This window comes from Amycolatopsis sp. NPDC049159, from assembly GCF_040648295.1.
Taxonomy (GTDB): domain Bacteria; phylum Actinomycetota; class Actinomycetes; order Mycobacteriales; family Pseudonocardiaceae; genus Amycolatopsis; species Amycolatopsis pretoriensis_A.
In genome coordinates this window covers 55451-111631 of sequence record NZ_JBEZDL010000029.1, presented here as the reverse complement: position 1 = coordinate 111631, position 56181 = coordinate 55451, and the positions used below count along the sequence as shown (strand labels likewise).

Genomic DNA, 56181 nt, shown 5'->3' with positions numbered 1-56181 from the left:
CCCGGAGACGGAGGACACCGTGGAGCAGAACGAGATCACCGAGGTGCTGAACCGGCCCTACAGCAAGGAACTGCTGGCCCGCGACATCACCCGCCTGGCCTACGTCGCCCAGGACGGCACCCCGCGGTCGGTCCCGATGGCGTTCACCTGGAACGGCGCGGAGATCGTCATGTGCACCGCGAAGAACATGCCGAAGCTGCGCTCCCTGCGGGCGAACCCGGCCGTCGCCATGACGATCGACACCGAGTCCCACCCGCCGAAGATCCTGCTGCTGCGCGGCCGCGCCGAGCTCGACGTCGTCGACGGCATCCCGCAGGAGTACCTGACGATGAACGGCAGCTACGAAATGACGCCCGAGCAGCGCGTCGAGTGGGAGCGCGAGGTGCGCTCGCTCTACGACGGCATGGTCCGCATCGTCGTCACCCCCACCTGGGCGAAGCTCATCGACTTCGAGGAGACCCTCCCCAGCGCCGTCGAAGAGCTCGCCCGGCAGCGGGCCGAACGCGGCTAGCGCACGGCGGCGCGCTCGATGATCGCTCCGGTGTCGACGCCGGCCGGGAGCGTGCCGAAGGCGATGCCCCAGTCACCGCCGAAGCGGGAGGCGCAGAACGCGTCCGCGACCGCCGGGTGGCCGTGGCGCACCAGCAGCGAGCCCTGCAGGACCAGCGCCATCGACTCCACCACGCGGCGCGCGCGGTACTCGATCGCGTCCAGGTCGGTCAGCTCCTTGCGGAGCCGGTCGACGGCGTCGTCCAGCCGCGCGTCGCCGCCGGCGGCCTGCTCGACCTCGGTGAAGAACGCGGCCACCGATTCGGGCTGCTTGCCCATGGCGCGCAACGCGTCCAGCGCCGCCACGTTGCCCGAACCCTCCCAAATGGACGACAGCGGCGCCTCGCGGTAGAGCCGCGGCATGCCCGACTCCTCGACGTAACCGTTGCCGCCGAAGCATTCGAGGGCTTCGGCGGCGTGCGCCGGCGCCCGCTTGCACACCCAGTACTTCGACACCGCCAGCCCGAGCCGCCGAAACGCCTGCTCCTGCGGGTCGCCGGTCCGGTCGCCCGCCGCGGCCAGCCGCATCGCCACCGTCGTCGCGGCTTCGGACTCGACCACGAGGTCGGCCAGCACGTTGGCCATCAGCGGCTGGTCGACGAGCGCCTTGCCGAAGGCGTGCCGGTGGGTCGCGTGGTGGACCGCGCGCACGGCGCCCAGCCGCATCCCGGACGCGCTGCCCAGCGTGCAGTCGAGCCGGGTGTTGTTGACCATCTCGATGATCGTGCGGACCCCGCGGCCCTCTTCGCCGACCAGCCAGCCGACGGCGTCGTCGTACTCGATCTCCGAGGACGCGTTCGACCGGTTGCCCAGCTTGTCCTTCAGCCGCTGCAGCCGGATCGGGTTGCGCGAACCGTCGGGCAGGACGCGGGGGAGCAGGAAGCACGACAGCCCGCCCGGCGCCTGCGCCAGCGTCAGGAACATGTCCGACATCGGCGCGGAGGTGAACCACTTGTGCCCGACGAGGGTGTAGCTGCCGTCGGCGCTCGGGGTCGCGGTGGTCGTGTTGGCGCGGACGTCGGAGCCGCCCTGCTTCTCGGTCATCGACATGCCCGCGATCAGGCCGCGCTTGGTGCCCGGCTCGCGCAGCCCGAAGTCGTACTCGGTCGCGGCCAGCAGCGGCTCGTACCGCGCGGCGAGCTCGGGGTTGGCCCGCAGCGCCGGGATCGCGGCGTAGGTCATCGAAATCGGGCAGCTGTGCCCGGCCTCGGCCTGGCCCCAGACGTAGAACTTCGCCGCGCGGGCCGCGTGCACGCCTTCGCGCGGGTCCTGCCACGGCGTGCCGTGCAGGCCGTGGCCCACCGCGACGGTCATCAGGTCGTGCCAGCGCGGGTGGAATTCGACTTCGTCGATGCGGTTGCCGTAGCGGTCGTGGGTGCGCAGCACCGGCTCGTTCTCGTTGACCAGCCGGCTCCACTCCTGGACCTGCTCGCTCCCGGCCAGCCGGCCCAGCTCGTGCACCTCGGCGGCGGCCCAGCCCGCGCCCGCCCGCTCCAGCCCTTCGAGCAGCGCGGGGTCGTCCCCGGCGTCGTGGCCGGCCAGGGGTGGGACCTGGTTGGTGACCTCATGCGTGGCGGGCATCGGAACCTCCTAGAGCGCGGACGACGAACGTGCGGAGCTCGGCGACGTCACCGGCGTTACCGCTGGTCAACGGACCGATGAGAACTTCGGCGGCGGCCCCGACCAGCGCGGCGGCGGTCAGCCGGCCGTCCTGCGGCGGCAGCGCGCCCTGCTTCACCCCGGCGGCGACGTGCTCGGCGACGACCTCGGTGAACGCCCGCCGGAACTCGAGCCGCTCGGCGTCGATCAGCGCGTCGACCGGCTCGGCGAGCAGCGCGTAGGCCTGCCGGGGCGCCTTGAGCGCGCGCTGGGCGAAGGTCTCGAACACGGCCAGCACCCGCTCGGCGGGCTCACCCGGCCGCGCGGACGCGGCCCGCACGGCCTCGACCTCGCGGGTCACGACCTGCCGGAACACGTGCACGACGAGGTCGGCCTTGGTGGGGAAGTGCTTGTAGACGCTGCCGACGGCGACCCCGGCGCGCTCGGCGACGGCGGCAACGGAGCACCCGCCGTAGCCGTGCTCGGCGAGCTGCTCGGTCGCCGCGGCGACGATCGTCTCGCGCTGGGCATCCAGGCGTTCCTGCACCTTGGGGGTGCGGCGGTAGGGCACGTCAAGAAGTGAAGCACTGATTCACTTCTTCAGTCAACGCTCCGGCAGCTAGAAAAGCTGCCACCGCGCGGGGCGAGCGCAGCGCCACGACGTCCACATCGGACGCCGGCAGCGTCCGCCGCAGTTCCGGGGGTGCCGCCACCGGTAGGTCAGCAGCCACCGCAGCCGCACCTCCAGGACGTCGTACGGTCCGTCGCGGCGCCGCGATCAACTCCCGTTGCCGCGTCACCCACTCCGCCCGCGCCAGCCCGACCGGCACCGGCTGCCAGAACACCTTGTCCAGCTCCAGCCCGCCCGACCGGCCGCCCGGTCACCACACCGAGCCGCCGCGCGAACAGCGGCTTGCCGGCCCCGCCGCACCCCAGCACCAGCACCCGCTCCACGCCGTCACCCTCCCGCGCGCTTGCGCTGGAGCGCACTCCAGCTCCTACCGTCGAAACCATGACCACCCCGCAGCACAAGATCGGTTCCGGCTTCGGCGCCACCAGCACCGCGGCCGAAGTCCTCGACGGCATCGACCTCACCGGCAAGCTCGCCCTCGTCACCGGCGGCTACTCCGGCATCGGCCTCGAAACCACCCGCGCCCTCGCGAACGCCGGCGCCCACGTCGTCGTCCCCGCCCGCCGCCGCGCCACCGCCGAAGCCGCGCTCGACGGCCTCGCCGAGGTGGACGAACTGGACCTCGGCGACCTCGACAGCGTCCGCGCCTTCGCCGACCGCTTCCTCGCCACCGGCCGCCGCCTCGACGTCGTCATCGACAGCGCCGGCATCATGGCCTGCCCCGAAACCCGGGTCGGGCCCGGCTGGGAAGCCCAGTTCGCCACCAACCACCTCGGCCACTTCGCCCTGGTCAACCGCCTCTGGCCGGCCATCGCCGACGGCGCACGCGTCGTCTCCGTCTCCTCCCGCGGCCACCACTTCTCACCCGTCCGCTGGGCCGACCCCCACTTCGAGACCGGCTACGACAAGTGGCTCGCCTACGGCCAGGCCAAGACGGCCAACATCCTCTTCGCCGTCCACCTCGACCGGTTCGGCCGCGACCGCGGAGTACGCGCCTTCGCCCTGCACCCCGGCTCGATCCTGACCAACCTCGCCCGCCACATCCCGCAGGACGAGCGCGTCGCCCAGGGCTGGGTCGACGAAAACGGCGTCCCCAGCGGCTACTTCAAAACCCCCGAAGCCGGCGCGGCCACCCAGGTCTGGGCCGCGACCTCACCCCAGCTCGACGGCCACGGCGGCGTCTACCTCGAAGACTGCGACATCGCCGGACTCGCCCCCGAGGGCGACGGCGTGACCGACGTCGGCCTCCGGGTGGGTGTCCGCGACTACGCCATCGACCCGAGCGAAGCCGCCCGCCTGTGGGCGTTGTCGGCCGAACTCACCGGCGTCGACGCCACTTCCCGGTGATCACCCGCCGGATCGGCCGAGTCTGAACCTCCACATCGGACGTCGCGAACGAAGTCCCCACCGTGAAAGCGAAGTACGCGAAATCCAGCAGGTTCGGCCGCTCCGTCGCCGGGAACTGCAAGCCCGCCTCCGCACGGTAGTGCACGTGCGCGTACCCGAAGTGCGGCAGGATCCGCGCTGCCAGCACCGCAGCCACGCCGGCTCGCCGTCGGCGACCAGCCGGTACCGGCGGATCCGCAGGAACTCCGCGCACTGGTACCAGATCCTCCGCAGACGGCTCACCGCGCGAAGCTGGCGGCACCACGGATCACCTCTTCAGGTGGCGTGCTTGAGCAACGCCACCAGGTACCGGCAGGGGAGCGCACCCGGGTTCGCGAACACGCAGTCCGACGGCGCGCCCAGCTGCAGGCAGTCCCCGGCCGCCAGGTCGTGCACTTGCGCACCCTCGTGGAACCGCAGCTGCCCGGCCAGCACCCAGATCTGCTGGTGCAGGAACGCGTACGTCCCCGCCGCCATCGCCACCTCGGCGCCCGGGGGCAGTTCGACCTCCACCAGCTCCAGCGGCCGGCCGGCGGCGGGGGAGACGGCGCGGCGGCGGTAACCGGTTTCCGGGTCCACCCACACCGGCTGGTCCGCCGCCCGCACCAGCCGCCGCTCGTCGCCCTCGGCTCGGGCGATCAGCTCCGAGAGCGTCAGGCCCAGCGCGTCCGAAAGCTTCGCCAGCAACGCCGCCGTCGGCTGGACGTCGCCCCGCTCGATCTTGCCGATCATCGCGCGCGACACCCCCGAGCGGTCGGCGAGCGCCGCGGCCGAAAGACCGCGGGACGTCCGGGTGGCGTGCACGGTGGCCGCCAAGCGGGCGGACAGGGGATCGGTCATAACCGTGGATACTATACGATCCATTCTGGCTACCATATGAGCCATGATCCGCGACGCCACCACCGCCGACGCCTCCGCCTGCGCGGCCATCTACGCGCCCTACGTCACCGACACCGTCATCTCCTTCGAAACCGAAGCGCCCGACACCACCGAAATGGCCCGCCGCATCACCGCGGCCCACGCCTGGCTCGTTCTCGAAGACGACGACCACATCGCCGGCTACGCCTACGCCACCCCCTTCGCCGCCCGCGCCGCCTACCGGTGGTCCTGCGAAACGAGCATCTACCTCGAACGCGGCCGCCGCCGCACCGGCGCCGGGCGCGCCCTCTACGAGAAGCTGTTCGAACGGCTGCGCGAGCGCGGGTTCCACCGCGCCTTCGCCGGCATGACCCTGCCGAACGAAGCGAGCGCCGGACTGCACCGCGCCCTCGGCTTCGAGCCGGCGGGCGTCTACAGCCGCGTCGGCTGGAAGCACGGCGCCTGGCACGACGTCGCCTGGGTGCAGCACGACCTCAACGCAACTGAAGGTTGCACATCCGCGCCCCGCGAGCTAACGTGACACGCAACCAAACGTTGCACAAAGGAGCGGACATGGACCACGGCACCCTCGAACGCGAACTCCACATCGACGCCACCCCCGACGTCGTCTTCGACGTCGTCAGCAACCCCGAACACGTCCGCGAATGGTGGCCCGACGAAGCCGACTACCCAGTCGAACCCGGGGGAGAAGGCCACATCGCCTTCGACGGCCAGCAAGTCCGCTTCACCGTCGTCGACGCCATCCCGCCGAAGCTCTTCTCCTTCCGCTGGACCCACGCCGACGGGGAGACCGCCGCACCCGGCAACTCCTTCCTCGTCGTCTTCGAACTCGAACCCACCGCCACCGGCACCCGCCTGCGGATGACCGAAACCGGCTTCCGCGAACGCGGCTGGGACGAAGCCAAGATCGCCGCCGAATACGCCGACCACGAAAGCGGCTGGGACCACTTCCTGCCCCGCCTGCCCGCCCGCGCCGCCGAGGTGGGGGCCACCCGGTGAGCACCGCCGTGGACGACGACCTCTGGTCGGCCATCGGCGACCCCACCCGCCGCCGCATGCTCGACCTCCTGCTCACCGAAGGCCGGGGGACCGCGACCAGCCTCAGCGAGCACCTCCCGGTGACCCGCCAGGCCGTCGCCAAGCACCTCGCCATCCTCGACCGCGTCGGCCTCGTGCACGCACAGGCCGAAGGACGCGAAAAGCAGTTCCGCGTCGACGAAACCCAGCTCGCCCGCGCCGTCGCGCAGCTCACCGACGTCGGCAACGCCTGGGACGCCCGGCTCCGCCGCATCAAGCACATCGCCGAAACCATCGAACGGAAGAAGCAGTAGAAATGGACATCCTGCACCGCATCGGCGTCCAGAACGCCACGCCGGAGAAGGTCTACGAAGCGCTCACCACGATCGACGGCCTCGCCGGCTGGTGGACCGAGAAGACCGAAGGGGAGACCGGCGTCGGCGACGTCATCGCGTTCCGCTTCATCCCGGGCGGCTTCGACATGAAGGTCATCGAGCTCGACCCGGGCCGGCTCGTCCGCTGGGAGGTCGTCGACGGCCCGCCCGAGTGGATCGGCACGACGATCCGCTGGGACCTGGAGCAGCGAGACGACTACACGATCGTCCTCTTCAAGCACGAGGGCTGGCGCGAGGCCGTCGAGTTCATGCACCACTGCAGCACGAAGTGGGCGATCTACCTGATGAGCCTCAAGCAGCTCGTGGAGACCGGGGAGGGCGCCCCAGCACCGCGGGACGTCATGATCAGCGACTGGCACTGACGTTACTTGACATAATGTACATTATCGGCACTTGGGGACACGCTGCGACGGGAAGCCAGGAGGGGTGCCAAAGCCGGGATCCGGCGGTGGTGCGTTCGCTTCGCCAGGACAGCTTCTCCTGAGGTTTCCGCTCCGCCGTTCTCCCGCGTCGGGCGCCACGCAACCCTGAAGGCGCCTCTTGGGGGGGCCGCAGGAGCATCCCCTGGAGCCGCGGAGCCGATGTCCTGCCACTCGACCCCAAAACGTCACGGTGACGAAACTCTAGGGGTCAAGTAGGTCTCCGGAGATGTCAGGTCGACGACGCAAGACGTCGCCGTGGGTCGCCTCGGGTCATCCGGCCTCCTGAGGTGGCCCACGGCCGGCCGGGCACTCGAACATACGTGCGCATCCCCGTCGTGAGCATCGAGAGGCGATTCGGGGCCTGAAATCGACTTCGCGAAAGACCCGGATCCCCCAGGGGGTCACTCCGGGCTAAACCGACATTTCATGCATAATTGCCATTATGCATGAAATGTCGGGGGACCCGGGCACCGGAATTGTCGGTGCTGTGCGGTACAAGATCCACATGAGGCTTTCCGAGGCGCAGCAAGCCTTCTTCGCCGCCCGCCGGCCGCGCAAGGACTCGCCGCACACCACCGACGCCTACCGGCGGGACCTCGCCGGGATCACCACTCTCCTGGTTTCGGAGCTCGGCCGCCCCGCCGAGGACCTGGAGGTGGCCGAGCTGACCGGGCCGGCGCTGCGGTCGGCGTTCGGCGCGTTCGCGGACGGGCACGCGAAGAGCTCGGTGCTGCGGGCGTGGTCGACGTGGAACCAGTTCCTGACGTTCTGCGTGGCCGACGGCTTGCTGCCGGGCAACCCGATGGGTGCGGTGGCGCGGCCGCGGACGCCGGCGTTGACGCCGAAGCCGTTGCGGGGTGAGGAAACCCCGGAGCAGCTGCTGTCGGCGGCGGCCGCCGGGTCGCGGCGCGCGCGGGATCCGTGGCCGGAGCGGGACGTGCTGGTGATCGCGCTGGGGCTGGTGGCGGGGTTGCGGGCGGCGGAGATGCGGGCGCTGACGTCGCGGTCGCTGGTGGGGCGTGCGGGTGAGCTGCGGTTGCACGTGAAGGGCAAGGGCAGCCGGGATCGGTCGATCCCGGTGCAGCCGGTGCTGGCGGAGCTGATCGAGCGGTACCGGGAGTCGTGCCGGGTGCGGTTCCCGAACGTGCGGTCCTCCCCTGGTTCGCCGTTGCTGCTGGACCGGGCGGGTGAGCCGATCGGGCGGGGTGCGCTGGAGTACCTGGTGAAGTCGTGTTACCGGGGTGCGGGGTTGCACGACCGGGTGCCGGCGGGGGCGAACTTGCACGCGTTGCGGCACACGTTCGCGACGCGGTTGGCGGAGGACGGGGCGACAGCTTCGGAGATCATGGCGTTGCTGGGGCACGCGAGCTTGGCGACGAGCCAGAACTACATCGAGGCGACGGGTCGTGAGCAGCGTGCGGCGGCGGCGAGCAACCGGACGTACCGGGCCCTGGACGGGTTGGGCGCGGGGTCGTGAGGGGTCAGCGGAGTTGTTCGAGGTCCTTGGCGGCGCGGGCGATTTCGTCGGCGAGTCCGCGTAGCTCGCGGGCGTCCGCTCCGTCGTCGACGGCGGTGACGATGTCTTCGGCGGCGCAGCGGAGCTGGAAGAGGCGGTCCTGGAGGGCGGCGATCTCGGTGTCGGAGAGCACGACGGCGTCTTCGGGCAGTCCGCTTCGCTGGAGTGCGGTGCGGCGTTCGTAGGCGCGCTGGCGGCAGGATTGGCCGCAGTAGCGGCGCCGTCGGCCGACGTTGCCGGCTTCCGGGAGGCGGCGGCCGCACCAGCCGCAGTGCTTGGGGGCGCCGCGGCGGGCCGGGACGGGTTCGAGCTGGGTCAGTTCGGCGGCTTCCCTCACCCGGGAGACCCTAGCTGGCCATCGCCGGGTCATGCCGGGGTCATGGCGGAAGTGCACACTTGGGGGATGCAGCCGTCGTTCCCGTACCTGGCCGATCCGCTCCCCCGCGCCTTCGCGCACCGGGGGTGGCACCTCGATGAGCTGGACGGGTTGGAGAATTCGCTGCCGGCGTTCCAGCGGGCGTGCGCGGAGGGGTACCGGTACCTCGAGACGGACGTGCACGCGACGGCGGACGGTGTGGTGGTGGTGCACCACGACGCGAACCTGGACCGGACGACCGATGGTGCCGGGGCGATCGCGGCGCAGACGTGGGAGCAGCTGAAGGGCGTCAAGGTCGGTGGGAAGGTGCCGTTGTCGCGGCTGGAGGACGTACTGGAGGAGCTCCCCGACGCGCGGTTCAACATCGACGTGAAGGTGGATCGGGCGGTGGAGCCGTTCGTGCGGGTGCTGGAGCGGACGGGTGCGCACGACCGGGTGGCGGCGGCGGCGTTTTCGGACGCGCGTTTGGTGCGGTTGCGGAAGCTGGCGGGGCCGAAGCTGGTGACGGCGATGGGGCCGCGGTCGGCGTTCGCGTTGTGGGCGCGGGGGAAGCTGCCGCTGCTCCCCCTGGGCCGGCTGGTGCTGGGGGCGATGGCGCAGGTGCCGGTGCGGCAGGGTGCGTTGCGGGTGGTGGACAAGGCGTTCGTGTCGATCGCGGGTCGGTCCGGGATCGAGGTGCACACGTGGACGATCGACGATCCGGCGGAGATGCGGATGCTGCTGGACCTGGGGGTGCACGGGATCGTGACGGACCGGCCGGACCTGCTGCGCGAGGTGCTGATCGAGCGGGGCGCGTGGCAGCGGTCGCAGGGCTCGTGAGTGGTCAGGCCGGTTCTGACCGCCCTAGCCACTCACGAGGGGGTCAGCGAGGTGCTTTGCCCTGCCAGGCGGCGGTCCAGGTCTTGGGGCCGAGGAGGCCGCTGTCCTTGATGCCGTTGGCGCGTTGGAGGTCGAGGACGGCGGTGCGGGTCTTGTCGTAGTAGCAGCCGGTGCCGGTGAAGCCGTAGCCGTAGGCGTTCATGCGGAGCTGGAAGGCCTTGAGCGGGGCGGCGCAGTCGCCGTAGGAGTAGACGACGCCGGGCCAGGCGGGCATCGGGCCGCCGGGGGGTGGCGGGGCAGGTTGGGGTGCGGGGCCGCCACCGATGTAGGCGGAGTCGGCGTAGGTGGGGACGCGCTTGCTGCGGGCGTCGGCGTCGCCGGCGAGCTTGAGCATGCCGGCGCACTGCCAGGGTTGCCAGCCGCGCATGCGGTAGAGGTAGAGGGCGCGGTAGTCCTGTTCGGCGGGTGCGGCCTGGTCGGGGCGGCCGGTGCCGCCGACGCTGCGCCAGGTGGGCAGGTCGAACTGGTAGGCGCCGTAGTAGCCGTTGCCGGTGTTGGTGGCGTAGCGGCCGCTGGATTCGCACATGCGGAGCTTGGCCCAGGCGGTCGGCGCGGGGTCCGCGGAGGCGACAGCGGGGATGGTCAGCTGCAGACCCATGGCGGCGAAGGCGAGGAGCAGGACTCTCGCGACGGTGCGTCTCCGGATCTGGATCATGGGAGCACAGTAGGAGTGTGCCCCACTGACCACAAGGGACACACTGCGCGCCTCAGTCTCACATGAAACACCGTTCACATCTGTTCGCGACACGCGGTGACGGCGGGACCGTGATTGCCCCGGAAGTGGCGGATGCGCGCGATGCGACAAACCGGACACGGTTTCGGCGGTGCTGTGAGCGTCGTCGCTACCTCCCAGTAGTCTCCGCGCTGACCTGGAAGTTCTTGATTCGAAGGAGCCGTGGATGACGCTGGCCGGGACGCGCTCGACCAAGCGCGAGCGCTGGGGCTGGTATTTCTACGACTGGGCGAATTCGCCGTTCTATTCGTCGTCGACGACGGTGTTCGGCGCGTTGTCCATGAGCGAGATCGCGGCGGCGGACGCGAAGACGAACTTCACCCTTAACGGGGACCGCGCTTGCCTGAACGCGGCGGGCAAGGCGGACACGCTGCACAACTGCGACGTGACGTTGTTCGGGCTCCACTTCCCCGCCGGTTCGGTGTGGGGCTACCTGCTGTCGGTGGCGACGGTGGTGCAGGTACTGGTGCTGCCGATCGCGGGTGCGGTGGCCGACCGCAGCCACAACAAGCGGCGGATCCTGGGCGGGTTCGCGTTCCTGGGTGCGGCGGCCGCGGCGGCGATGTTCTTCCTCGCGGGGTCGGACTGGCAGCTGGGCGTGGTGCTGTTCATCATCGCGAACATCGGTTACGGCGGTTCGCTGGTCGTCTACTACTCGTTCCTGGTGGACATCGGGAGTCCGGACGAGCGGGACGACATCTCGGCGAAGGGCTGGGCGTTCGGGTACCTGGGTGGCGGGCTGGCGCTGGCGCTGCAGCTGGGGTTCTACCTCGGGCACGCCACGTTCGGGGTCAGCGAGGGCATGGCGGTGCAGATCTGCTTCCTGACCTCGGGGCTGTGGTGGGCGGCGTTCACGATCCCGGCGGTGCGCCGGCTCCCCCGCCGGCACACCCCGGTCGACGTCGTGCCGGGCCGGACGGTGCTGCGGGCGGGCTTCGCGGAGCTGCGGCAGACGCTGGTGTCGGCGAAGGCGTACCCGTTGACGCTGGCCTTCCTGGGCAGCTACCTGGTCTTCACCGACGGCATCAACACGGTGGTCACGGTGTCGGCGCAGTACGGCAAGGACGAGCTGGGCTTCGGCAACAGCGTGCTGATCATGACGATCCTGGTGATCCAGTTCGTGGCGTACCTGGGCGGGACGCTGCACGGGCTGGTGGCGCGGCGGATCGGGGCGAAGCGGACGATCCTGGGCAGCCTGGTGCTGTGGGTGGTGGTGCTGGCCGGGGCGTACTTCGTGCAGCCGAAGCAGATGCTGCAGTTCCTCGCGGTTGCGGTGGGGATCGGGCTGGTGCTGGGGGGAACGAACGCGCTGTCGCGGTCGTTGTTCAGCCAGATGATCCCGGCGGGCAAGGACGCCCAGTACTACTCGCTCTACGTCGTGGGCGAGCGCGGGACGTCGTGGCTGGGGCCGCTGGTGTTCGCCGGGGTCGGGCAGGCGACGGGGTCGTTCCGGCTGGCCATCGTGGCGCTGGTGATCTTCTTCGCGGCGGGTCTGGTGCTGGTGTGGCTGGTGCCGGTGCGGCGGGCGATCGTGGCGGCGGGCAACACCCCGCCGGAGGTGCTCTAGGCCCCGATAGGGTCGACGGTCGTGACCTTTGTGAACGACCGGGCCGCCGGCCCCGACCCCACGGACGCCCTGTCGTCGGTCCCCGCGGCCGGTTCGCGCCGCGGTACGCCGCCGGTGGGCAGGCTGAAGTTCTGCTACGGACCGATGGACTGCGGGAAGTCGACGCTCGCGCTGCAGATCGACCACAACCACGCCCGGCAGGGGCGGCGTGGCCTGATCCTGGTGCGCCACGACCGTTCGGGCGCGCCGCAGATCTCGAGCCGGATCGGGCTGACGCGGCAGGCGGTGGAGGTCGTCGAGGAGACCGACGTGCGGGACCTGGTCCGGCAGGAGTGGGCGCGCGGGCAGCACGTGGACTACGTGGTGGTGGACGAGGCGCAGTTCCTCTCCCCCGCCCAGGTCGACCAGCTGGCGGAGCTGGCCGACGAGGTCGAGATCGACGTGTACTGCTTCGGGATCGCGACGGACTTCCGGAGCCGGCTGTTCCCGGGAGCCGCTCGTCTGTTCGAACTGGCGGACGAGCTGCAGCCGGTCCAGGTGGAGGTGCTGTGCTGGTGCGGGCTGCCCGGGCGGTTCAACGCGAGGGTGGTCGACGGCGAGGTCGTGCGGGAAGGCGATACCGTCGTGGTGGCAGATACCGAACAATCCGTAGTTGAAACTTCAGCTTCAGCACGATTTGAGGCCGAATTCGCTACGGTGCGTTATCAGGTATTGTGTCGCCGCCACTTTCGATCGGGTGACTTGGGGCCGGTTACTGCTCATCACGGTCAGTTACGGTTGACCTGAGTCAGGCCCCAGTAGCCCATCCGGGGGATATCAGCACTAAGAAGGCCGTATTGACGTCACGCCGGAGCGCGAAACGCCTCCTACTAGAGGAAGCTGATGCCGGCGGGTGACGCAGCTCATCGTGAGCAACGACATGGTCTCCCGGGAATCCCCGGGGGCCCTGACTCGTTGCATAGGGTGAGCATCACCCTGGCTCCACCCCGGAGCTGACTGAAAGGACCCCACTATGGCCGACCGTGTTCTTCGTGGAAGCCGGCTGGGAGCGGTCAGCTACGAGACCGACCGCAACCACGACCTCGCTCCACGCCGCACTGTGCGTTACGCATGCCCGAAGAACCACGAGTTCGAGGTGCCGTTCTCCGACGACGCCGAGATCCCGACGGTCTGGGAGTGCCGCCTGCACGGCAGCGAATCGGAGATCGTCGACGGTGGGCAGCCCGAGCAGAAGAAGGTCAAGCCGCCGCGCACCCACTGGGACATGCTGCTGGAACGGCGCACGATCCCCGAGCTCGAGGACCTGCTCAACGAACGTCTCGCCGAGCTGAAGGGTCGCCGGACCTCCCGGTCCGCGTAGTCCCGCCCAGCCCGTAGCAACCGCGACCACCACAACGGAAAGGCCCCCGCGACCTCCCCCCGCGGGGGCCTTTCACCTACCTGGCGGCCGGCGACCCGGGCGAATCCGAGCTTTGGACGGCGAATCTCCTGTCCGGGTCAGTTCGCGTCGGGTCCGGGCTCTGTCCGCTCGAAGGTGTGCCAGGTGCCCGGCAAGTCCTCGGCGGTGATGTGCTCGTCAGCCGGACGCCATCCAGGCGGCCAGAGCACTGGGCGACGGCCTTGAAGCCGGTTCGTGCGCGCGGCCATCGAGGAGTACCGGGTCAGCACGTCCTGCTCGATCAGTGCGCCGTCGAAGCCGACGAGTCCATCGAACGTCGCTTCGGTGAACCACGTGCACTCCGCAAACCTTGCCTTCGCGAAATCGGTTCGCCCGGCGAACTTCGCAAGGAGGAAAGAGTGGTACCCGAGCACCGAGGTCAACTGGGGCTTGCCGAACGTCGTTCCGGTGAAGCTGACTTCATCGGTGAACGTGGCGCCGTCGAACCGGGCGGGTCCGGTGAACCTCACCTCGTTGAACCTGGTGAACCCGGCAAAGCTGACTTTGTCGAACCGGGCGCCGCCGCCGAAGGACACGTCGATGAAGCTGTTGCCGTAGGGCTTGGAATGATCCAGATCGTACGGCCGGACGGGGTCCCCGGCGAAGGTCGCCGCACTGAAGTCGGCGAGGGCGGTGAACGTTGCCTTGTCGAAGTGGGCGGGGCCGGCAAAGGCCGCCTTGTCGAACTGGACAGGCCCGGTGAACGCCGCCCCGGCGAACGAGGTGGTGCCGACGAACCTCGCGCCGGTGGCCAAGAAGGTGCGGGCGGCGCAACCGGCGAGGGCGAAGTCGATCAGGGTCGCTCCGGCGAGGTCGAGATCGACATCGGCCCAGAAGCCCGGCGATTCGTGGACGATCCAATCGGGGCCCCGGAACCGGGGGGTCAAATGACTGAAGAGCAGGCGTTGGGCGGTGAGCCGAACCTCTCGTTCCTGCAGGTTCGCCTGATGATCAGTGCGAGGCGGCGTCGAGCTGGTGGCGGACGCGGGTCGATCGCGTGACGTCCGCAGTGGAGCACGCGGTCGACCGAGCCGCCGCTGCGGCGGCTCGTCCGCCGGCACGGCGTACGGCATGCGCAGGTAGGCGCACAACACGTTCACCACGGTCTGCCGTTGCGGTGGGTTGTCCTGGGCCAGGCGTTCCAGGGCATACATCCCGCCCAGCCGGACCGCGGCGTGGTCCGACCCCAGTTGCCCGACTGACGTGCTGTACAGGTCGGTCACACGACGTGAGATGGCGTCCCATTCCGATGCGTCCGCAACGCGTTTGGAGTGCAGGCGGTTGGTCTCGGCGACCTGTTCAGCGTGGTCCTGGGTGCGATCGCGCTGGTCGAGCTCGGCCTGTCGATGCCGCAGTTCGGCGTGCCGGGCCTCCAATTCCAGCTCCTGTGTCCGCTGCCGCCGGGTAGCGAGGTACAGGGCGAACAAACCACCCCCGGCCACCGCCACCGACGCCGAAACCTTCACCACGTCCAGCTGCGCCGCGGCCTTCTTCTCGGGATCGGCCAACGCCAGACTGTCAATCCACTGCCACAAAACCCACCCCGCCACCCCCGCCGCGGCCAGCACGACCACGGCGACCACCGGCACTGTCCACCGCGGCAACAACGGACGCGGTACCAGCGGGTGCGAGGGTGGCAAGGACATCTCTCTGGTCACCGCCGCATCATCGCGTGACACCGGGAGCAACCCGACGCATTCCCGGGCACTCCCCACCATCGCTTGAACCTCGGCTATCGGATGGCCGAACGACGTCACTGTCCGCTTCCACCCGCGTGCCGGCGAACGCCCTGAACGGGCTCGGGCCTACTCTCGCGGTCTGAACGGGCCGGCCAGTGCCGCCCACTGCAGGAGCATGATCGTCTTCGCGTCGGCGATCTCCCCCGTGCCGATCATCTTCAGCGCGTCCTCGAACCGCAGCTCCACCACTTCGATGTCCTCCCCCTCCGCCGCGATCCCGCCACCCGCACCGCGGTCGGCCGGGTCGTACGGCGCCGCGTAGCAGTGCAGGCGCTCGGTGACCGAGCCCGGGCTCGTGTAGACGTCGAACACGTGCTCCAGCGCGCCGATGCGGACGCCCGTCTCCTCCTGGGCCTCGCGGCGGATCGCCGTCTCCGGGTCGTCGGTGTCCAGCAGGCCCGCGGCCGTCTCCAGGAACATGCCGTCCGGGTGGTCGTTGACGTAGACCGGGTAGCGGAACTGGCGGGTGAGCAGCACCGTGCCGCCCGCCGGGTCGTACAGCAGCACCGTGGCGCCGTTGCCGCGGTCGTAGGTCTCGCGCTGCTCGGTTGTCCAGCGGCCGTCGCGGTGCTGGAAGTCGAACGTCGTGCGGCGCAGGACGTACCAGGCCGAGGACAGCAGCTCGACGTCAGTGATCCGGACGCGCGGGTTGCGGGCCGGGCTTGTCGAAGAGGTCATGCCGCGACCATAATGTGCACGACTCGGAAGAAACAAGGAGGATCGTGCATGCTGGTCGGGGAACGCCGTGAACTGCTGCTCGCCCGGCTGGCGGGCGAGGGCAAGGTGCTGGCGAAGGACGTCGCGGCCGAGCTCGGGGTCTCCGAAGACAGCATCCGGCGGGACCTGCGCGACCTGGCCGCGGCCGGGCTGTGCCAGCGCGTCTACGGCGGGGCGCTGCCCGTCTCCCCCGCGCTCGCCGACTACGCCGGCCGCACCGCCATCGCCGTGGCCGGCAAGGACCGGGTCGCCGCGGTCGCCGCCGGGCTGGTCCGGCCCGGGTCGACCGTCATCCTCGACGGCGGCACCACCACCCTCGCCGTCGCCAACGCCCTCCCCCGCGACCTCGAGGCCACCGTCGTCACCCACAGCCCGACCGTCGCCGTCGCGCTGCTCGAGCACCCCGGCGTCGAGGTCTTCCTGCTCGGCGGGCGGCTGTTCCGGCACTCCGCCGTCACCTGCGGCGCCGCCGCGGCCGAGGCCGCCCAGGCGATCAGCGCCGACGTCTTCCTGCTCGGCGTGACCGGCGTGCACCCCGAGGCCGGGCTCACCACCGGCGACGCCGACGAAGCCGCGATGAAACGCACCCTGGCCCGCCGCGCGGCCGACACCTACGTGCTGGCCAGCGCCGAGAAGATCGGCGCGGCGTCGCGGTTCACCGTCCTGCCCTTCGCCGACGTCGCCGGTGTGATCACCGACTCCGCCGACCAGAACGTGCAGGAACTTGCAGACCTCGGGGTGCCGATCCTGCGGGCGTGACCTCGGCGAACCACTCGCGGCCCGCCACCACCGCGAACAGCGGTGCCGGCAGCCACACGAGCAGCCGCAGCACCGCCGAGAGCCGCCCGGGACCGCGGACGTCGGACACGTGCGCGGCGAGCGCCGCCTGCTTGCGCCCGGCGAAGCGACGGACGTCGAAGCGGTGGGTGACGGCCGCACCCGGGCTGTAGGCGTGCTCGAGCGCCTCGGCGTCGTACCGGAACGGGATCCGCAGCGCCCGCAGCACCCGGACGAACCGCAGCGCGAAGTCGCGGGGCAGCGTGGCCTCCAGCAGCCGGGTCCCGGTCAGCCGGGCCGCCCGCCGCGCCACTTCGTGCACCTTGACGTGGTCGGGGTGGCCGTAGCCGCCGTGGGCGTCGTAGCCGAGCAGCAGGTCGGCCCGCTCCTCGTGCAGCAGGGCCGCGAGCCGGTGCGCGGCCTCCTCGGTGTCCGCGCGGGCGAAGCGCTGCCGGCCGGGCGGGTCCGGGTACAGCTCCGGCCCGTGCCCGCTGTCGGCGTACCCCAGGTGCACGACGCGCCGCACGCCGAGGATGGCCGCCGCGGCCTCCAGCTCACCCCAGCGGGGTGTCGGGTGCTCGGCCACCATGCCGTCGGTGGCCACGACGACCACCACCCGGTGCCCGTCGGCCGCGGCCCGGGCCAGGGTGCCGCCGCTGAGCAGCACGGGGTCGTCAGCGTGGGCGTGGAAGGCCACGATGGTCGTCATCGGCCCCATCATGGCCCAGAACGGGAGAAGACGACGTGAGTGAACACCGGGCCCGGTTCGCGGCGATCTTCGACGAGGAGGTCCGCAGGCACAACGAGCGGTTCCGGGCGGTGGCCGCCGTGCGGCCCGGCGAAGACGTCCTCGACGTCGGCTGCGGCACCGGCGAGTCCACCCGCGAAGCCGCCGCGGCGGGCGCGAACGCGCTCGGCGTCGACCTCTCCGCGCCGGCCATCGCCAAGGCCCGCGAGCTCGGCGGCGCGGCGTTCGAGGTCGCCGACGTCCAGACGCACCCGTTCCCGGCGACCGCGTTCGACGTCGTGCTGTCCCGGTTCGGCGCGATGTTCTTCCCCGACCCGCCCACGGCCTTCGCCAACCTCGCCCGCGCGCTGCGCCCCGGCGGCCGCCTGGTGCTGCTCGTGTGGCAGGACCGCGACCGCAACGAGTGGTACTCGCTGCTGCGCGACGCGCTGGCCCCGGGCGCCGAGCCACCGCCGCCCGGGCCGCACTTCTCCCTCGGCGACCCCGGCCGCACCCGGGCGCTGCTCGAAGGCGCCGGCTTCACCGGCGTCGAGTTCACCGAACTGCGCGAACCGGTCTGCTACGGCCCGGACGCCGCCGCGGCGACCGAGTTCGCGCTCGGCCTGCTCGACGTCAAGCAGCTGCTCCCCGACGGCGACGAACACGCCGTGACGCGCCTGCGGGACGCCTTCGCCGCGCACGAAACCCCCGAAGGCGTGCTCCTCGGGGCCCGGACGTGGCTCGTGACGGCGCGGCTCAGCCGCGCTTGACCAGCCGCCGCACCTGGTGCCAGCGCCGCTCCACGCCCCACTTCGCCACCCGCAGGAACGCCTCGCGGATGATCGAGCCGCTCATCTTCGACTCGCCGATCTCGCGCTCGGTGAACGTGATCGGCACCTCGACGATCTCGAAGCCCGCGTCGGCCGTGCGCACGGTGAGGTCGATCTGGAAGCAGTAGCCGTGCGAGTTGACCTCGTCGAGGGCCAGCTTCTCCAGCACCGGACGGCGGTAGGCGCGGAACCCGGCGGTGATGTCCCGCACGCGCATGCCCAGCGCGAGCTGCGAGTAGACGTTCGCGCCGCGGGAGAGGACCTGGCGGTTGACAGGCCAGTTCACGACAGCTCCGCCCGGCACGTACCGGGAGCCGATCGCCAGGTCGGCGTCCCCGACGGCGTCCAGCAGGCGCGGCAGGTCCTCCGGCGCGTGCGAGCCGTCGGCGTCCATCTCGACGATCGTGTTGTACTCGCGCGCCAGGCCCCAGCGGAACCCGGCGATGTAGGCGGCGCCGAGGCCGGCCTTTTCGGTGCGGTGCAGCACGTGGACGTGGTCGTTCGCGGCCGCGCGCTCGTCGGCCAGCTCGCCGGTGCCGTCCGGGCTGCCGTCGTCCACCACGAGCACGTGCACGTCCGGGAGTACCTTGTGCAAGCGATCCAGGATCGGGCCGAGGTTTTCCCGTTCGTTGTACGTCGGGATCACCACCAGCACCGGATCGATTTCCCGGGCCCCCCGCGGCGCCTGCGACATCCGTGCTCCTCCGATATCCGCGGCGGTCAGTCCGCCGCTTCCCCTGCTGCCGTGCCGGCGCTCGCGCGCCGGGTGCGAAAACGGAGTACGAGCCCGCCGGCCACCCCGGCGATCGCCAGTGCCAGCAGCCCGTACTCCGTCCACGCACCGAGTCGATCCGACAGCGTAGTCTGCGTCCGGAGCGGGACGCGCCCGACCAGGGAATCCGCGGTGAAAAGGCCCGTTGAGCTGGTCACCGTCCCGTCGGGCGCGACGATCGCGCTCACCCCTGAGACGGCGGACACCACGACCGCCCGGCCGTGCTCGACCGCCCGCAGCCGGGACATGGCCAGCTGCTGCACGCTCATCTCGCTCTCGCCGTACCAGGCGTTGTTCGTCGGCACCACGAGCACCTCGGCGCCGTCGCGCACGGCGTCGCGTGCCGGGTAGTCGAACGCGGCCTCGTAGCAGACGAACACGCCGACCTTGGTGCCCGCGACGGCCAGCGTCTGGTTGGCGCCGTCGCCGGGGAGCATGTCGACGGTCTCGGAGTCGAGGAACGGCGTGACGAGCTCGGCGAGCTTGCGGGCCGGCACGTACTCGCCGAAGGGCACCAGCTGCTGCTTCGCGTAGCGCTGCCCGGGCCCGGTGTGCGGGTCCCAGGCGATCACGGAGTTCTGGATGTGCCCGTCGGGCAGCTCGTAGAGCGCGCCGATCAGGGCGGGGACGCCGAAGTTGGCGACGAGCTGGTCGACCTGCGGGTCGGGGCCGGTGACGGTGGTGGCGCTCTCCGGCCACAGCACCAGGTCCGGCTTGGGGACCTTCCCGGCGCGGACGGCGTCGAGCAGCCGCTGGCTCTCGGCGATGGTGTTGCGCCGCAGCAGGACCCGCTCACCCTGCAGGGCGAGGCCGATGTCGGGGGCGTTGCCCTGGACGGTCGCGATGGTGCGTTCGCCGTCCTGGGCGCCGGTGCCGATCGCGGGCCACAGCGCGAGCCCGGCGAGGACCGGCAGCACGGTGCCGAGCGCGGCGAAGACGGCCGGGCGGGTGACCTCGCGCGTCTCCCACAGGCGGGTGGCGAGCGCGGCCAGGCAGAAGCCGGTGAAGACGACGGCGAGGCCGACCAGCGGGGCGCCGCCGATCGAGGCGAGCGGCAGGAAGGCGCCTTCGGGCTGGCTGAACGCGACCCGGCCCCAGGGGAAGCCGCCGAAGGGGAACCAGGCGCGCGGGGTCTCCAGCGCGATGAACACCAGCGCGCCCCAAAGCGGCGCCGGCGGCAGGCGCGCCACGAGGGTGATCAGACCGCCCGCGAGGCCGTAGTAGAGCGCCAGCGCGAACGACAGGCCCAGCCACGGCCACGGGCCGAAGTCCGGGCCGAGGAAGTCGAGCAGCCACGTCAGCAGCGGCAGGAAGAACACGAACCCGAACGCGAAGCCGTAGCCGAAGGCGCCGCGGAAGCTCCGCCCGCGCAGCACGAGGGCGAACCCGGCGAACGCCAGCGGGGCGAGCCACCACAGCGGGCGCGGGGCGAAGCTCAGGTAGTAGGCGAAGCCGGACACCAGCGCCCCGGCCAGCCGCAGGAGCCACGCGCGGGGGAACCGCCGGGTTCGCGGGGGTTGGTGCGGGGCGCCCGGTTCGGGGTCCGCCACGGTGACTGCCACGACTGAGAACTCTAGGTGATGGCGTCGTGGAGGACCGCACCCGCGCGGACCGTCCGCAGGCAGCGCGGGAGGTCGGCGTCCGGTTCGAGCCTCGGCAGCGGCGGCACGCCGGCGCGCGGGTCGGTGGACCAGCGCTGCACGCGGCTGTCCGGGGTGGCCACGACGAGGTCGGTGGCGTCCCAGATCGCGTAGTGCGCCGGCGCGCCCGGGACGAGGCTGCCGGTGACGCCGTCGTTGACGCCGGCCGCGCGGTGCCCGGCCCGGGTGTGGGCGGTGAACGCCGCCCGCGGCGACAGGCCCGCGCCCGGCGTCCGGTGGTAGGCGCCCGCGCGGACGCTCCCCCACGGGTCGAGCGGTGTCACCGGCGCGTCGGAGCCGAAGGCCAGCAGGACGCCTTCGGCGGCCAGTGCGGAGAAGGGGTTGAGCCCGGCGGCGCGATCGGGGCCGAGGCGGTCGGCGTACATGCCTTCCGGGCCGCCCCAGAGCGCGTCGAACAGCGGCTGCACCGAGGCGACCGCGCCCCAGCCGGCCAGCAGTTTCGCCTGCTCGGTGGTGACCATCTCGACGTGCTCGAGGCGGTGGTGGCGGGCGGCGAGCGCGCGCTGCCCGACCTCCTTCTCGGCGAGCCGGAAGCCTTCGACCACTTCGGCGACGGCGGCGTCGCCGATGACGTGGAAGCCGGCCTGCAGCCCGGCTTCGGTGCAGGCGGCCAGGTGCTCGCCGATGCGGTGGGCGTCGAGGTACAGCGTGCCGGCTCCGGTGTGGTCGGCGTACGGGGCGCTCAGGGCGGCGGTGTGGGAACCGAGGGCGCCGTCGACGAAGAGGTCACCGGCGAGGCCGCGGGCGCCGAGTGCCTTGGCGGTGTCCACCGCGCCGAGCTCGCCCCAGTAGCCGACGACCTCGGGGGTGTCCGGGCCGGCGAGGGCGAGGAGGGCGGTGAGGTCGTCGGCGCCGGAGATGTCGGGGCCGGCGCATTCGTGGACGCTGACGATGCCCTGCTTCGCGGCCTCGGCGAGGAACGCGCGCTGGGCGTGTTCGCGCTGCCCGGGCGTGATGGCGGCGCGCACGGCCGCGCGGACGGCGTGGTGGGCGGCGCGGGTCAGCGGGCCGTCGGGCGACCAGCCGTCGGCGGCGCGGGCGGCCGGGGCGAGCTCGACCAGCGCGGTGGACACGAGCGCGGAGTGGACGTCGACGCGGCTGAGGTAGACGGGCGCGCCGGCGGCGGCGTCGTCGAGCTCGGCGCGGCGGGGCAGGCGCGGGTCGGTCCAGGCGGACTCGTCCCAGCCGTGGGCGAGCAGGACCTGGCCCGGGGTGACGGCGGCGCGAACCCGGCCGAGCAGCTCGGCGCGGTCGCGGACGCCGGTGAGGTCGAGGCCGGTCAGGTGCAGGCCGGTGGCGGTGGCGTGGACGTGGGCGTCGACGAAGGCGGGGGCGACGAAAGCGCCCTGGAGGTCGACGATCTCGGCGTTTTCGTGGAGGGCGCGGGCCGGGGCGTCCTGGCCGACCCAGACCACGGTGCCGCCGGTGACCGCCATGGCCGTGGCGTCCGGGCCGGCGGGGGTGTAGATGCGCCCGCCGAGCAGGAGCGTCGTGTGTTCGTCCGTCACGCCCCCGAGTCTCCCCCTGGTCGCCGGGCCTACTGCACCTGGGGGAAGACATGCCAGCAGGCAGGAAGATTTACTCCGTGAGAACGTTATGACAGGATATTTTCACGCGTTCCCGACGACTAGGAGTACAAGTGACTGCGATCCAGGAACCTGTGACGCCTGCCGCCGCCTTCGACCAGCCCTACGAGTACGCCCGCGCCGAGCTGGTGGAACCCGACTGGCGCCGCTTCCCCGGCTGGCACGACGTGACCGAGGCCGAGTGGCGTGACGCGCAGTGGCAGCGGGTGCACTGCGTCCGCAACGCCAAGCAGCTGCGCGCCCTGATGGGCGACCTGCTCGAGGAGCGCTTCTACGACGACCTGCTCGCCGACCAGCGCGAGATGGCGACGATGTCGATGCTGCTGCCGCCGCAGATGCTCAACACGATGGCGCCCACGGCGGGCACCGACCCGGCGAAGGTCACCGAGGCGTTCTACGCCGACCCGATCCGCCGCTACATGCTCCCGGTCCGCAGTGATCGTGACGCCACCTGGCCGAGCCACCCGCACTCGGAGCGCGACTCGCTGCACGAGGCGGAGATGTGGGTCGTGGAGGGCCTGACCCACCGCTACCCGACCAAGGTGCTGGCCGAGATGATCTCGACCTGCCCCCAGTACTGCGGCCACTGCACCCGGATGGACCTGGTCGGCAACTCGACGGACACGGTCGAGAAGCACAAGCTGACCCTCAAGCCGGTCGACCGCCAGGACGCGATGATCGCGTACCTGAAGAAGACCCCGGGCGTCCGCGACGTGGTGGTGTCGGGCGGCGACGTGGCCAACGTCCCGTGGCCGCAGCTGGAGTCGTTCCTGATGCGCCTGATGGACATCGACACGGTCCGCGACATCCGCCTGGCGACCAAAGCGCTGGCGGCCCTCCCCCAGCACTGGCTCCAGCCGAAGGTCGTCGAGGGCTTGGAGCGCGTCGCCGTGACCGCGCAGCGCCGCGGCGTCAACCTGGCGATCCACACGCACGTCAACCACGCCCAGTCGGTCACCCCGCTGGTGGCGGAGGCGGCGCAGACGGCGTTGAACGTGGGTGTCCGGGACGTGCGCAACCAGGGCGTGCTGATGCGCGGGGTCAACGCGACGCCGGCGCAGCTGCTGGACCTGTGCTTCGCGCTGCAGGGTGAGGCGAACATCCTGCCGTACTACTTCTACATGTGCGACATGATCCCGAACGCCGAGCACTGGCGGGTTTCGGTGCACGAGGCGCAGGAGCTGCAGCACTCGATCATGGGCTACCTGCCGGGGTACGCGACGCCACGCATCGTGTGCGACGTGCCCTACGTGGGGAAGCGGTGGGTGCACCAGCTGGCCGACTACGACCGGGGGCTGGGGATCTCGTACTGGACCAAGAACTACCGGACCGGGATCGAGCTGGACGACCCGGAGGCGTTGCAGCGCCGCTACCCGTACTACGACCCGATCTCGACCCTGCCCGAAGCCGGCCGGAAGTGGTGGGCAAGCCAGGGCTGACATCGGGGCGTCACCGTCCAAGGAATGGGCCGGAGGGGTGCTGCTTGCACCCCTCCGGCCCATTTCGGCCGCACCACCTGTCCCCTCCGGTGGATGCGGGGTTCTTGTAGGGATTTCCCTGACGTGCGGGTGCGCGCACGTCCATAACGTCGGGCGGGTCGTCGACGCCGGTGGTGGGAGACCGCCGGTCGTCAGCAAACGCTTCGGTGCGGGCGGTGCCCGCGGCCGAGCCGTCGGGAGGGGAATGACGATGACGTCGAGCACGGACCGGGCCCAGCAGGACCACGGACGCCGGCACCACCACGACTACGTGGTGACCCGCATGGACACCTTCGGAAACTCGCCGCGGCCGATCCCGGCGCGCGTCACCATGGTCGAGGCCGCCGGGGAGGAACAGCTCTTCCTGGACCACCTGCCCGTCCCGCGGGACGCCTGGAGCTATGACGAGCACGACCGGGTGCTGACCTGGCAAGGCGCCTTCGGCGGTGGCCACCTGCGGCTGAGCCACGACGGGACCGGTGCGCACGGCGCCGTCGGGCCCGAGGACGACCTCTGCTCGGTGACAGCCGGGGCCCGGGCGCAGTTCTCCTGCGACGTCGCCCTCGACTGCGGGGCCACCTACGAGACGTCCGGTGGCGCGGTTGTCGGCCTGCTCTGGGACCCCGGGTCGACCGCCTGGAACTCCGCCCGCTGGGTCGCGAACCGACTGCTGCTGACCTACACCGTCACCCCCGGCGGGCCCCTCCAGCCGCCCACGTTCAGCTTCGAGTTCAAGGACGTCGAGACCGGTGCCCTCGCGTGGGACCCGGACGCCTTCGCCGCCGGAATCCAGCTCGGAGAGCGGGACGGTCGGCTCGTGTGGCGGCTGAGCTTCAAGTCCTCGGTCGCCCCGATGCGGGACAAGGGACCGCGCGAGGCCACCGGGCCGGACACCGTGTACCCGTGGTGGCTGGAAGCGGTGGAGGATTCGGCGGCGCTGGGCATCACCGGCGTCCTCGAGATCGACGGCGTCGCGCCCAAGGGCACGCTCGCGGGTTTCCGCGGGGTGCGTGCCGCGCCGGCGCTCAGCGGCTACTACCAGGCCGAGGCCGGGGCGGTGCCGTTCGGGGTCTTCGACGGCCGGCTGGTCATCGCCGGTGAGCCGGTCTCCGGCGCCGCCGTGCTCGGGGACGAGCTGGTGTGGCGTGACCTCGACCCGGAGCACCAGCGGCGCACCGGCCTGCCGGCCGAGGGGCGCCTGCGGGCCGACGGCGAATCGCTCGGTGCCGCGGTCCGGTTGAGCACCGAGGACGCCCTGGCGGCGATCTCGCTGCACCGGGACGTGCACCCGCAGCTGCACCGCATGGCCGTCGAGCAGTCCGCCGCCGCCAAGAACGACATCTACGGCCTGCTGGCGATGACGCCGTTCGGCAAGGACGAAACCGGCGCCTGGGGCGACGTCGTCCAGGCCGGGGTCAACGACAGCCTCAGCACCATCATGAACAGCTGCATCCCGGGCGACCTGTGGACCCGGCTGTTCCCCGGCGTGCCCCAGCCGGCCCTCACCGGCGACCTCGCCGAGGTGGCCGGCAGCGCGGTCACGGGCGTGGCCGAACCGGCCAAGTGGTACGAGTCGCTCGCGACCGCCGTGCTGACCTCCGGCCTGGCGAACGGCTCGGAAGACCACTGCCGCTACCTGAACGGCCCGCGCGTGGCGACCTGGCTGAAGACCCAGGTCGCCACGTCGCCGGTCTACCACGCGCACGGGCAGCGGCTGTTCGGCGTCGAATGGCAGAAGCGCTGGCCGATGACCGCCGGCTACCTGGCCGACCAGATCACCAACGCCAAGACCTACGAGGCCACGATCGACGCGGCGGTGAAGGCCGACATCACCGACATCAAGGCGAATGTCGTGGCCGACCCGGCCGCCACCGGCGACGTCCACGCCGAACTCATCGCCGATGTGCGCAACGCCGGGCAGTACGCGAAGACCAACAACCTCTACTGGGCGTTCGCCTTCTACACCTACAACGTGGCGCCGGGCATCCTCGCGAACATCTCGCTGCAGATGTCGGTCAACACCGGGGCCGGCGACGGCACCAGCCTGAGCCGGCTGTTCCAGCAGAACGTGGCCGTGCTGACCGCCCTGGACCCCTCCGGCTTCTTCGCGCAGCGGTACGTGAGCACGATCAACACCTTCCTGGCCACCAACATCCTGCCCAGCATGTTCGGGTTCCTCGGCGAGGCCACGAGCTTCGACCTCGTCAAGGAGTACCTGCAGGCGTTCGTCGACGGCAACGTGCACAACGAGGACGCGCAGATCGCCGAGGCCGCCCGGTCGATCGGCGCCGTCCTGCAGGAGGAGAACGCCGACCGCCTGCTGCACGACTCGATCGACGCGCTGCTGGCGATCTCCGGCACCGTGCAGGACACCCTGGCGCTGCCCTACATCGCCGGCGAATGGCTGACGTGGTTTTCCGGCAAGTTCCCGAGGCTGACGTCGGTCGGGCAGCTGTTCGGGTCGGCCCTGATCGGCGGGATCACCGGGCTGGCCGTGTTCAACCTGTTCAGCGCCTTCAAGAGCTGGGACGAGCTGAGCAAGACCCAGCGGGCCACCCTCGTGATCAACACCGTCCAGCTGGGGCTGCAGATCGTCTCGGCGGTGGTCAAGCGGGGCGTCCGCATCTACGCGATCTTCAACGTCAACGGGATGACGAAACTCCAGCGGTACGCGGCCGTGCAGAACATCATCATGAAGGGCGAGACCGCACAGCTGGACCGGGGGCTGCTGAAGATCGGCAACTCGACGGCCCGGTGGATCGGGGACCTCGAAGGCACCGTCGGCAAGCTGGCCACCGGCGGCGATGCCAACCTCACGGCCGTCATCGTCACCGAAACGACCGCCACGGCCGAAGAGGCCTCGCTCGTGTCGAAGGTGTTCGGGGCGAACCTCGACGAGTTCGTCGCGACCCGGATCGGACCCCTCTTCATCCTGGCCGGGATCGCCGTGAGCATCGTGCACCTGGCCGAGGGGGAATCCGGTCTCGCGCTCGCTTCGGACGTCCTCAACATCGTCAGCGGGTCGCTGATGCTGTTCGCGATGGTGGGCGAGTGGCTGATCGCCGCGGGCACGGTCGCGGAAGCGGGGGTGCTCGCGACGATGTTCGCGTTCGCCGGCCCGCTGGCGATCCTCGCCGCGCTCGCCGGCGTCGGCCTGATGCTCTACGAACTGTTCAAGCAGGTACCCGACGAGATCGAGAACTTCGTCAACGACCACGCGGCGCCGGCGGGATTCCGGGTCAGGGACAAGAAGGGCAGCCTCGACTACGCCGTTCCGTACCGGAACCCGGACCGGGGCAACCTGCTGATGGTCGGCAGCACCCTGACCGTGGACGGCGACGTGGTGCAGGCGAACCCGGACGGCACGATCCGGTACGGCGCCGGCACTTCGCTGCCCGACTGCGTGTGGCAGGTGACCACCGACGCGTTCGGGTTGAGCACCATCTTCACCGTGCTGCGGCCCGACCCCGCGAAGCCACCGGTCGTGCGCTACCTGAGCCTGATGGACGACCGGTCGGTCTCGTTCCAGCCGAAGATGCCCCGCCCCGACGAGCTCCAGGACCTGTCGCCGGTCGTGGTGGTGAGCCAGACCTGGGTCGGTCAGCCGTGGGGATCCCCCCGGCTGACCGGGGACGAGAAGTTCCTCGGCTCGCTCGACATCAAGCTGGTGGCCGTGACGGCCGACGGCGACGGCCGCTACCAGCCCGCGATGGGGAAGACCTTCCTGTGGCTGGCGCGCCGGGAAAGCGGGCTCGTGGTGACCGACCAGCTCACGCCGTCGCACGACGTCATCCCCACCCCGGGATCGGTCTTCACCCTCACCATGGCGGGGATGGCCCCCAACTTCATGACCATGCCCGACCTGACCTTCCCGCCCGGCAGCACGCCGTCGGAGCAGCAGACCTTCGGTCCGGGGTTCGCGGTCCTGCCGAGCACGCCGATGAAGTTCCGCCACGGCGGTGACCCGCTGCCGGAGTTCCTCCGGTTCGACGACAAGACCGGCGCCATCAAGCCCAACGGCAAGCCGGCGGCCGCCGAGTCGCGGACCCGCAGCAGCATCACGGCGAGCAACCCATGCGGGGGCACGTCGACGTCCTTCGACGTCGTCGTCGGGACGCCGGCCACCGTGCTCACCCCGGCCGGCTGAGGCGACGATGAATTCCCAGCAGCAGCTGCAGGCCCGGTTGACCGGGTTCGTCACCGGTGCCGCACCGCAGCCGGCGTCCGGATTGCTGCCGGACCTGCGGTTGCTGCTGGAGTCGCTGCCCGGCTACGGCCACCCGGAAGCCGAAGCGGCCCACCGCGGTGCGCTGAGCGCGGTGCTCCAGCTCGCACTGCCCAACGAGCGGATCGCGCCCCAGCCGGCCGAGAACGGCTCGGGCTACTACATCTCCTATTCGTACGAAGGCCCGTTCGCCGGGTACGCGGACGCGTTCTTCCCGAAGCGGGTGGTGACCGCCGTCGCGACGGCAGTCACCACCGCGGTGCGGTCCCGCGGGCTCGGCCAGCCGTGGTGGCGGGCGTACGCACTGGCCGTGCTCACCGACGCCGCCCGCCGGGCCGCGGGGATCCCGCTGGACACGGGCAAGCTGGCCGGGGAACTGGCGGCCATGGACAGCCAGTTCCGGCCTGCGCTGACCGCGAGCTACCTCGTGGCCGTGCAGACCGCCTACGAGCCGACGGCGTCGGCGCTGCGGGCCCTGACGGCCGCCGGGCAGCTCGCCGAGGCCCGCGCGCAGCTCGTTCGCCTGCTGGCCGACGACACCCTGGTCGCGAACTTCAACGGCGCCATCGGCACCGGCGGCGACAGCACGAACGCGGCGGTGTGGTTCCTGTACACCCTCTGGGTGGTCCTCGCGGCCCTGGCGTGCCCGGACGTCGACGCCGAGATCCGGGCGCTGCGGGCCCGGGGGCTGATCGTGCCGGGCGAGGTCGCCGAGGGGAACTGGTGGAACGGCGGCTACACCACCTGGTACCGGCCGCTTTCCGGGGCGGACGTCGAGCCGGCGACGGCGGGGACCCTGACCGCAGGCCTCCCGGAGCTGGTGACGTCGTCGTACGCGTCCAAGCCGCCGATGCCCCCGGTGCGCGAACACCAGGGGGTGACGAACGGCTATTCGCTCAGCCTGTGCCTGTGGGGTCCGCTCGCCCGGTACCGGCCGCAGCCGAGCAGCTGCCTCGGCGCGGGCACCGGCGTGCTGATGGCCGACGGCTCGGTGAAGCCGATCGAAGACGTCCGGATCGGGGACGAGGTGCGATCCGGCGGCGGCACCGGAACGGTCGTGCTGGCCGAGCGGCCCGCCCGGCTCGGCCGGCCGCTGTACTCGGTGAACGGGCTGAACGTCTTCGCGACTTCCGGGCACCCGTTCCGCGCGGCCGACGGCCCCGGACCCCGGCGGCGCGCGGTCGACCCGTGGAACCTCGCGGACGCCGTGCCGACGATGATCGCCGACGGCATCGGCTCGCTCGCCGTCGGAGCCGAGCTGGCCGCCTCCGGCGGCGAACCGGTGACCGTCCGGGAGGTGACGGCGCACGAACCGGCCCCGGACCGGCCGGACGAGCTGGTCCACGACGTCGTGGTCGCCACCGGGGACCGCGGGCACGCCGCCTACTACGTCGGTGGCCCGGGCACGTTCGTCGCCGTCGACGCCGAGTCGGCGGATCCCTTCCACGACGTCGCCGCCACTCTCGCCGTGGTCGCGGCGATGGACCGCGCGCTGGACGACGTCCGCGAACAGGTCGCCGATCCGCACGCGGACCTGCTCGACATCCTGGGGCGCCTCGACCTGTCCGGGATCGGTGAGGCGGCCCGGGCGGCCGACGGCGCCGAACGTCCGGAGATCCCCGGCCCCGGGTACTACCTGCGCGACGGCGAATGGGACCCGCACGCGTCCGCGCTCGAGACGGAGCTGGTCCGCCGCTACGGCCGGCTGTTCCGGCGGAACTGCGCGACGGGCTGGCGTCCGGACGCCGATCCCGAGGGGCCGTTCACCCTGTGCCTGCACGACGTCGAACTGCTCGGAGACGTCCCGGCGGTCGCCGTGCTGGACGTCGAGCTGCGCGTGCGCGGCGACGCCGAGGACGTCGTCCGGCGGGTGACGGCGCCGGCCACGCGAAAGCGGCCGGGCTGGCACTTCGCGCCGGACACCGACGTCGAGTTCGGGCCACTCCTCCCCTCGGCTGCCTTGCTCGGCTCCCTCCACGCCGACGGCGAACTGCTCGGCCGGTTCGGCATGCCGTTGTCCGCCACGGGCCACGGCGAGCACTTCGTGTTCGGCGACGGCGGAACGGTGCTCGGCCGGGTCGCCCTCGGGCGGCACGGCGCCGGGACGGCGGACCGCCCCGCCCAGTCCGCCGCCAGGGCCATGGCGGTGGCCGCGGGACGGCACGTCGGCGAGCTGCTGGCGAGCCGGGTGCGAGCGCGTCGATGAGTTCGGAAGCTCCGCCGGCCGACTGCCGACTGCTAGGGTGAAAATCCCTGCCTGACCACGAAACGCGTGGGTCCGGGCGGCCGCAGATCGGAGTGGGTCTCCGGTGACGGAGCTCGTCGAACGGGACGCCGAAGTACGTGCACTGGCAAGGTCGCTCGCCCGCCTCGGTGCCGGCCAGGGCGGGGTGGTCGTCCTCGACGGTGGCGCCGGCGCGGGGAAGACGGCGCTGCTGAAGGAAGTTCGCCGGCTGGCGGTGGACCGGGGGTGCACGGTGCTGTCCGCGCGCGCCGCGGAACTCGAGCGCGAGTTCGCATTCGGGGTGGTGCGCCAGCTCTTCGAGCCCGTGCTCCCCGCGGCGGGACCCGAGCGCGCCCGGCTGTTCGGCGGTGCGGCGGGGAACGCCGAAGGCCTCTTCGGCGCCGCGGACCAGACCATCGCCCCGGGCGCGTCGTACGCGGTGCTGAACGGCTTGTACTGGCTGCTGGTCACCTTGGCCGAGCGGGCCACGCCGGTCCTGCTGGTGGACGACGTGCACTGGGCCGATCTCCCTTCCCTCCGGTTCCTGGGTTTCCTGGCCCGCCGGCTCGACTCCTGCGCCGCGCTGGTGGTGGTCACGACGAGGTCCGCCGACCATGGCGAAGACGGGCTGGCCGACGACCTCCTCGCCACGGACGAGCTGACGCTCCTGCGTCCCCGGAACCTGAGCGGCCGCGCGGTCGCGGAGCTGGTCCGCCGCGAGCTGGGCCCGGACGCGCACGAGGAGTTCTGCGCCGCCTGCCACGCCCTCACCGGCGGGAACCCGCTCTTCGTCCGGGAACTGCTGCGCGTCCTGGCCACCGACGGCGTCCGGCCCACCGCCGAAGGAGCCGCCGCCGTCGCCGCGGCCGGTCCTGACGCGATCCGGTGGTACGTGACGGCACGGTTGCGCCGGCAACCCCTGCCGGTGCGCGCGGTGGCCCGGGCCGTCGCGGTGCTGGGCGACGACGCGGCGCTCGCCGAGGTGGCCGGGCTGGCCGGCGTGCCGGCGCCGGAGGTGGTCGCCGCCGCGCGCCGCCTGACGCGTGAAGGGATCTTCGACCGGGCCGATCCGCCCGCTTTCGTCCACGCGGTCGTGCGCGACGTCGCGCACGCGTTGATCCCGGTGCCGGAACTCGGGCAGGAGCACGAACGGGCCGCGCAGGTGCTGCTCGAGGCGGGCCGGCCGGTCACCCGGGTCGCCGCCCACCTGCTGCGGACCACGCCGGCCGGGGTGCCCGGCCGCGTCGGGCTGCTGGCGGCCGCGGCCGACCAGGCCTTCCGGCACGGGGCGCCGGAGAACGCGGCGGTGTTCCTCGACCGGGCACGCGCCGAACCACCGCCGCCGGCGCAGCGCGCGGAGGTGAGCCGGCAGCTGGGCAACTGCCGCGCGCACCACCTGGCCCTCGCCGAAGCCGACGGCCACCTCCGGGAAGCGCTGGCCCTGGCCGACGGCGGCCGGCAACGAGCCTTGTGCGCGTACAGCTACGCCCGGTTCCGCAACGCCTGCGGTGAGCCCCGGGAGGCGGTTCCGCTGCTCGTGCGGGCCTTGGCGGACCTGGCCGGCGCCGACGATCCCGGGCTGGTGCTGGAGGTCGAGGCGGAGCTCATCGGGATGGCACGGGCCGACCTGGGCGGGCGGGCGGAACTGCTACACCGGCTGGACTCCTTCGGCCGCCGGACCGGCCGGCCGCAGGCGGTCCTGGACTCCCAAGCGGCCTTGGAGGCCGTGCTCGCCGGCCGCCCGGTCGGCGAGGCGCTGGCCTTCGCCAGGTCCGCACTGGCGGGCGAGGTGCTGACGCCTGAGCGGTGCGGGCTCTGGGCGGCGGTGCACACCCTGCTGGTGACCGATCAGCTCGACGAGGCCGACCGGCGGATGCAGCGGGCGCTGGACACCGCCGTGGACCGCGGTCTGCTGCTGCCGATGGGCATCGTCCGCGGCTACCTGGCCCGGATCGCGTTCCTCCGCGGCGACCTGGCGCAGGCGGCCGAGCACCTCGAGCTCGGTACGGCGGCCGCGCCACCACCGAACATCGGCCTGCCACTGCTGGAGGCGACCGCGGCCGACGTGCACCTCGAGCACGACCGGACCTCGGACGCCGCGGCCGTGCTCGCGGCCGGGGTACTCGGCGGCGACCGTTCACCGCACTCCTCGGCGCACCTGTGGCTGCTGGGTTCACGGACCCGGCTCCGGCTGGCGCAGGGAGACCACGTCCGCGCGCTGGCCGACGCCGCGCTCTGCCGGGAGTCGTACGAGCGGTGGGGTGCCGGCGAGCTGTGGGACGTGCCGTGGCGGTTGCTGGCGGCCCGGGCCCACCTGCTGGCCGAGCGGCCCGCCGAGGCCTCGGCGCTGATCGGCGAGCAGCTCCGGCTCGCCCGTGGCTTCGCCGTTCCGCGTCACATCGCGGTCGCGCTCCGCGCCTCGGCCCGGCTGGCCGGGCCCGCGGACGCGCGCCGTTACCTCGAGGAGGCCGTCGAGCTGCTGCGCACCGGACCAGGCCGGCTGGAGCACGCGCACACACTGGCCGAACTCGGGCAGCTGCACATGCGCGGCGGCGACCGGAGCACGGCCCGCGCGACCATCCGGCGTGCCGCCGAGCTGGCCCTGGAGTGCCAGGCGCACCCGCTGGCCGACCGGTTGACGGCCGGTCTCACGACGAAAGGCGGCCGTCCGCCGCGGCTGCGCGTCACGGGTGTCAGCGCGTTGACCCCGTCGGAGCGCCGGGTCGCCCAGCTGGCGGCCGATGCGCTGACCAACCGCCAGATCGCCGAACGGCTGTACGTCACGGAGAAGACGGTCGAGGCGCACCTGAGCCGCGCGTTCCGGAAACTCGACGTCCGATCCCGCATCCAGCTCGTCAGCCGGCTCAGCACCGGACCTCGTTCGTGACGTCGGCGCCTCGACCGTTTCTCGGTCCATTTCGAAGATAAACACCGAGCCACCTGAGCGAGTGATTTCACGCCATTCACGATGTCCGATTCCCCGCGCACGTCCTATGCTCGTCCGACGCCTTCCCGCCGTTGTCCTCCGCTCGGCGGTTCCTGCGCACCGATCGGGTATTCGCGCAGTTCAACCCGGCCAAAGCGTCGGTAGTGTCCTTTCCGGACAGATGTGCTGCCCCGGCGGCCGGGGCCCCGAAAGCGCCCGGTCGCCGTACCCGGAAAGGAACCCCGAGAAATCATGTCCACATTGCGACGACTGGCGCTCGCCGGCGCATTCGCGCTGCCGCTTTCCCTCGTGATCGCCGGTCCTTCGAGTGCGCACCCGCTCGACTGGCCGCACGATTCCTGGAGTGCCGAAAGCTCGGCCACCTGGGCCGGCATCGGTGGTGCGGGCACGACCGAGACCGAGGAGGGCTCCGACTGGTGGGGTCACCACTGGTCGGAGACCGACACCGCCGTCGCCGGGATCGGCGGGGCCGCCGTGATCCACGGTGAGACGTCCGGCACCGACGAGGACGACTGGTCGGACGACGACGACTGGGCCGACGACGAGACGCCGGCCGTGGTCCACCACGACTCGCACCCGGTAGCGCACCAGGAGTCCCACCCGGCCACGCACCACCCGGCGGCGCACCACGCCTCCCACCCCGTCGCGCACCACCCGGACCCCGAGCCGGAGGCGCCCGCCGCCGACGTCAGCTACGCGACCGAGACGCAGTCGGCCGACATGGACGGGGCCACCTCCTCGCACGTCGCCAGCCACGCCGGTGACCACCACGCCGCCTACGAGGCGGAGAACCTGTCGGCCGGGCCGGACGGTGCCGTGTCGGAGGGCGTCCACGCCCTCGCCGTGCCGCAGTACGCCGCCTACGCCAACTGGTACGCGGCCGCCGGTGACGAAGGGGCGGTCGTGCACTCGGTGTCGTCGGTCGCCGACGCCACCGACGACTACGGCTACCACCACCACCGCGACAGCGACCGCGGCTGAACCGCCGGGCCGGGTCCGCGAGGGCGGACCCGGCCCGCTCAGCCCAGCAGGGCCAGCACCGCGGCCGACTTCTCGGCGTCGAGGAACCGCAGGCCCATGAAGTTGTCGCCGGTGGTGAAGCCGGGCAGCGCCCAGATCGCTTCGTACGGGACGTCGACCACCCGGTAGCGGCGCAGGCTGTAGACGTTGCTCCACACGCACTTGCCGGGATCGGGCCGCCACAGCCGCCGGGCGAACGCCGGGTCGCGGAAGCTGTGCCCGACCTCCGCGGCCGCGCGCACGTGCTTGCCCCCGGTGAGCAGGACGACGTCGCCGGTCCGCACGGTGGCCATCCGCTTGTCGTGCTTCTCGGCGGCGCCCCAGAAGCGGGCGCGGCCGTCCGGGTGGAGCTCTTCCAGCCGCGTCCGGGCTTGGGCGGGGGCGTCGCGGAACGGGACCGGCCGGTCGAGGGTGGCCGCACCGTAGCGGCGGGCTTCCGGGGTGCCGTAGGACGGCTGGATGAACACCTGGACCACGCGGGCACCGTACCCGCGACGGCTCAGCCGCCGTGGGTGGTGTCGCTCTGGTAGGTCGTGTACGTGTACGGGTTGTCCAGGATCTTCGTCTCCGGGACGTCCGGGTTCATCCCCTGCCGCCACGCCTCCTCCCCCAGCTGGGACCGCAGGTGCTCGACCGTCGCCTCCACCCGCCGGCGCAGGGCCGGGAGGTCCACGCCCACCAGGCGGCCGTCGCGCTTCACGACGCGGCCGTCGACCAGGACCGTGTGGACGTCGCCGCGCTGGGCCTGGAACGCCACGTGGCCGTACGGGTTGAGCAAGGGGAACGACGCCGGCGAGTGGTCGTTCTTCAGCAGGACCACGTCGGCCTTCTTGCCGACCTCCAGCGTGCCCAGGTCCGAACGCCCCAATGCGGCCGCGCCGCCTCGGGTGGCCCAGTCCACCACCTGCTCCGCGCGCAGGGCCGCGTGCGTCACCGTTTCGCCCTTCGCGTGGGCTTCCAGGTGCTCGCGGGAACGGTCGGCGCCCAGGGTCGCGCGCATCGCGGAGAACAGGTCGCCGCTCCACCAGACCGACGTGTCCATCGACAGCGACACCGGGATGCCGTGCTGGCGCAGGGCCCAGGTGGGCGGGTAGCCCTGCCCGGCGCTCTGCTCGCTTTCCGTCGACACCGACACCGAGCCGCCGGTCGCGGCGATGCGGTGGTAGGAGTCCGCCGACAGCGACGCGCCGTGGACGTAGACCGTCTCCGGGGTCATGAACCCGTTGTCGTGCATCAGCCGGATGCCGTCGTCGCCGGTCGCGCCCCACACGCCCGCGTGCGTGGTGACCGGGACGCCGAGCTCGCGCGCCACCTCGAACGCCGGTTTCTCGGGGAACGCCGGGTCGCCGGTGACGTCGAACGCGAGCTGGAAGCCGAGGTCGCCGCCGGTGCGGCGGGCGACGAAGTCGCGGAACTCGGGCGTGCCGGTCCACGTCGCCGGTGCGTCCTGGATGTTGCCGTAGGCCAGCACGAACCGGCCGGGCACGGCTTCGAGCGCGTCGGCCGCCGCGTCGGCGTGCTGGGTGGTCTGCAGGCCGTGTGACCAGTCCACTGTGGTCGTGACGCCCGCTTCGAGCGCTTCCCACGCGCCGAGCAGGTTGCCCGCGTAGATGTCCTCGGGGCGGAACACCTTGCCCCATTCGAGGTAGTACCAGACGAAGTACTGCGTGAGGGTCCAGTCGGCGCCGTAGCCGCGCATGACCGTCTGCCAGAGGTGCCGGTGGGTGTCGATCATCCCCGGCATGACCAGCCCGCCGGTCGCGTCGATCTCCTCGGTGCCCGCGGGGACCTCCACCGCGGGGCCGATGGCGGCGATCCGGTCGCCGGTGACGAGGACGTCTTCGCCGGGCAGCACCCGGTGGGCGTCGGCCAGCACCGTCCCACCCCGCAGGACGATCGATCCGCTCATCACGGCCTCCAGTTGCGTACACTCGTCCGCCAGACGGACATCGGGTGGGTGCCGCCACTTTCGTCCAGTGCCGAGCCGGTGTCAATGCCCGCCGCTACGCTGCGGTCAGGACCATCGGAGAGGGAGGTGGCGCCATGCCACGCGAGGGAACCGGTCCCGACTTCATCGAGGCACTGGCCCGCGGGCTCGAGGTGATCACGGCGTTCCGGCCGGGCCGCCCGGCGATGACGCTCGCCGAGGTCGCCGCGGCCGCCGGCCTGGCCCGCCCGACCGCCCGGCGGATCCTGCTCACCCTGGCGGAGCTCGGCTACGTCCGCACCGACGGGCGCGACTACGCGCTCACCCCGCGCGTGCTCGACCTCGGCGTCGCCTACGTCCGCTCGACCGGCCTGTGGGACGTCGCCCGCCCGCACCTGGAACGCCTGGTCGCGCGCACCGACGAATCGTGCTCGATCGCCCAGCTCGACGGCTCCGACATCGTCTACGTCGCCCGGGTCGCGGTGCCGAAGATCGTCGCGCTCACCGTGCAGATCGGCACCCGCTTCCCGGCGCTGCCGACGTCGCTGGGCAAGGTCCAGCTCGCCGCGCTGCCGCCGGACGAGCTGGAGGCGGTGCTGGCCGAGCCGACCCGGTCCGGGCTGGTCCCGCGGTGGCGGCCCGAGCGCGCCGAACGCGACGCCGAGCTGCGCGAGGTCCGGGCGCGGGGCTGGGCGCTGACCGACGAGCAGCTCGCGCCGGGTATCCGGTCGGTGGCCGCGCCGCTGCGCGACGGCTCCGGCCGGGTGATCGCCGGGGTGAACGTCAACTGCCACGCCGCGGAGACCCCGGTCGAGAAGCTGCTGGAGCACCACCTGCCGCTGCTGCTGCAGACCGCCGGGGAGATCAGCGCGGACTTCGCGCGCCTGGACGCCGTCCCGCACGTCACCGTCCCCGCCGCGCCTTGACCGCGCTCCCGCACCGGAGCAGACTGCGGACACTAGTCCGTCAGACGGACAGATGCGGAGGCGTTGCGTGGATCGACCCGAGGGCCCGCTGTCCGGGCTGCTGGTCGCGGACTTCTCGCGGGTGCTCGCCGGCCCGTACGCCACGATGCTGCTGGCCGATCTGGGCGCCGACGTCGTCAAGGTCGAAGGACCGCAGGGCGACGAGACGCGCACGTGGATGCCGCCGGTGCGCGGGGACGTCTCCACCTACTACCTCGGCGTCAACCGCGGGAAGCGCTCCCTCGCGCTGGACCTGCGCGACGAAGCCGACGCCGCCCTCGGCCGCGAGCTGGCCACCCGCGCGGACGTGGTGATCGAGAACTTCAAGCCGGGCGGGCTGGCCAAGTACGGCCTGGACTACGACACCGTCAAAGCGGCCAACCCCGCCACCGTCTACGCCTCGATCAGCGGGTTCGGCTCGGGCGAAGGCAAGCACGTGCCCGGCTACGACCTGATGGTGCAGGCGATCTCGGGGCTGATGAGCCTGACCGGCGATCCGGACGGCCCGCCGTACCGGGCGGGGATCTCGGTGTTCGACGTGATGGCCGGCAACCACGCGGTGATCGGCATCCTCGCCGCGCTCCGCCACCGCGACGCGACCGGCGAGGGGCAGCACGTCGAGGTCAACCTGCTGTCCTCGGCGCTGACCGGGCTGGTCAACCACAGTTCCGCCTACGCCGCGGGCGGGGTGGTCCCGTTCCGGATGGGCAACGCCCACCCCAGCGTCTTCCCCTACGAGCCACTGCCCACCGCGGACGCCGACCTGATCGTCGCCGCGGCCAACGACGGGCAGTTCCGCCGGCTGTGCGAGGTCCTGGACCTGCCGGACGTCCCGAGCGATCCGCGGTTCGCCCGCAACGCCGACCGTACGAAGAACCGCGAAGAGCTCCGGCCACTGCTCGTCGAGCGGCTGAAAACCCGGGGCGCGGTGGACTGGTTCGAGGCGCTGACGAAGGTCGGTGTCCCGTGTGGACCGATCAACACCATCGACGGCGGGTTCGCGATGGCCGAACGGTTCGGGCTCGACCCCGTCGTCGAGGTCGGCGAAGGCGATCGCGCCGTCCCGACCACACGTCACCCGATCCGGTTCTCCGCGACGCCCGCCGCCTACCGGCTGCCACCGCCGGAGCTCGACGAACACGGCGCGGAGCTGCGCGCCTGGCTGACGGAGGACCGCGATGCCTGACCCGGTCTACGAAACGGCGCTGGGTTCGTCCACGAAGGACAAGATCACGCTGCTCGGCCAGGACCTCGCCGAGGACGTGATGGGCTCGGTCGGCTTCGGCGAGCTCGCCTTCTGGCTGGCGACGCAGCGACGTCCGTCCCCAGGGGAGACGCGGGTCTTCGAAGCGGTGCTGGCCGCGCTGGCCGACCACGGCTTCACCCCCACCGCGATCGTCACCCGGCTGACCTACCTGTCGGCGCCCGACTCGGTCCAGGGCGCGCTCGCCGCCGGGCTGCTGGGCGGCGGGTCGCGCTTCCTCGGCGTCACCGAGGACTGCGGCCGGTTCCTGCACGACGTGCTCACCGGCGCCGTCGCGCCCGCCGACGAAGCGGGCTGGGACGCGCTCGCGCTCGAGACGGTGGAAAAGCAGCGTGCGGCGAAGAAGTTCGTCCCCGGCCTCGGACACCACGTGCACAAGGCCGGCGACCCCCGCACCCGGCGGCTGTTCGCGATCGCCGACGAGGAGGGCCTGCGCGGCCCGCACCTGGAGCTCTTCGCCGCGATCGGGCGGGTGCACCCCCAGGTGCTGGGGAAGACGCTGCCGCTCAACGGCGCGGGCGTCTGCGGGGCCGCGCTCGCCGACCTCGGGCTGCCGCTGGAGCTGCTGCGCGGGTTCGCGCTGCTGGCCCGGACCGCCGGGCTGATCGGCCAGCTCGCCGAGGAACTGCGCCACCCCGTCGCCAACGACATCTTCCTGTCGGTCGACCTGAACAACCGGCCGGTGCCGCCGGACCCGGAACCCTGAGAGGACCGCCGATGCAGCTCGTCACCGAAGACAACATCACCGAGCTCGCCGCGGCGCGCTGGGCGAGCGCGCACGACCCGCGCACGGCGGAGCTGCTCTCCGCACTCGTGCGCCACCTGCACGCCTTCGCCCGCGAAGTGCGGCTGAGCGAGACCGAGTGGATGGCCGCGATGCGGTGGCTCACCGAAACCGGGCAGATCAGCGACGAGAAGCGGGAGGAGTTCATCCTCGCCTCCGACGTGCTCGGCCTGAGCATGCTGGTGGTGCAGATGAACCACGCCTTCGACGCGAAGGCGACCCCGGCCACGGTGCTGGGCCCGTTCCACATCGACGGCTCCCCGGAGAAGGAGTTCGGCGGCGACATGTCCGACGGCCTGCCCGGCACGCCGCTCTACGTCACCGGCACCGTCACCGGGCTGGACGGCTCCCCCGTCGCCGGCGCGGTCCTCGACGTCTGGCAGGCCGACGAGGAAGGCGCGTACGAGTCGCAGATCCCCGGCATCGACGAGGCCCGGCTGCGCGCGAAGTACACCAGCCGCGCCGACGGGGCCTACTGCCTGCGCACGATCGCGCCCAAGGGCTATTCGATCCCGATGGACGGCCCGGTCGGCGAGCTGATCGGCGGCACCGACATCAGCCACTTCCGGCCCGCCCACGTGCACTTCCTGATCAACGCGGCCGGCTACGAACCGCTGATCACGCACCTGTTCCAGGAAGGCGCCGAATACCTCGACAGCGACGTCGTGTTCGGCACCAAGCAGGAGCTGGTCGTCACCTTCGAACCGCGCGAGCCCGGGCCCACCCCCGACGGCGGGCACTGCGCCGAGCCGTGGCTCGAGGCCCGGTACGACTTCGTCCTGCAGCCCGTGTGATCGCCGCGGAGATCCGCGAGGCGGGCGAGCCACCCGTGGTGACCGACCGGCCGGAGCCCGAACCCGGCCCGGGCGGGGTCGCGGTCAGCGTCACCGCGGCCCCGATCACGCCGCTGGACCTGCTCTGCGCGTCCGGCACGTCCTACTTCGGGCGCCCGGCGACGCCCTACGTGCCGGGGGTGCAGGGGGTCGGGGTCCTGACGCGACCGGCGCCGATGCACCCGGCGGGCACGCCGGTCTGGTTCGCCACGGCCGCGGGCATGCTCCCCGGCGACGGCAGCATGGCCGAGCACGCCGTGGTGGCGTCCGCGGACGTGGTCGTCTTGCCGGCCGGGGCGGACCACGCGCTGGTGGCGGCGCTCGGGCTGTCGGCGGTGGCGGCGTGGCGATGCCTGACCGCGACCGGTGAGCTCGCCGCGGGTGAGACCGTGCTGGTGCTCGGGGCCGGCGGGGTCGTCGGCCAGTCGGCGGTGCAGCTGGCCCGGGTGGCCGGGGCCGGGCACGTCATCGCGTGCGCGCGCTCGGACGCGGCGCTGGAGGGGGCCCGGCGGCTCGGCGCGGACGCCACCGTGCGGCTCGAACCCGGCGACGACGTCGAGACCCTGGCCCGGCGGTTCGGCGCCGGGCCGCCGGTGGACCTCGTGCTCGATCCGGTGTGGGGGCTCCCGGCCGCGGCGGCGCTGCACGCGCTGCGCCCGGGCGGGCGCCTGGTCAACCTCGGCAGCTCGGCGGGTGAGCAGTGCCCGGTGTCCTCGGCCGTGCTGCGCAGCCGGTCGCTGCGCATCCGGGGGTACACGAACAACGAGCTGAGCGGCGACCAGCGCCGTGAGGCACTCCTGACGGTGGTGGGGCACGCGATGACCGGTGCCCTCACGGTCGACTACGCGCGCGTGGCGCTGCAGGACGCGGCCCGGGCGTGGACCCGCCCGGGCCGCGTGGTGCTAGTTCCCTAGGCCGGCGTAGCCGTCGGTGGCCAGGCGCTTGCCGATCTGGTCGTAGACGGCCTGGTCGTCGGGGGCGATCGTGCCGAGGCCGTCGACGTACCGGTTGAACAGGCAGAACGACGCCGCGATCAGCACGGTGTCGTGGATTTCGACGTCGGTGGCGCCCTCGGCGCGGGCGGCGGCGACGAGCTCGCCGGTGACCGCACGCCCGGTTTCGCGGACGGCGAGGGCGATCCACAGCAGTGCCTTGATCTTCGCCGAGACGGGGGCGTCGTCGATCCCGCCGCACGCGGCGTCGACCACCGCGCGGCCGCCTTCGAGGGTCTCGGCGGCCGCGGCGGCGTGGCTGCCGGTGCAGAAGCGGCACTCGTTGCCGTTGGACACGACGGCCGCGATCAGCTCGCGTTCGCCGACGGTGAGGGAGTTCGGCCCGCGCAGCAGCACCTCGGCCAGCTGCCCGAGCGGCGCCGCGGTCTCCGGCCGGTAGGCGAAGAGCGCGGAGATCCCGGGCAGGGCCGGGTCGAGCGGGATGTGCGGCATCGAGTCCTCCTGGCGGGGCGAAAGGTCCTCTCGCGAGTCTTTCGCCCCGCGGCGGCCCGGCCAACCTCCGCTTTGCGCAACCGGGCCACCGCCGAACGCCTCAGCTGATGCTGAAGTCGTCCGCGTAGAGGGCACTTTGGCCGTACCAGCCGTGGACGTAGACCGTCACCACGCCCGACGCGCCGGTGGTGAAGGGCACCGACAGCTGGGTCCAGCCGCTGCTCGAGGTCCACGTGCTCGCGCTGGCCCCGCCGCGGACGCCGACGTAGGCGTAGCTGCCCTGGACCCACGCCTTGAGCGTGTAGGCGTGGTTGGGGGCGAGGGTGACGTTCTGCGCGGCCTCGCCGGTGGCCGAGGCCGTCGGCACGACCTGCAGTGCCTTCGTGCCCGAGTGGGCCGGGGTGGCGACGATGGCGTCGCCGGCGGCGCTCCACGGGCTCAGCGCACCGGATTCGAAGCCGCCGTTGACGACGCCGCCGGCGGGCGGGGTGCCGTTGACCGTGAGGGTGAAGGTGGTGCTGTGGCTGCCGGAGGTGGCGGCGCCGGTGACGGTCAGCGGGTAGACGCCGGGGACGGCCGCGGTCGTGGTGCTCACCGACAGCGTCGCGGTGCCGCCCGCGGTCACCGTGCCCGGGCTGACCGACGCCGTGACGCCGGCGGGTGCGCCGGTGACCGACAGCGCGACCTGCTGCGCGGAGCCCGACGTCACCGCGGTGCCGATCGTGGCGGTGGCGGACTTGCCGGGGTCGAGGGCGGCCGAGGCCGGGTTCGCGGTGACGGAGAAGTCGTTGCCGGGTACGGAGGTGCCGCCGGTGAAGGGTTCGAAGGCGTGGCTGAAGAACCAGGTGTCCTGGGCGATGCCGGAGCAGTTGTCCGCGGCGGCACCGCCGGGGCAGCTGCCGTTGTCGCGCTGCAGCGCCCAGAAGGAGATTTCGTTGATGCCCTTGGAGACGGCCCAGTTGTAGACGGTGGCGGCGTCGGCGGTGGTGAAGGTCTCGGCGGGGCCGAAGTCGTCGACGCCGATCATCTCGGTGACCCCGACGCTCGCCCACAGCTGCGCCTGCGTCTTGCCCGGGTAGAGCGCGGCGAGCTGGGAGACCAGGCCGGTGGCGGCGGTCTGGGTGTCGGTGGCCATCTGGTGGGCGGCGTTGTCGTAGTAGTCGAAGGTCATCAGGTTGACCACGTCGACGCGGGCGCCGTTGGAGACGGCGTTGCGCAGCACGGCCAGTCCGCTGTCGGCGAGCCCGCGGGTGGTGGTGGGCAGGGTGTAGGAGATCTGCAGGGAGCGGCCACTGGCGGCGGCCCAGTCCTGGACCTTCTTGATGGCCTTGTTGCGGCGGTCGATGCCGGCGGAGTTGGTCAGCGAGTTGTCCTCGATGTCCATGTCGAGCCGCGGGACGTCGTAGGTGGTGATCACCGACTCGTAGGCCGCGGCGATGGAGTCGACGCTGGTGCAGCTGTCGGCGATCTCGGTGCCGGTGTTGTCGGCGGTGTAGCCGCCGAAGGAGGGGATGACGTCGCCGCCGCGGGAGCGGATCGTGGCGATGTCGGAGCCGAAGGTCGAGTTCGCGATCGGCATCCCGGTGTCACCGTTCCAGTAGACGGTGCAGGAGCCCTTGGTGGCGGCCTGGATGAACGCCATGGTGAGGTGCTTGGCCCCGGACTGCTGGGCCAGCGCGGCCGGGCTCTCCCCCGTCCAGGCTTCGAAGTAGGGCGCGAACACGTGCGTGGGCAGCGGCGTGGCGGCCTGGGCGGTGCCGGCGGCGGTGACCAGCGAACCGGTCGAAACCGCCAGTGCGGCCAGGAAAACGGACATACGGGGAAAGGATCTGCGTCGACGCATCTGCGCTCCAGAGCCGGCGGGGACCGTGCCGCGGCGGTGCACGGGGGAACGCCTTCAGGATTGGATCAGACCAATCCTGGCGTCAAGGTCTAGACCACTAAACCGGCCGGATGGCCGCCGGGGTTGGGCCGGGCCGGAAAAGTCCCTTTCCCGCATGATCGGAGCCCAGCGTGACCATGTCCCGCGATTAACGATCGTGACAAAAACGTTCCAACACCTCGGAAGTCCCGGTAGCGTGCGCGTCCATGCGGGTGATGTGGGGGAAGATTGGACAACGCAGAGTGACCAAGCCGTGGCGGGCGGCCCCGAAGGCCGCGCTCTCCAGCCCGCTGACGCTCATCGTGGCCGCGGTGACTTCACTGCTCGCCTGCTTCCTCGGCACCGCCGCGGTCCTGCAGGCCTCCGCGGCCGGCGGCGCGGCGGTGACCTACCAGACCGGGATCACCTGCCCCGACAGCTACGGCCCGGTCTTCGGCAAGGGCAACATCGCCGTCCAGGACATCCCGGCCCTCACCCAGGCCGTCCGGCGGCACGCCCCGGCGCACGGCTTCGCCGCCCCGGTCGTCGGCGCCTACACGACCGTGCTGCCCGGCACCGAGTTCAACGGCGACCCGCACTACAAGATCCGCCTCGCCTACCGCGACCAGGCCGGGCTGGACAACCTGACCCTGCAGCAGGGCAGCCGCGCACCCGGGCTGTGGCTGGGCAACGTCGTCGCCGACGCCGAGCACATCGGCCTCGGCGCGAAACCCAGCCTCCAGGGCATCCCGCTGCCGCCGGTGACCGGCATCTACGGCGACCTGCTCGACCCGCCGCCGCGGTTCTGGTGCTCGCAGCAGTCCGGCGCGGTCATCGACCGGCTGGTCAACGACCCGATCGACTCGATCGCCTTCGCCACCGACCAGAAGACGTTCGACAGCGCGGTCAAGGCCATCGGCCTGCCCCGGATGCAGTACTTCCACATCTCGTTCTACGAGCCGCCGCCCACCACTCTCAGCGGCGCCGAAGACCTCCTGCAACGCTCCCACGACCTCGTCACCGACGTCCGCGCCGACCTGACCGCCCAGGGCCGCGGCGACCTCGTCGCCGCCGACGTCCCGACGTTCGAACGCTCGGTGCAGATCGCCCGCCAGGCCCAGGACAACGTGTTCGTCTCGATCCTGCCGCTCGCGCTGATCAGCGTCCTGGTCGGCTGCGCCGGCCTCGGCACCGTCGCCCTGCAGTGGTACCAGCGCCGCCACGCCCAGCTGCGGCTGCTCTCCGCCCGCGGCAGCGGCCCGGCCGCCCTCGGCGGGCTCGCCGTCGCCGAACTCGGCCTGCCGATCTTCGCCGGCGGCGCCGCCGGCACCGTCGCGGCCAGGCTGCTGCTCGGCGTCTACGGCCCGCCGGGCGCCCCGGACCCGGCCGCCGAACTGCAGGCCGGCGGCGTCGCGGCAGGAACGCTGGTGCTCTCGCTGGCGCTGCTGGCCCTCGTCGTCGCCGTCCGCGTCCACCGCGAGTTCGAACTCGGCCGGGTACGGCGCAAGGGCAACCGGGCCCGGCTGCTGGCGTACTTCCCGTGGGAGCTCGCGACGGCGGGCATGGCCTGGCTCGGCTGGAACCGGCTCGCCCACTACGGCAGCGGATCCCGGCTCGGAAATCCATTACCCCAGGTGGATCCGCTGGCACTGACCTACCCGGTGTTCGTGGTGCTCACCGTGGGCCTGCTGACCGCCCGGCTGGCGTGGCTGGCCCTGCACGCCTCCCACCGCGCCCGGCTCTGGTCACGCCCGGCGCTGCAGCTGGCGATCCGCCGGCTGGCCGGCGCCCGCGCACCCGTGACGGGCGTGCTCGTGATCGGCACCCTCGCCGTGGGCACCCTCGCCACCGGGATCGGCATCGCCAACGGGCAGGAAGAGGCGCTCGACACCAAGTCGGCGGTCTTCGTCGGCAGCAACGCCCGCCTCGACACCGACAGCCCGATCGGCATGGGCGACGTCGCCATGCCCGCATCGCTCGCGGGCACCAGCACCGTCGTGGGCGAGCTGACCGGCACCGGCAGCGTCGTGCTCGTCGTCGACCCCGCCACCTTCGCCCGCGGCGCCGCCGCCGACCGGATCCCGACCGCCGACCTGGACGAGCTGCTGCGCAAGATCTCCCAGCCCGACCCGCGCGGCACCCCGGTCATCCGCGTCGGCCACACCGCCAGGCAGACCACCCAGCTGCCCGACGGGCTCCCCGACGCCGTCCCCGCCGGCGACCTGCCGGTGTTCCCGATGATCGGCACCTCACCCGGCTACGTCGTCTCCCGCACGGTGCTCAGCCACGCGCAGCTCGACAGCGTCCCGAAGTGGAGCGTGCTGACCACGGCCCCGATGGCCGAGGCGACCAGCGCACTGCGCTCCGCGGGCGTGTTCATCCCGAACCGCATCAGTCGCGAAACCGCGCTCGACGGCCTGCCGTTCTTCGTCGTGTCCTGGACGTTCTCCTTCGTCGCGCTGCTCGGCGCGGTCCTCGGCATCGTCGCCATCCTGGCCCTCCTGGTCGCGGTCGAAGTCCGGCGACGCCAGAACGCCCTCGCCGGCGCGCTGGTCCTGCGCATGGGCATGCGGCCACGGACCCTGCTCGCCAGCCACCTCATGGAACTGGGCGCGCTGAGCGGGCTCGCGATCGTCGTCGGCGTCGTCTGCGGGATCTCCGTGGCCGGCCTGTCGGTCCCCCGGTTCGACCCCGCGACCTTCCTCGCACCCCGCTCCGAACTACCCGACCCGCTGCCCTTCGTGCTGACCGTCGTCGTCATCGGCGTGGCCGTCGTCGCGCTGGCCGGCTGGATCGCGGTGCGCTCGGTGCGCACCGCCCGGACCGCGGAGCTGATCCGTGCCTGAAAAACCGATCTTCTCCCTGCGCGGCATCGGCGTGGACTACCAGACCCCCGCCGGGATCGTCACCGGCGTCGACGACGTCAGCATCGACGTCCCCGCCCGCGGGATGACCGTCCTCGCCGGACCGTCCGGCTCCGGCAAGTCCACGCTGCTGCGCGTACTGGGCCTGTTCGAACAACCCGCCCGCGGCACCCTGACCTTCCAGGGCGCCGACGTCCGCAAGCTCAAGCACCGCGAACGCCGCGCACTGCGCCGCCACCACCTCGGCCTCGTGTTCCAGAACCCCGCCGACAACCTCCTCGGCTACCTCTCCGTCGCCGAAAACCTCCGCGCCGCCGCCGAAGCCGCCGGCACCGACTGCAACCCCGACGACATCCTCGGCCAGCTGGGCCTGCACGGCACCGGCGACTGGAAGATCTCCGCACTCTCCGGCGGCCAGCAGCAACGGCTCGCCTTCGGCTGCGTCCTCGCCGCCCGCTCCACCGTGATCCTCGCCGACGAACCGACGTCCCAACTGGACGAAGCCTCGGCCGACCTCGTGCTCGACACCCTGCGGTACCTGGTGGACCAGGACTTCGCCGTCCTGGTCGCCTCCCACGACGACCGCCTCATCGACCTCGGCGCGCGAGTGGCCCGGCTGCACAAGGGCTCGCTCGAAGGCATCGAAGAACGGGAACCGCTGCCATGACCCTCGTGGAAGCCAAGGGCCTGCGCCGCAGCTTCACCCACCCCAGCGGCGACATCGAAGTGCTGCGCGGCCTCGAACTGCGCGTCGGCGCCGGCGAACTCGTGACCGTCTCCGGCCGCTCCGGCTCGGGCAAGAGCGCACTGCTGGCCCTGCTGTGCGGCTTCGACTCCCCCGACTCCGGCTGCGTCCTGCTCGACGGCGTCCCCATCACCGGCGCGCCCCCGTGGCACACCTGCGCCGTGCTCCCGCAAGCCCTCGGGCTCGCCAACGAACTGACCATCGCCGAGAACGTCGCACTTCCCCTGCGGCTGCGCTCCGACGTCCCCCGCCCGGCCGCCGCCGACATCCAGGCGCGCGTCACCGAACTCCTGGACGAACTGGGCATCGGCGACCTCGGCGACCGCTACCCCCTCGAGGTCTCCTTCGGCCAGCAGCAACGCGTGGCACTCGCCCGCGCGGTCGCCGGCCGCCCCCGGGTCCTGCTCACCGACGAACCGACCGCCCACCTCGACGCCGGCTCCACCCCGCGCGTCCTGCGCCTGCTGCGCCGCTGCGCCGCCGAGGGAGCCGCGGTCATCGTCGCGACCCACGACGACGAGGTCCACCGCATCGCCGACCGCCGCGTCCGCCTCCTCGACGGCGTCCTCACCGCACTGCTCGACTGATCGATCAGGAATCGAGAAGCGCAGGTCAACGAGCCGGGAATAGCGTCGACCACGTACCGCACCCGACGATTCCAGGAGCACCACGATGACCACCCAGGGGATCAAGACCGTCCTGCACCCCGTCACCGACCTGGCCGCGGCCAAGGCCGTCTACACCGCCCTGCTCGGCACCGAACCCCAGGCCGACGCGCCCTACTACGTCGGCTACGACACCGCCGGCCAGCACATCGGCCTCGTCCCCAACGGCGCCCAGCAGGGCATGACCGGCCCGGTCACCTACTGGCACGTCGACGACATCGCCACCAAGCTCGCCGAAGTCACCGCCGCCGGCGCGAAGGTCAAGGACGAGCCGAAGGACGTCGGCAACGGCCGCCTGGTCGCGACCTTCACCGACACCGACGGCAACGTCCTCGGCCTGCTCCAGGACTGACCGAGCGCGGTGGCCCAGGACGTCACCCCGCTGCGACTGGTCCGCCACATCGCACCGCTGCGGCGGCGCGATGTGGCCGGGCCCGGTCACCCGAGCGCGGTGGCCCGGCTGACGTCCTCCCACGCCGCCAAGTCCGCCGCGAGCGCCTCGTGCTGCGCCCGGATCGCCTCCACCGCGTCCGCGCCCAGCGCGAGGTGCAGCGGCGCGTCCGCACTCCCGACCGCACGCACGATCGCCGCCGCGGCCTTCGCCGGATCGCCCGGCTGGGTGCCGTCCATGCTCTCCACCGCCTCCCGCGTGCCCGACGTCGACACCGCGTACGCGTCGATCGTGCGGGAGCGGTGCATGCGGCCACCGCCGAACTCGGTGCGGAACGCGCCCGGCTCGACGATCAGCACCCGCACCCCGAACGGCGCCACCTCCGCCGCCAGCGCCCCCGAAATACCCTCCAGCGCGTACTTCGCCGCGCAATAGGCACCGAAGCCCGGCATCGACAGCTGACCGCCCATCGAACTGATCTGCACGACCGTGCCGCTGCCCTGCGCCCGCAGGTGCGGCAGCACCGCCTTCGTCACCGCCACCGCACCGAAGAACATCACGTCCAGCAGCCCGCGCAGCTCGCCCATCGTCAGCTCCTCGACCGCGCCGACCGAGCCGTTGCCCGCGTTGTTCACCACGACGTCGATCCGGCCGAACGCGGCCAGCGCCGTCTTCACCGCCGCGTCGACCTGCCCCTCGTCGGTGACGTCCAGCGCCGCCGTCCGGACCCGGTCACCGCCCCGCTCCTGAAGATCCGCCAACGTCTCCGGCCGGCGCGCGGTCGCCAGCACGCGATCACCCGCCGCCAGCGCGGCCAGCGCGATCTCCCGGCCGAACCCGGCCGAGCACCCGGTGATCAGCCAGACGCAGCCGTCGGTGTTCGTCATCTCTGCGTTCCTCCCAGTGGATTCCCCTCCCATCCTGCGGACGATCACCACCGGGGCGCCAACACCGGTCTCCTGCCACGGCTACAGTCAGCGCCTGTGACCCCCGAGCTGCGCCAGCTGCGCTACTTCGTCGCCGTCGCCGACGAAACCAGCTTCACCCGCGCCGCCGCCGGCCTCCACATCGCCCAGCAGTCGCTCTCCCAGCAGATCACCGTCCTCGAACGCACCCTCGGCGCCCGCCTCTTCGACCGCGACCCCCGCGGAACCCGCCTCACCGCCGTCGGCGCCCTGTTCCTCCCCGAAGCCCGCGCGGTGCTCACCCGCGCCGACGAAGCCGTCGCCACCCTCGGCCGGGCCGTCCGCGGCGAAATCGGCACCGCCCGCCTCGCCTTCCTCACCACCACCGCCAACTACCTGCTGCCCCCGATCGTCCGCGCCGTCCGCGAACGGTTCCCCGGCCTCGCCGTGACGACCACCGAAGCACCCATCGCCGAACTCGTCGACGGCCTCCGGGACGGCCGCTTCGACCTCGCCTTCACCCGCCCGCCCCTGGTCGACGACCTCACCTCGCGAACCCTGCTCACCGAAGAGGTCTGCGCCGTCCTGCCCACCGGCCACCCCCTCGCCGGCCGCGCCGCACTGAAGCTCGCGGACCTCGCGGCCGAGCCCTGGGTACTGACCCCGCGCACCAGCTGGGAACCCTGGCACCGCACCTACGACGCCGACTTCATCGCCGCCGGCTTCACCCCGGACGTCGTCCAGCGCGCCACCACCGTCCAAGGACTCCTCGGCCTCGTCGCCGCCGGCGTCGGCGTCACCCGCCTGACTCGCTCCTCCCACAGCCTCCGCCGCACCGGCGTCACCTTCATCCCCCTCGACGGCGACCTCGCCCGCACCGAACTCGTCTGGTCACCCGGCAACGACAACCCCGCGATCCGGACCATCACCGACGTCGCCGTCGAACTCGCCGCGACCACCGACCTCACCCAAGCCGGCTAGAACGCCTTCGCCGCCGAACGTCGGCAGCGAGCCGTCCCGCAGTTACCCCTCGTCGATCCCGGCGCCCGGGCGGATCGCGCGGTAGCGGCCCAGGAAAGTAGCTGCCAAGCGCAGCGACTCGGCCGCCTCACCGCGTGGAGACGCGGAAATGTGCGGCAGATCGGGCCTGACGAAGCTCCTCGGCACCCCCGCGTGCGAGAACCCACCGGCGCCGCACTGACCCGGTCCCCCGTCCACTCGCCACCACCCGGCTCCCGAAGTGACCGGGCACGCACGCCATCCGCCCCCGGGCCGATCACCCGGACCGTAGACTCGACGCCGATGCGACGTCTTCGGTGGTACTGGGGGGCCCTGGTCCTCGCCTGCGTAGCCCTCTTGATCGGCTCCTTCGCCTTCTTCGGCTCCGAAAGCCAACCCGGCAAACCCCAACCCCGCCAAGGACCACCCGGGACCGGCCCGCTCACCGTCGTCGCCATGGGCGACAGCACCGTCTCCGGCGAAGGCGCCGGCCAGTACACCGCCACCACCAACGGCCAAGGCGGCAACTGGTGCCACCGCTCGCCCAACGCCTTCGTCGACAAGATCGCCGTCCCCGGCATCACCGCCCACATCAACCTCGGCTGCTCCGGCGCACCCGCCGAACAGGTCGCGCTCGGCGACGTCAAGCAGTGGACCGAAGGCTCCCAAGCCCAGCAGCTCGCCGCCCTCGTCAAGGACCACCGCGTCGCCGCCGTCGTCATCGCCGTCGGCGCCAACGACGAACCCAAGTTCTCCAACCAGGTCACCGAATGCTTCAAGGCCTGGTTCGACCCCGGCGGCCCGCCCTGCAGCGAAGCGCTCAAGCAGACCTGGCAGTCCAAAGTGGACGCCATGGTGCCCAAGGTCGTGACCGCCGTCTCCGACGTCAAGAAAGTCCTCGCCCAAGCCGGCTACGTCCCCGCCGACTACCAGCTCGTCCTGCAGTCCTACGCCGCACCCATCGGCCCGGACCTGCCCGAAGACCTCCGCAGCCTCAACGGCTGCCCGTTCCGCGTCGAAGACCTCCGCTGGATCTCCCAAACCGGGATCGGCGTCCTGTCCTCCGGCCTCAAAGCCGCCGCGCGGCAAACCGGCGCGCGCTTCCTCGACCTCGCCAAAGCCGGCGTCAAGCACGAAGCCTGCAGCGGCGGCGCCAACCCGGCAACCGAGTGGTTCACCCGCCTGACCCTGCAGCTGGCCGACCTCGGCCGAGCCGACCGCGCCGGGCACGCACTGCAGGAATCGTTCCACCCCAACGCCGCCGGGCACGCCGCGATCGCCGGTTGCGTCACGGAGTTCATCGCGGCCGGCGAAGGGAACGCCTCCTGCCTCGCCGGTGCCGACGGGAAACTGCACTCGGCCCCGGAGGTCGTGGCTCGCTGAGCCTCCCCGGTCTGCTGCCGGTGTTCAGGTTCGGTGCCGGGACGGCTTTTCACTTCGCCAGGCGGTATAGGGCGTTATACACTCAAAGATCGAGAGCGGCTCGCAGGGCGATGTCGATGCGCTCCTGGACGTCCAGGTCGATCTCGGCGATCCGCTCGTCGAACCAAGGCCGGTACAGCCTGGTCAGGTTGAGCGTCGACACCCAGTAGCGCGCGTCGATCGCGACGCCGAGGATGTCCTGCGGGTCGCGCTCGAGCAGTTCGGTGCCGAGCAGCCAGGGGCGCTCGGACTCGTTCACCCCGTCCGAGGACAGCAGCACGACGGTGCGCTGCCGGGCCGGTTCGGTCGGGGGGTGGTACGTCCAGACTTCACCCCTGCGCACGCAGATCCTTTTCCGCCGCGGTGCGCTCGGCCTCGTCCGATTCCGCGACGGCCGGCTCCGGCTTCCGCGGGGTGTAACCCGTGCGAACCGCCTCGCGCCTGGCCGCCTTCGACAGCCAGGACGAGACCGAGATTCCGTGGGCTTTCGCGGCTCGTTCGGCGAATTCCAGCGCGCCGCTGTCCAGCGAAAGAGTGACCTTACGTGTTGCCATACCTTTTACCGTACCAGCGCTCCGGTCACCGGGCGGGCCACCGGCGTCAGAACGTCGGCGAACGTCCCTCGAACGGCGTAGAGAGCACCACCGTGGTCCTCGTCGACACCTTCGCGGCCTCGCGGATCCGGCGCAGCAGGTCCTCCAGCGCCAGCGGCGACTGGACGCGCACCAGCAGGATGTAGGACTCGTCGCCGGCCACCGAGTAGCACGACTCGATCTCCTTGATGTGCTGGATCCGCTGCGGGTAGTCGTCCGGCGCACCCGGGTCGTTCGGCGTCAGCGAGATCAGCGCCGTCAGGGGCAGGCCGATCTGCTCGCCGTCGAGCCGCGCGGTGTAGCCGAGGATGACCCCGCGCTGCTCGAGGCGGCGCACCCGCTGGTGCACCGCCGACACCGACAGCCCGACCCGCTCGGCGAGGTCGGTGAAGCTGCGTCGCCCGTCCGCCGCGAGTTCCTGGACGATCGACTGGTCCAGCGGCTCCAGCCCGCCGACCGTCATGCGTCCAGCACGACGAGCTCGTGCGGCTGGTTGTTGACCGACTCGACGCCGGTTTCGGTGACGATGACGATGTCCTCGATCCGGGCACCCCAGCGGTCCGGCTGGTAGATGCCCGGCTCGACGCTGAAGGCCATGCCCGGCTCCAGCGGCAGCGCGTTGCCCGCGATGATGTACGGCTCCTCGTGCACGTCCAGGCCGATCCCGTGGCCGGTGCGGTGGATGAAGTACTCGCCGAACCCGGCCTCGGCGATGACGTCGCGCGCGGCGGCGTCGACGGCCTCGGCCGTGACGCCCGGCTTGACCGCGGCCACCGCGGCGGCCTGGGCGCGCTGCAGCACCGCGTACGTCTCGGCCACGTCGGCGTCGCGGGGCGTGCCGACGGCGTAGGTGCGGGTGGAGTCGGAGTTGTAGCCGGCGGGCAGCGGACCGCCGATGTCGACGACCACGACGTCACCCTTCTCGATGACTCGGTCGGAGACGTCGTGGTGCGGGCTGGCGCCGTTCGGGCCCGAGCCGACGATCACGAAGTCCGCCTGGACGTGCCCCTCCTCGACGATGGCCGCGGCGATGTCGGCGCCGACCTCGGCCTCGGTGCGGCCGGGGCGCAGCCACTCGTGGACGCGGGCGTGCACGCGGTCGATCGCGGCGCCGGCCTCCCGCAGCGACGCGATCTCGGCGGCGTCCTTGCGCATCCGCAGCTCGCGCACGACCGGGCCGGCCAGCGTCTGCTCGGCCTCGCCGAGCGCGGACCGCAGCGCCAGCACGTGCAGCGCCGGGGTGAAGTCGCTGACCGCGACGCGGCCGGGCTTGCCGAGCCGGTCGGCGACCAGCTTGTACGGGTCGTCGCCGTCCACCCAGGTGAGCAGCTCGACGCCGAGCTCGTCGGTGGGGACGTCGGCGTACCCGGGCGCCTCCAGCTTCGGGACGACGAGCGCCGGCGTGCCGTCGGCGGGTACGACGAGGGTGGTGAGCCGCTCGAACGAGCCGCCGGCCTGCCCGAGCAGGTACCGCAGGTCGGAGCCGGGCGCGATCAGCAGGGCATCGGTGCCGGCGGCGGCCGCGGCGGTGCGGGCGCGGTCCAGGCGAGCGCGGAGGGCGGCGGCGTCGGGGGCTGGCGTGTGGAGGGATCGGCGCGACATGAGGGCGAGCCTAGCCGGGCCGCACCACCGGCCGGACGGCCTGGGGCCGCGACATGCCGGGCCGCGAGGTGCATCACCCGGCCCGGTGCACCACCACTCCCCTCCCCCGCGGCCGCGGGGGTCAGGAAGGTGCCCCTGCCGGGTTTCACGGCGGCGGGGTGCGTCGTGCGCACCGGGTGGTCGCCGGGCGTGGGAGGCTGTGCGGGTGACCGGATCCCTTGCCCTGCTCGACTCCGCGAGCCTGTACTTCCGTTCGTTCTTCGCCCTGCCCGACTCGATGCGCGCCGCGGACGGGACGCAGGTCAACGCCGTGCGCGGCTTCGCCGACACGATCGCGCGGATCCTCACCGACCGGCGGCCCGCGCGGCTCGTGTGCTGCCTGGACGCGGACTGGCGGCCGAAGTTCCGGACCGACCTCCTCCCCAGCTACAAGGCGCACCGGGTGGCCGAGGAGACCGGCGGCGGCCCGGACGTCGAAGAGGTGCCCGACACGCTCACCCCGCAGGTGCCGATCATCCTCGACCTCCTCGAGGCCTTCGGGTTCGCGACCGCGGAAGCGGCAGGCTACGAGGCCGATGACGTCATCGGCGCGCTGGCCACCCGCGAGAAGACCATCCCGGTCGAGGTGATCACCGGCGACCGCGACCTCTTCCAGCTGGTGCGCACCGAGCCGTCGCCCGCGTCGGTGATCTACGTCGGCAAGGGCTGGGCCAAGGCCGAGGTGCTCGGGCCGGCCGAGATCGCCGAGCGCTACAGCCTCCCCCTCGAAACCGCCGGGCCGGCGTACGCGGACATGTCGATGATGCGCGGCGACCCCTCCGACGGGCTGCCCGGCGTCGCCGGGATCGGCGAGAAGACCGCGGCCAAGCTGATCACGCAGTTCGGCTCGCTGGACGCGCTGCTCGAGGCGTCGGCGGCCGGGGATTCCCGCGTCCCGCTCAAGACCCGGCTGCGGCTCTCCGACGCCGCCGACTACCTCGCGGTCGCGCCCACCGTCGTGCGGGTCGCGGTCGACGCGCCGGTCGAGCAGTCCCGCCCCGACACCGTGCCCGCGGCGCCCGCCGACCCCGAGCGGGTCGCCGAGCTGGCCGAGCGGTGGAACCTCGGCAACTCGGTCGAGCGGCTCCTCAAGGCCCTCCCCGGCGCCTAAGAGCTGTCCTGTAAGTCATCGGAGCAAGAGCACGATGGCGGCGATGGTGCGCTCGAGTCGACCGAGATGATCCATTCGAGGTCGCCGACGGCGTCGTCTTTGCCGATCACCCGGTCGGGGATCTTGTCCCATTTGGTCCACAACCGCAGCCGCGCGTTGATGACTTGGCGGTGATCCCGCCACCTCCGCCCACCGCCCTGCTACGGCGGCAACGGCTCGATCGCCGCCCACGCCTTGCCCGTCAACTCACCGCGACCAACCACCGGGCACAACTACCAGAGGCCCAGCTCAACCACTTGCAGGACACGCCCTAGAAGTACGTGCCGCACCAGGGTGCGGCGACCGTCGTGAACAGCTCGTCCGCGCGCGCCACCGCGGCCGCGTCCGCGATCTGGACGCGGCCCGCCTGCACCAGGGCCGTCACGCTCCACTCCCCCAGGTACAGCATGCCGAGGGTGTCGACGTCGAGGGTCAGGTCCGCGGCGGCCCCGGTCCGCCGGACGCCGTCCGGGCCGATCTCGTAGCGGCCGGTGTTGGCGGCTAGCAAGTGGTCGGTCACCGCGAGGACCACCGGCCCGGCCGCCCGGTACGTCCGGGCCGCCAGCGCCGCCTCGACGTCGACCGGCCGCAGCCACAGGTCGTCCTCGACGGCGAGGGTGGCCGCGTGCCGGTGGTCGGCCAGCATCGCCGGCAGCGGCTCGTCCAGCGGACGGTGGCGGGCGTGCACCGCGGAAACCAGGTCGACCGACAGCAGGAACCGCCAGAGTCCCGCCAGCGCGCCCGGGCCGTCGGCGTGCAGATCGCGGACCTGCAGCACCGCGCCCTCGTCCGGCGTGTCCAGGGAACGGCGGCTCACAGTCTCGTAAACGACGAATCCGTCGTCCCCGTCCGGTCCACTGTGGACGGCCACGACGTGGTCGCCGTCCGCGCCGGTGAGCCGGTCGTGCATCATCGGCCACCACAGCGGCGGGCGGGCGATCGTGCCCGGGCGGCGCGCGATCCGCCGGTACAGCCCGGGAATCTCCGATACGGCCTCGTCCGGCGTCAGCATCCGGACCTCGCCCCGCAGCGGGACGCGCTCGTGCAGCCGGGCCGCGGGCCGCGCCACCCGGACCGTCTTGCCCAGCGCGGCCGAGCCGTAGCCGAAGCGGCCGTAGATCGTCGGCTCGCTCGCGTGCAGGATCGCCAGCGGCAGCCCGCGCGCGGCGACGTCGGCCAGCTGGACGCGCATCAGCTCGGTCAGCACGCCGCGGCGGGTGCGGTCGGCGCGGACCCCGACTCCGTCGACCGCGGCGGCCGGCAGCGCGCGGCCGCCGGGCACGGTGAGATCGGTGTCGAAGGAACTGGCGATCCCGATCATGGTGTCGCCGTCGAACGCGCCGAACTTGTGCGCAGCCGGCCACGAAACCCCGAAGCGGGACCACAGCTCGTCGCTGACGCGGTTGCTGTGCAGTGAGCGGCCGAGCAGGTCGAACGCACCGCGGCGCTCGTCCTCGGTGATGGGGCGGACGTCGAAGGCGGTCATGCCGCCGATCTTGCCGCCCGGCCCCGGCCACGGCACCCCGTTTTAGAAGTGGGAGCCGCTCCACGGCACCGATCGCGTGCCGAACAGCACGTCCGCGGCGGCCGGCGCGGCGGGGTCGCGGACCTCGATCCGGCCCACCCCGGCCAGCGCC

53 protein-coding genes (1 of these 53 running past the window's edge) are annotated in these 56181 nt (G+C 72.1%); 30 read left to right on the top strand and 23 right to left on the bottom strand.

What is annotated here, in order from left to right; all coding sequences use genetic code 11:
• Positions 1–19: 19 nt before the first annotated feature.
• Entirely contained in the window at positions 20–511 is a 492-nt protein-coding gene (locus AB0B33_RS40650; RefSeq protein WP_360782026.1) for a pyridoxamine 5'-phosphate oxidase family protein, read from the top strand.
• On the opposite strand, the gene AB0B33_RS40645 is transcribed toward AB0B33_RS40650, so the two are convergent.
• Together AB0B33_RS40645 and AB0B33_RS40640 are read right to left on the bottom strand one after the other, a co-directional pair.
• Positions 508–2130 carry an acyl-CoA dehydrogenase family protein gene (locus tag AB0B33_RS40645; RefSeq protein ID WP_360782013.1) on the bottom strand — a complete coding sequence of 541 codons (1623 nt, stop codon included), beginning with the start codon at positions 2128–2130 and terminating at the stop codon, positions 508–510. The two genes, AB0B33_RS40650 and AB0B33_RS40645, sit on opposite strands and share 4 nt — an antisense overlap.
• Positions 2114–2719, bottom strand: coding sequence for a TetR/AcrR family transcriptional regulator (locus AB0B33_RS40640; RefSeq protein ID WP_247023328.1), 606 nt, complete (start codon positions 2717–2719; stop codon positions 2114–2116). Before AB0B33_RS40640 ends, AB0B33_RS40645 begins: the two co-directional genes overlap by 17 nt.
• Before the next feature lie 441 nt (positions 2720–3160).
• Here AB0B33_RS40640 and AB0B33_RS40635 point away from each other — a divergent pair, with 441 nt between their 5' ends.
• The gene (locus AB0B33_RS40635; RefSeq protein ID WP_360782011.1) at positions 3161–4126 is read left to right on the top strand and encodes an SDR family NAD(P)-dependent oxidoreductase; all 966 of its coding nucleotides are present in this window, start codon (positions 3161–3163) and stop codon (positions 4124–4126) included.
• On the opposite strand, the gene AB0B33_RS40630 is transcribed toward AB0B33_RS40635, so the two are convergent.
• Both AB0B33_RS40630 and AB0B33_RS40625 read right to left on the bottom strand, forming a co-directional pair.
• Entirely contained in the window at positions 4098–4271 is a 174-nt protein-coding gene (locus tag AB0B33_RS40630; protein WP_360782024.1) for a DUF1345 domain-containing protein, read from the bottom strand. The genes AB0B33_RS40635 and AB0B33_RS40630 overlap by 29 nt on opposite strands.
• Positions 4272–4441: 170 nt before the next feature.
• Positions 4442–5005, bottom strand: a complete 564-nt coding sequence (locus AB0B33_RS40625; RefSeq protein ID WP_360782009.1) for an XRE family transcriptional regulator — start codon at positions 5003–5005, stop codon at positions 4442–4444.
• A gap of 43 nt (positions 5006–5048) precedes the next feature.
• Between AB0B33_RS40625 and AB0B33_RS40620 the strand changes: the two genes are divergently transcribed.
• The 5 genes from AB0B33_RS40620 to AB0B33_RS40600 all read left to right on the top strand — a co-directional run bounded on the left by AB0B33_RS40620 (position 5049) and on the right by AB0B33_RS40600 (position 8355).
• A complete protein-coding gene (locus AB0B33_RS40620) occupies positions 5049–5564 on the top strand; it encodes an N-acetyltransferase family protein (protein WP_360782007.1) in 516 nt (171 codons plus the stop codon).
• 32 nt (positions 5565–5596) lie between these two features.
• On the top strand, positions 5597–6043 hold the full coding sequence (locus AB0B33_RS40615) for an SRPBCC domain-containing protein (protein ID WP_360782005.1): 447 nt from the start codon (positions 5597–5599) through the stop codon (positions 6041–6043).
• Positions 6040–6375, top strand: coding sequence for a metalloregulator ArsR/SmtB family transcription factor (locus AB0B33_RS40610; RefSeq protein ID WP_360782003.1), 336 nt, complete (start codon positions 6040–6042; stop codon positions 6373–6375). Before AB0B33_RS40615 ends, AB0B33_RS40610 begins: the two co-directional genes overlap by 4 nt.
• Before the next feature lie 2 nt (positions 6376–6377).
• Entirely contained in the window at positions 6378–6818 is a 441-nt protein-coding gene (locus tag AB0B33_RS40605; RefSeq protein ID WP_360782001.1) for an SRPBCC domain-containing protein, read from the top strand.
• A 547-nt stretch (positions 6819–7365) separates the two neighbouring features.
• Positions 7366–8355 carry a tyrosine-type recombinase/integrase gene (locus tag AB0B33_RS40600; protein WP_247023320.1) on the top strand — a complete coding sequence of 330 codons (990 nt, stop codon included), beginning with the start codon at positions 7366–7368 and terminating at the stop codon, positions 8353–8355.
• Positions 8356–8359: 4 nt separating this feature from the next.
• On the opposite strand, the gene AB0B33_RS40595 is transcribed toward AB0B33_RS40600, so the two are convergent.
• On the bottom strand, positions 8360–8731 hold the full coding sequence (locus tag AB0B33_RS40595; protein ID WP_247023319.1) for a hypothetical protein: 372 nt from the start codon (positions 8729–8731) through the stop codon (positions 8360–8362).
• A 66-nt stretch (positions 8732–8797) separates the two neighbouring features.
• On the opposite strand from AB0B33_RS40595, the gene AB0B33_RS40590 reads away from it, so the two are divergent.
• Entirely contained in the window at positions 8798–9589 is a 792-nt protein-coding gene (locus tag AB0B33_RS40590) for a glycerophosphodiester phosphodiesterase (protein ID WP_360781998.1), read from the top strand.
• Between the two features lie 43 nt (positions 9590–9632).
• Here the strand turns inward: AB0B33_RS40590 and AB0B33_RS40585 are convergent, their stop codons facing one another.
• On the bottom strand, positions 9633–10304 hold the full coding sequence (locus tag AB0B33_RS40585) for a transglycosylase family protein (RefSeq protein WP_360781996.1): 672 nt from the start codon (positions 10302–10304) through the stop codon (positions 9633–9635).
• 244 nt (positions 10305–10548) lie between these two features.
• On the opposite strand from AB0B33_RS40585, the gene AB0B33_RS40580 reads away from it, so the two are divergent.
• The 3 genes from AB0B33_RS40580 (at position 10549) to AB0B33_RS40570 (ending at position 13309) form a co-directional block, all read left to right on the top strand.
• A complete protein-coding gene (locus AB0B33_RS40580) occupies positions 10549–11949 on the top strand; it encodes an MFS transporter (protein ID WP_247023316.1) in 1401 nt (466 codons plus the stop codon).
• Between the two features lie 21 nt (positions 11950–11970).
• Positions 11971–12735: a thymidine kinase gene (locus tag AB0B33_RS40575; RefSeq protein ID WP_247023315.1), complete on the top strand. Its 765-nt coding sequence runs from the start codon at positions 11971–11973 to the stop codon at positions 12733–12735.
• A gap of 226 nt (positions 12736–12961) precedes the next feature.
• Positions 12962–13309, top strand: coding sequence for an RNA polymerase-binding protein RbpA (locus AB0B33_RS40570; RefSeq protein ID WP_003081521.1), 348 nt, complete (start codon positions 12962–12964; stop codon positions 13307–13309).
• Between the two features lie 137 nt (positions 13310–13446).
• Here AB0B33_RS40570 and AB0B33_RS40565 read toward each other — a convergent pair whose 3' ends face one another.
• Together AB0B33_RS40565 and AB0B33_RS40560 are read right to left on the bottom strand one after the other, a co-directional pair.
• Positions 13447–15045: a pentapeptide repeat-containing protein gene (locus AB0B33_RS40565; RefSeq protein ID WP_360781994.1), complete on the bottom strand. Its 1599-nt coding sequence runs from the start codon at positions 15043–15045 to the stop codon at positions 13447–13449.
• Between the two features lie 147 nt (positions 15046–15192).
• A complete protein-coding gene (locus AB0B33_RS40560; protein WP_360781992.1) occupies positions 15193–15804 on the bottom strand; it encodes an NUDIX domain-containing protein in 612 nt (203 codons plus the stop codon).
• A gap of 48 nt (positions 15805–15852) precedes the next feature.
• On the opposite strand from AB0B33_RS40560, the gene AB0B33_RS40555 reads away from it, so the two are divergent.
• Positions 15853–16602 carry a DeoR/GlpR family DNA-binding transcription regulator gene (locus AB0B33_RS40555; RefSeq protein ID WP_360781990.1) on the top strand — a complete coding sequence of 250 codons (750 nt, stop codon included), beginning with the start codon at positions 15853–15855 and terminating at the stop codon, positions 16600–16602.
• On the opposite strand, the gene AB0B33_RS40550 is transcribed toward AB0B33_RS40555, so the two are convergent.
• Positions 16535–17329: a PIG-L family deacetylase gene (locus tag AB0B33_RS40550; protein WP_247023312.1), complete on the bottom strand. Its 795-nt coding sequence runs from the start codon at positions 17327–17329 to the stop codon at positions 16535–16537. The two genes, AB0B33_RS40555 and AB0B33_RS40550, sit on opposite strands and share 68 nt — an antisense overlap.
• A 35-nt stretch (positions 17330–17364) precedes the next feature.
• Here AB0B33_RS40550 and AB0B33_RS40545 point away from each other — a divergent pair, with 35 nt between their 5' ends.
• On the top strand, positions 17365–18117 hold the full coding sequence (locus tag AB0B33_RS40545; protein ID WP_360781988.1) for a class I SAM-dependent methyltransferase: 753 nt from the start codon (positions 17365–17367) through the stop codon (positions 18115–18117).
• Here the strand turns inward: AB0B33_RS40545 and AB0B33_RS40540 are convergent.
• The 3 genes from AB0B33_RS40540 to AB0B33_RS40530 are packed head-to-tail and all read right to left on the bottom strand — an operon-like array spanning position 18104 to position 22118.
• Positions 18104–18871 carry a polyprenol monophosphomannose synthase gene (locus tag AB0B33_RS40540; RefSeq protein WP_360781986.1) on the bottom strand — a complete coding sequence of 256 codons (768 nt, stop codon included), beginning with the start codon at positions 18869–18871 and terminating at the stop codon, positions 18104–18106. The genes AB0B33_RS40545 and AB0B33_RS40540 overlap by 14 nt on opposite strands.
• A gap of 26 nt (positions 18872–18897) precedes the next feature.
• On the bottom strand, positions 18898–20511 hold the full coding sequence (gene lnt / locus AB0B33_RS40535; RefSeq protein WP_360781984.1) for an apolipoprotein N-acyltransferase: 1614 nt from the start codon (positions 20509–20511) through the stop codon (positions 18898–18900).
• 11 nt (positions 20512–20522) lie between these two features.
• Positions 20523–22118 carry an amidohydrolase gene (locus tag AB0B33_RS40530; RefSeq protein WP_360781982.1) on the bottom strand — a complete coding sequence of 532 codons (1596 nt, stop codon included), beginning with the start codon at positions 22116–22118 and terminating at the stop codon, positions 20523–20525.
• A gap of 131 nt (positions 22119–22249) precedes the next feature.
• On the opposite strand from AB0B33_RS40530, the gene AB0B33_RS40525 reads away from it, so the two are divergent.
• From AB0B33_RS40525 to AB0B33_RS40505, 5 genes are all read left to right on the top strand, one after another.
• Complete coding sequence (locus tag AB0B33_RS40525) at positions 22250–23635, top strand: lysine 2,3-aminomutase (RefSeq protein WP_360781980.1); 1386 nt, start codon at positions 22250–22252, stop codon at positions 23633–23635.
• Between the two features lie 250 nt (positions 23636–23885).
• Positions 23886–27821 (top strand): hypothetical protein, encoded by a 3936-nt coding sequence (locus AB0B33_RS40520; RefSeq protein WP_360781978.1) that lies wholly within the window; start codon positions 23886–23888, stop codon positions 27819–27821.
• A 7-nt stretch (positions 27822–27828) separates the two neighbouring features.
• Complete coding sequence (locus AB0B33_RS40515; RefSeq protein ID WP_360781976.1) at positions 27829–30105, top strand: hypothetical protein; 2277 nt, start codon at positions 27829–27831, stop codon at positions 30103–30105.
• A gap of 103 nt (positions 30106–30208) precedes the next feature.
• Positions 30209–33010 (top strand): AAA family ATPase, encoded by a 2802-nt coding sequence (locus AB0B33_RS40510; protein WP_360781974.1) that lies wholly within the window; start codon positions 30209–30211, stop codon positions 33008–33010.
• 291 nt (positions 33011–33301) lie between these two features.
• Positions 33302–34051 carry a hypothetical protein gene (locus AB0B33_RS40505; RefSeq protein WP_360781972.1) on the top strand — a complete coding sequence of 250 codons (750 nt, stop codon included), beginning with the start codon at positions 33302–33304 and terminating at the stop codon, positions 34049–34051.
• Positions 34052–34089: 38 nt separating this feature from the next.
• Here AB0B33_RS40505 and AB0B33_RS40500 read toward each other — a convergent pair whose 3' ends face one another.
• Positions 34090–34566 (bottom strand): hypothetical protein, encoded by a 477-nt coding sequence (locus AB0B33_RS40500; RefSeq protein WP_360781970.1) that lies wholly within the window; start codon positions 34564–34566, stop codon positions 34090–34092.
• A 23-nt stretch (positions 34567–34589) separates the two neighbouring features.
• Positions 34590–35999: an amidohydrolase family protein gene (locus AB0B33_RS40495; RefSeq protein ID WP_360781967.1), complete on the bottom strand. Its 1410-nt coding sequence runs from the start codon at positions 35997–35999 to the stop codon at positions 34590–34592.
• 134 nt (positions 36000–36133) lie between these two features.
• On the opposite strand from AB0B33_RS40495, the gene AB0B33_RS40490 reads away from it, so the two are divergent.
• The 5 genes from AB0B33_RS40490 to AB0B33_RS40470 all read left to right on the top strand — a co-directional run bounded on the left by AB0B33_RS40490 (position 36134) and on the right by AB0B33_RS40470 (position 40777).
• Entirely contained in the window at positions 36134–36943 is an 810-nt protein-coding gene (locus AB0B33_RS40490; RefSeq protein WP_360781965.1) for an IclR family transcriptional regulator C-terminal domain-containing protein, read from the top strand.
• A 67-nt stretch (positions 36944–37010) separates the two neighbouring features.
• Entirely contained in the window at positions 37011–38168 is a 1158-nt protein-coding gene (locus tag AB0B33_RS40485) for a CaiB/BaiF CoA-transferase family protein (RefSeq protein ID WP_360781963.1), read from the top strand.
• Positions 38161–38952, top strand: coding sequence for a citryl-CoA lyase (locus AB0B33_RS40480; RefSeq protein ID WP_360781961.1), 792 nt, complete (start codon positions 38161–38163; stop codon positions 38950–38952). The genes AB0B33_RS40485 and AB0B33_RS40480 overlap by 8 nt, the downstream gene beginning before the upstream one ends.
• An 11-nt stretch (positions 38953–38963) precedes the next feature.
• On the top strand, positions 38964–39824 hold the full coding sequence (locus AB0B33_RS40475; RefSeq protein ID WP_360781959.1) for a dioxygenase: 861 nt from the start codon (positions 38964–38966) through the stop codon (positions 39822–39824).
• On the top strand, positions 39821–40777 hold the full coding sequence (locus tag AB0B33_RS40470) for a zinc-binding alcohol dehydrogenase family protein (protein ID WP_360781957.1): 957 nt from the start codon (positions 39821–39823) through the stop codon (positions 40775–40777). The genes AB0B33_RS40475 and AB0B33_RS40470 overlap by 4 nt, the downstream gene beginning before the upstream one ends.
• Here the strand turns inward: AB0B33_RS40470 and AB0B33_RS40465 are convergent.
• Positions 40766–41308: a carboxymuconolactone decarboxylase family protein gene (locus tag AB0B33_RS40465; RefSeq protein WP_247023295.1), complete on the bottom strand. Its 543-nt coding sequence runs from the start codon at positions 41306–41308 to the stop codon at positions 40766–40768. The two genes, AB0B33_RS40470 and AB0B33_RS40465, sit on opposite strands and share 12 nt — an antisense overlap.
• 100 nt (positions 41309–41408) lie before the next feature.
• Positions 41409–43124: a glycosyl hydrolase family 18 protein gene (locus AB0B33_RS40460; RefSeq protein WP_360781955.1), complete on the bottom strand. Its 1716-nt coding sequence runs from the start codon at positions 43122–43124 to the stop codon at positions 41409–41411.
• Between the two features lie 308 nt (positions 43125–43432).
• Between AB0B33_RS40460 and AB0B33_RS40455 the strand changes: the two genes are divergently transcribed.
• The 4 genes from AB0B33_RS40455 to AB0B33_RS40440 all read left to right on the top strand — a co-directional run bounded on the left by AB0B33_RS40455 (position 43433) and on the right by AB0B33_RS40440 (position 47795).
• On the top strand, positions 43433–46015 hold the full coding sequence (locus tag AB0B33_RS40455; protein ID WP_360781952.1) for an FtsX-like permease family protein: 2583 nt from the start codon (positions 43433–43435) through the stop codon (positions 46013–46015).
• Positions 46008–46700, top strand: coding sequence for an ATP-binding cassette domain-containing protein (locus AB0B33_RS40450; RefSeq protein ID WP_360781950.1), 693 nt, complete (start codon positions 46008–46010; stop codon positions 46698–46700). The genes AB0B33_RS40455 and AB0B33_RS40450 overlap by 8 nt, the downstream gene beginning before the upstream one ends.
• Entirely contained in the window at positions 46697–47365 is a 669-nt protein-coding gene (locus tag AB0B33_RS40445) for an ATP-binding cassette domain-containing protein (protein WP_360781948.1), read from the top strand. The genes AB0B33_RS40450 and AB0B33_RS40445 overlap by 4 nt, the downstream gene beginning before the upstream one ends.
• A gap of 85 nt (positions 47366–47450) precedes the next feature.
• Entirely contained in the window at positions 47451–47795 is a 345-nt protein-coding gene (locus AB0B33_RS40440; protein WP_360781946.1) for a VOC family protein, read from the top strand.
• Between the two features lie 86 nt (positions 47796–47881).
• On the opposite strand, the gene AB0B33_RS40435 is transcribed toward AB0B33_RS40440, so the two are convergent.
• Entirely contained in the window at positions 47882–48721 is an 840-nt protein-coding gene (locus AB0B33_RS40435) for an oxidoreductase (protein ID WP_360781944.1), read from the bottom strand.
• 96 nt (positions 48722–48817) lie between these two features.
• On the opposite strand from AB0B33_RS40435, the gene AB0B33_RS40430 reads away from it, so the two are divergent.
• Both AB0B33_RS40430 and AB0B33_RS40425 read left to right on the top strand, forming a co-directional pair.
• A complete protein-coding gene (locus AB0B33_RS40430) occupies positions 48818–49720 on the top strand; it encodes a LysR family transcriptional regulator (RefSeq protein ID WP_360781942.1) in 903 nt (300 codons plus the stop codon).
• A gap of 321 nt (positions 49721–50041) precedes the next feature.
• Entirely contained in the window at positions 50042–51121 is a 1080-nt protein-coding gene (locus AB0B33_RS40425) for a GDSL-type esterase/lipase family protein (protein ID WP_360781940.1), read from the top strand.
• Positions 51122–51203: 82 nt separating this feature from the next.
• Here AB0B33_RS40425 and AB0B33_RS40420 read toward each other — a convergent pair whose 3' ends face one another.
• From AB0B33_RS40420 to AB0B33_RS40405, 4 genes are read right to left on the bottom strand one after another with little or no spacing between them, the layout of a single operon-like run.
• Entirely contained in the window at positions 51204–51503 is a 300-nt protein-coding gene (locus AB0B33_RS40420) for a hypothetical protein (protein ID WP_247023286.1), read from the bottom strand.
• Complete coding sequence (locus AB0B33_RS40415; RefSeq protein WP_086858801.1) at positions 51490–51714, bottom strand: hypothetical protein; 225 nt, start codon at positions 51712–51714, stop codon at positions 51490–51492. Before AB0B33_RS40415 ends, AB0B33_RS40420 begins: the two co-directional genes overlap by 14 nt.
• 46 nt (positions 51715–51760) lie before the next feature.
• Complete coding sequence (locus tag AB0B33_RS40410; RefSeq protein WP_247023285.1) at positions 51761–52216, bottom strand: Lrp/AsnC family transcriptional regulator; 456 nt, start codon at positions 52214–52216, stop codon at positions 51761–51763.
• On the bottom strand, positions 52213–53355 hold the full coding sequence (locus AB0B33_RS40405) for a Xaa-Pro peptidase family protein (RefSeq protein ID WP_360781938.1): 1143 nt from the start codon (positions 53353–53355) through the stop codon (positions 52213–52215). The genes AB0B33_RS40410 and AB0B33_RS40405 overlap by 4 nt, the downstream gene beginning before the upstream one ends.
• Positions 53356–53560: 205 nt before the next feature.
• Between AB0B33_RS40405 and AB0B33_RS40400 the strand changes: the two genes are divergently transcribed.
• Positions 53561–54505 carry a 5'-3' exonuclease gene (locus AB0B33_RS40400; protein WP_360781936.1) on the top strand — a complete coding sequence of 315 codons (945 nt, stop codon included), beginning with the start codon at positions 53561–53563 and terminating at the stop codon, positions 54503–54505.
• A 310-nt stretch (positions 54506–54815) separates the two neighbouring features.
• On the opposite strand, the gene AB0B33_RS40395 is transcribed toward AB0B33_RS40400, so the two are convergent.
• Together AB0B33_RS40395 and AB0B33_RS40390 are read right to left on the bottom strand one after the other, a co-directional pair.
• Entirely contained in the window at positions 54816–56030 is a 1215-nt protein-coding gene (locus tag AB0B33_RS40395) for a GNAT family N-acetyltransferase (RefSeq protein ID WP_360781934.1), read from the bottom strand.
• 42 nt (positions 56031–56072) lie between these two features.
• Positions 56073–56181, bottom strand: partial view of a GNAT family N-acetyltransferase gene (locus AB0B33_RS40390; RefSeq protein WP_360781932.1) — the final stretch only. Its footprint extends 1094 nt past the window's final position; the window shows 109 of its 1203 coding nt (coding positions 1095–1203); its start codon lies beyond the right edge, outside the window — the gene reads right to left on this strand; its stop codon occupies positions 56073–56075.

Excerpts from the sequence above, each read along its gene's own strand:
- AB0B33_RS40445 (WP_360781948.1), top strand. The coding sequence starts at position 46,697 with ATGACCCTCGTGGAAGCCAAGGGCCTGCGCCGCAGCTTCACCCACCCC.
- AB0B33_RS40585 (WP_360781996.1), bottom strand. The coding sequence starts at position 10,304 with ATGATCCAGATCCGGAGACGCACCGTCGCGAGAGTCCTGCTCCTCGCC.
- AB0B33_RS40495 (WP_360781967.1), bottom strand. The coding sequence starts at position 35,999 with ATGAGCGGATCGATCGTCCTGCGGGGTGGGACGGTGCTGGCCGACGCC.
- AB0B33_RS40620 (WP_360782007.1), top strand. The coding sequence starts at position 5,049 with ATGATCCGCGACGCCACCACCGCCGACGCCTCCGCCTGCGCGGCCATC.
- AB0B33_RS40560 (WP_360781992.1), bottom strand. The coding sequence starts at position 15,804 with ATGACCTCTTCGACAAGCCCGGCCCGCAACCCGCGCGTCCGGATCACT.
- AB0B33_RS40460 (WP_360781955.1), bottom strand. The coding sequence starts at position 43,124 with ATGTCCGTTTTCCTGGCCGCACTGGCGGTTTCGACCGGTTCGCTGGTC.
- AB0B33_RS40570 (WP_003081521.1), top strand. The coding sequence starts at position 12,962 with ATGGCCGACCGTGTTCTTCGTGGAAGCCGGCTGGGAGCGGTCAGCTAC.
- AB0B33_RS40605 (WP_360782001.1), top strand. The coding sequence starts at position 6,378 with ATGGACATCCTGCACCGCATCGGCGTCCAGAACGCCACGCCGGAGAAG.
- AB0B33_RS40395 (WP_360781934.1), bottom strand. The coding sequence starts at position 56,030 with ATGACCGCCTTCGACGTCCGCCCCATCACCGAGGACGAGCGCCGCGGT.
- AB0B33_RS40505 (WP_360781972.1), top strand. The coding sequence starts at position 33,302 with ATGTCCACATTGCGACGACTGGCGCTCGCCGGCGCATTCGCGCTGCCG.
- AB0B33_RS40490 (WP_360781965.1), top strand. The coding sequence starts at position 36,134 with ATGCCACGCGAGGGAACCGGTCCCGACTTCATCGAGGCACTGGCCCGC.
- AB0B33_RS40465 (WP_247023295.1), bottom strand. The coding sequence starts at position 41,308 with ATGCCGCACATCCCGCTCGACCCGGCCCTGCCCGGGATCTCCGCGCTC.
- AB0B33_RS40580 (WP_247023316.1), top strand. The coding sequence starts at position 10,549 with ATGACGCTGGCCGGGACGCGCTCGACCAAGCGCGAGCGCTGGGGCTGG.
- AB0B33_RS40480 (WP_360781961.1), top strand. The coding sequence starts at position 38,161 with ATGCCTGACCCGGTCTACGAAACGGCGCTGGGTTCGTCCACGAAGGAC.
- AB0B33_RS40625 (WP_360782009.1), bottom strand. The coding sequence starts at position 5,005 with ATGACCGATCCCCTGTCCGCCCGCTTGGCGGCCACCGTGCACGCCACC.
- AB0B33_RS40540 (WP_360781986.1), bottom strand. The coding sequence starts at position 18,871 with ATGTCGCAGGCGCCGCGGGGGGCCCGGGAAATCGATCCGGTGCTGGTG.
- AB0B33_RS40615 (WP_360782005.1), top strand. The coding sequence starts at position 5,597 with ATGGACCACGGCACCCTCGAACGCGAACTCCACATCGACGCCACCCCC.
- AB0B33_RS40590 (WP_360781998.1), top strand. The coding sequence starts at position 8,798 with ATGCAGCCGTCGTTCCCGTACCTGGCCGATCCGCTCCCCCGCGCCTTC.
- AB0B33_RS40410 (WP_247023285.1), bottom strand. The coding sequence starts at position 52,216 with ATGACGGTCGGCGGGCTGGAGCCGCTGGACCAGTCGATCGTCCAGGAA.
- AB0B33_RS40415 (WP_086858801.1), bottom strand. The coding sequence starts at position 51,714 with ATGGCAACACGTAAGGTCACTCTTTCGCTGGACAGCGGCGCGCTGGAA.
- AB0B33_RS40440 (WP_360781946.1), top strand. The coding sequence starts at position 47,451 with ATGACCACCCAGGGGATCAAGACCGTCCTGCACCCCGTCACCGACCTG.
- AB0B33_RS40550 (WP_247023312.1), bottom strand. The coding sequence starts at position 17,329 with ATGACGACCATCGTGGCCTTCCACGCCCACGCTGACGACCCCGTGCTG.
- AB0B33_RS40555 (WP_360781990.1), top strand. The coding sequence starts at position 15,853 with ATGCTGGTCGGGGAACGCCGTGAACTGCTGCTCGCCCGGCTGGCGGGC.
- AB0B33_RS40645 (WP_360782013.1), bottom strand. The coding sequence starts at position 2,130 with ATGCCCGCCACGCATGAGGTCACCAACCAGGTCCCACCCCTGGCCGGC.
- AB0B33_RS40515 (WP_360781976.1), top strand. The coding sequence starts at position 27,829 with ATGAATTCCCAGCAGCAGCTGCAGGCCCGGTTGACCGGGTTCGTCACC.
- AB0B33_RS40425 (WP_360781940.1), top strand. The coding sequence starts at position 50,042 with ATGCGACGTCTTCGGTGGTACTGGGGGGCCCTGGTCCTCGCCTGCGTA.
- AB0B33_RS40635 (WP_360782011.1), top strand. The coding sequence starts at position 3,161 with ATGACCACCCCGCAGCACAAGATCGGTTCCGGCTTCGGCGCCACCAGC.
- AB0B33_RS40520 (WP_360781978.1), top strand. The coding sequence starts at position 23,886 with ATGACGTCGAGCACGGACCGGGCCCAGCAGGACCACGGACGCCGGCAC.
- AB0B33_RS40475 (WP_360781959.1), top strand. The coding sequence starts at position 38,964 with ATGCAGCTCGTCACCGAAGACAACATCACCGAGCTCGCCGCGGCGCGC.
- AB0B33_RS40435 (WP_360781944.1), bottom strand. The coding sequence starts at position 48,721 with ATGACGAACACCGACGGCTGCGTCTGGCTGATCACCGGGTGCTCGGCC.
- AB0B33_RS40405 (WP_360781938.1), bottom strand. The coding sequence starts at position 53,355 with ATGTCGCGCCGATCCCTCCACACGCCAGCCCCCGACGCCGCCGCCCTC.